Source organism: Vicinamibacterales bacterium (assembly GCA_036012125.1).
Classification (GTDB): Bacteria; Acidobacteriota; Vicinamibacteria; order Vicinamibacterales; family UBA823; genus UBA11600.
This window is the reverse complement of the sequence record DASCOS010000035.1, coordinates 1-57,671: the sequence shown is the minus strand read 5'-3', so window position 1 is coordinate 57,671 and position 57,671 is coordinate 1. Positions and strand designations below refer to the sequence as shown.

The 57,671-nt window shown below is 55.9% G+C and carries 45 protein-coding genes and 6 tRNA genes (1 of these 51 running past the window's edge); 34 read left to right on the top strand and 17 right to left on the bottom strand.

Translation table 11 applies throughout. The features are described 5' to 3' along the window. The 12 genes from QGH09_10775 to QGH09_10720 all read left to right on the top strand — a co-directional run. Positions 1-265, top strand: partial view of a PQQ-binding-like beta-propeller repeat protein gene (locus QGH09_10775; GenBank protein ID HJO18665.1) — the 3' portion only. 1,817 nt of this gene lie to the left of the window's left edge; the window shows 265 of its 2,082 coding nt (coding positions 1,818-2,082); its start codon lies beyond the left edge, outside the window; the stop codon is at positions 263-265. A gap of 324 nt (positions 266-589) precedes the next feature. Beyond that, the gene (locus QGH09_10770) at positions 590-1,750 is read left to right on the top strand and encodes a Na/Pi symporter (GenBank protein HJO18664.1); all 1,161 of its coding nucleotides are present in this window, start codon (positions 590-592) and stop codon (positions 1,748-1,750) included. Between the two features lie 15 nt (positions 1,751-1,765). After that, positions 1,766-2,446, top strand: a complete 681-nt coding sequence (locus tag QGH09_10765) for a PhoU domain-containing protein (protein HJO18663.1) — start codon at positions 1,766-1,768, stop codon at positions 2,444-2,446. Between the two features lie 10 nt (positions 2,447-2,456). Continuing rightward, positions 2,457-3,749, top strand: coding sequence for a dicarboxylate/amino acid:cation symporter (locus tag QGH09_10760; GenBank protein HJO18662.1), 1,293 nt, complete (start codon positions 2,457-2,459; stop codon positions 3,747-3,749). Positions 3,750-3,949: 200 nt separating this feature from the next. Continuing rightward, complete coding sequence (locus QGH09_10755) at positions 3,950-5,089, top strand: putative porin (protein ID HJO18661.1); 1,140 nt, start codon at positions 3,950-3,952, stop codon at positions 5,087-5,089. A 187-nt stretch (positions 5,090-5,276) separates the two neighbouring features. Beyond that, positions 5,277-5,507, top strand: a complete 231-nt coding sequence (locus tag QGH09_10750) for an SEC-C metal-binding domain-containing protein (protein HJO18660.1) — start codon at positions 5,277-5,279, stop codon at positions 5,505-5,507. 184 nt (positions 5,508-5,691) lie between these two features. Further along, positions 5,692-7,293: an N-acetylmuramoyl-L-alanine amidase gene (locus tag QGH09_10745; protein ID HJO18659.1), complete on the top strand. Its 1,602-nt coding sequence runs from the start codon at positions 5,692-5,694 to the stop codon at positions 7,291-7,293. Further along, on the top strand, positions 7,290-7,898 hold the full coding sequence (locus tag QGH09_10740; protein ID HJO18658.1) for a GerMN domain-containing protein: 609 nt from the start codon (positions 7,290-7,292) through the stop codon (positions 7,896-7,898). The genes QGH09_10745 and QGH09_10740 overlap by 4 nt, the downstream gene beginning before the upstream one ends. 19 nt (positions 7,899-7,917) lie before the next feature. Next, positions 7,918-8,661: a ribonuclease PH gene (rph, locus tag QGH09_10735; GenBank protein HJO18657.1), complete on the top strand. Its 744-nt coding sequence runs from the start codon at positions 7,918-7,920 to the stop codon at positions 8,659-8,661. Positions 8,662-8,673: 12 nt separating this feature from the next. Then, positions 8,674-9,273, top strand: a complete 600-nt coding sequence (rdgB, locus tag QGH09_10730) for an RdgB/HAM1 family non-canonical purine NTP pyrophosphatase (protein HJO18656.1) — start codon at positions 8,674-8,676, stop codon at positions 9,271-9,273. 104 nt (positions 9,274-9,377) lie between these two features. Beyond that, positions 9,378-9,454, top strand: a tRNA-Pro gene (locus tag QGH09_10725). Positions 9,455-9,492: 38 nt separating this feature from the next. Then, on the top strand, positions 9,493-10,383 hold the full coding sequence (locus QGH09_10720) for a hypothetical protein (protein HJO18655.1): 891 nt from the start codon (positions 9,493-9,495) through the stop codon (positions 10,381-10,383). Between the two features lie 69 nt (positions 10,384-10,452). Here the strand turns inward: QGH09_10720 and msrA are convergent, their stop codons facing one another. Next, positions 10,453-11,088 carry a peptide-methionine (S)-S-oxide reductase MsrA gene (gene msrA / locus QGH09_10715; GenBank protein ID HJO18654.1) on the bottom strand — a complete coding sequence of 212 codons (636 nt, stop codon included), beginning with the start codon at positions 11,086-11,088 and terminating at the stop codon, positions 10,453-10,455. A 233-nt stretch (positions 11,089-11,321) separates the two neighbouring features. Between msrA and QGH09_10710 the strand changes: the two genes are divergently transcribed. Both QGH09_10710 and QGH09_10705 read left to right on the top strand, forming a co-directional pair. Beyond that, positions 11,322-12,923, top strand: a complete 1,602-nt coding sequence (locus QGH09_10710; protein ID HJO18653.1) for an alkaline phosphatase family protein — start codon at positions 11,322-11,324, stop codon at positions 12,921-12,923. A 6-nt stretch (positions 12,924-12,929) separates the two neighbouring features. Continuing rightward, positions 12,930-13,604: a hypothetical protein gene (locus QGH09_10705; GenBank protein HJO18652.1), complete on the top strand. Its 675-nt coding sequence runs from the start codon at positions 12,930-12,932 to the stop codon at positions 13,602-13,604. 34 nt (positions 13,605-13,638) lie between these two features. Here QGH09_10705 and QGH09_10700 read toward each other — a convergent pair whose 3' ends face one another. The 6 genes from QGH09_10700 to QGH09_10675 all read right to left on the bottom strand — a co-directional run bounded on the left by QGH09_10700 (position 13,639) and on the right by QGH09_10675 (position 20,676). Next, positions 13,639-15,231 carry a D-aminoacylase gene (locus QGH09_10700; protein HJO18651.1) on the bottom strand — a complete coding sequence of 531 codons (1,593 nt, stop codon included), beginning with the start codon at positions 15,229-15,231 and terminating at the stop codon, positions 13,639-13,641. 68 nt (positions 15,232-15,299) lie between these two features. Continuing rightward, positions 15,300-16,313 carry a ketol-acid reductoisomerase gene (gene ilvC, locus QGH09_10695; GenBank protein HJO18650.1) on the bottom strand — a complete coding sequence of 338 codons (1,014 nt, stop codon included), beginning with the start codon at positions 16,311-16,313 and terminating at the stop codon, positions 15,300-15,302. A 43-nt stretch (positions 16,314-16,356) separates the two neighbouring features. Then, entirely contained in the window at positions 16,357-16,923 is a 567-nt protein-coding gene (gene ilvN / locus QGH09_10690; GenBank protein HJO18649.1) for an acetolactate synthase small subunit, read from the bottom strand. Between the two features lie 63 nt (positions 16,924-16,986). After that, positions 16,987-18,696, bottom strand: a complete 1,710-nt coding sequence (gene ilvB, locus QGH09_10685) for a biosynthetic-type acetolactate synthase large subunit (GenBank protein ID HJO18648.1) — start codon at positions 18,694-18,696, stop codon at positions 16,987-16,989. 47 nt (positions 18,697-18,743) lie between these two features. Continuing rightward, positions 18,744-20,417, bottom strand: coding sequence for a dihydroxy-acid dehydratase (ilvD, locus tag QGH09_10680; GenBank protein HJO18647.1), 1,674 nt, complete (start codon positions 20,415-20,417; stop codon positions 18,744-18,746). Positions 20,418-20,511: 94 nt separating this feature from the next. Continuing rightward, positions 20,512-20,676 carry a hypothetical protein gene (locus tag QGH09_10675; GenBank protein ID HJO18646.1) on the bottom strand — a complete coding sequence of 55 codons (165 nt, stop codon included), beginning with the start codon at positions 20,674-20,676 and terminating at the stop codon, positions 20,512-20,514. A 419-nt stretch (positions 20,677-21,095) separates the two neighbouring features. On the opposite strand from QGH09_10675, the gene QGH09_10670 reads away from it, so the two are divergent. Further along, on the top strand, positions 21,096-21,584 hold the full coding sequence (locus tag QGH09_10670; protein ID HJO18645.1) for a hypothetical protein: 489 nt from the start codon (positions 21,096-21,098) through the stop codon (positions 21,582-21,584). A gap of 31 nt (positions 21,585-21,615) precedes the next feature. Here the strand turns inward: QGH09_10670 and QGH09_10665 are convergent, their stop codons facing one another. Together QGH09_10665 and QGH09_10660 are read right to left on the bottom strand one after the other, a co-directional pair. After that, positions 21,616-22,134, bottom strand: a complete 519-nt coding sequence (locus QGH09_10665) for an N-acetyltransferase (protein ID HJO18644.1) — start codon at positions 22,132-22,134, stop codon at positions 21,616-21,618. Positions 22,135-22,235: 101 nt separating this feature from the next. Then, the gene (locus QGH09_10660) at positions 22,236-23,036 is read right to left on the bottom strand and encodes an SGNH/GDSL hydrolase family protein (GenBank protein ID HJO18643.1); all 801 of its coding nucleotides are present in this window, start codon (positions 23,034-23,036) and stop codon (positions 22,236-22,238) included. Between QGH09_10660 and QGH09_10655 the strand changes: the two genes are divergently transcribed. From QGH09_10655 to QGH09_10620, 8 genes are all read left to right on the top strand, one after another. Next, entirely contained in the window at positions 23,035-24,567 is a 1,533-nt protein-coding gene (locus QGH09_10655; GenBank protein HJO18642.1) for an Ig-like domain-containing protein, read from the top strand. The genes QGH09_10660 and QGH09_10655 overlap by 2 nt on opposite strands. Before the next feature lie 173 nt (positions 24,568-24,740). Beyond that, positions 24,741-24,817, top strand: a tRNA-Arg gene (locus tag QGH09_10650). Positions 24,818-24,875: 58 nt separating this feature from the next. Continuing rightward, a complete protein-coding gene (locus QGH09_10645) occupies positions 24,876-27,497 on the top strand; it encodes a M14 metallopeptidase family protein (protein ID HJO18641.1) in 2,622 nt (873 codons plus the stop codon). Between the two features lie 58 nt (positions 27,498-27,555). After that, positions 27,556-27,996 carry a CHRD domain-containing protein gene (locus QGH09_10640; protein ID HJO18640.1) on the top strand — a complete coding sequence of 147 codons (441 nt, stop codon included), beginning with the start codon at positions 27,556-27,558 and terminating at the stop codon, positions 27,994-27,996. Positions 27,997-28,002: 6 nt separating this feature from the next. Beyond that, positions 28,003-30,159 (top strand): PQQ-binding-like beta-propeller repeat protein, encoded by a 2,157-nt coding sequence (locus QGH09_10635; GenBank protein ID HJO18639.1) that lies wholly within the window; start codon positions 28,003-28,005, stop codon positions 30,157-30,159. A 194-nt stretch (positions 30,160-30,353) separates the two neighbouring features. Further along, positions 30,354-31,067, top strand: a complete 714-nt coding sequence (locus tag QGH09_10630) for a gluconate 2-dehydrogenase subunit 3 family protein (GenBank protein HJO18638.1) — start codon at positions 30,354-30,356, stop codon at positions 31,065-31,067. Beyond that, positions 31,057-32,763, top strand: a complete 1,707-nt coding sequence (locus QGH09_10625) for a GMC family oxidoreductase (protein HJO18637.1) — start codon at positions 31,057-31,059, stop codon at positions 32,761-32,763. The genes QGH09_10630 and QGH09_10625 overlap by 11 nt, the downstream gene beginning before the upstream one ends. A gap of 127 nt (positions 32,764-32,890) precedes the next feature. Further along, on the top strand, positions 32,891-35,728 hold the full coding sequence (locus QGH09_10620) for a prolyl oligopeptidase family serine peptidase (protein ID HJO18636.1): 2,838 nt from the start codon (positions 32,891-32,893) through the stop codon (positions 35,726-35,728). 107 nt (positions 35,729-35,835) lie between these two features. Here QGH09_10620 and QGH09_10615 read toward each other — a convergent pair whose 3' ends face one another. The 5 genes from QGH09_10615 to QGH09_10595 form a co-directional block, all read right to left on the bottom strand. Next, the gene (locus tag QGH09_10615) at positions 35,836-37,278 is read right to left on the bottom strand and encodes a tetratricopeptide repeat protein (protein HJO18635.1); all 1,443 of its coding nucleotides are present in this window, start codon (positions 37,276-37,278) and stop codon (positions 35,836-35,838) included. A 95-nt stretch (positions 37,279-37,373) separates the two neighbouring features. Continuing rightward, complete coding sequence (locus QGH09_10610; GenBank protein HJO18634.1) at positions 37,374-39,161, bottom strand: L-lactate permease; 1,788 nt, start codon at positions 39,159-39,161, stop codon at positions 37,374-37,376. A 93-nt stretch (positions 39,162-39,254) separates the two neighbouring features. Continuing rightward, complete coding sequence (locus QGH09_10605) at positions 39,255-40,253, bottom strand: xanthine dehydrogenase family protein subunit M (GenBank protein ID HJO18633.1); 999 nt, start codon at positions 40,251-40,253, stop codon at positions 39,255-39,257. Positions 40,254-40,262: 9 nt separating this feature from the next. Further along, positions 40,263-42,665, bottom strand: a complete 2,403-nt coding sequence (locus QGH09_10600) for a xanthine dehydrogenase family protein molybdopterin-binding subunit (GenBank protein HJO18632.1) — start codon at positions 42,663-42,665, stop codon at positions 40,263-40,265. Between the two features lies 1 nt (position 42,666). Beyond that, entirely contained in the window at positions 42,667-43,290 is a 624-nt protein-coding gene (locus QGH09_10595) for a (2Fe-2S)-binding protein (GenBank protein ID HJO18631.1), read from the bottom strand. A gap of 267 nt (positions 43,291-43,557) precedes the next feature. Between QGH09_10595 and QGH09_10590 the strand changes: the two genes are divergently transcribed. The 3 genes from QGH09_10590 to QGH09_10580 are packed head-to-tail and all read left to right on the top strand — an operon-like array spanning position 43,558 to position 49,149. Beyond that, complete coding sequence (locus tag QGH09_10590) at positions 43,558-44,787, top strand: efflux RND transporter periplasmic adaptor subunit (protein HJO18630.1); 1,230 nt, start codon at positions 43,558-43,560, stop codon at positions 44,785-44,787. Continuing rightward, a complete protein-coding gene (locus QGH09_10585; GenBank protein ID HJO18629.1) occupies positions 44,784-47,978 on the top strand; it encodes an efflux RND transporter permease subunit in 3,195 nt (1,064 codons plus the stop codon). The genes QGH09_10590 and QGH09_10585 overlap by 4 nt, the downstream gene beginning before the upstream one ends. 16 nt (positions 47,979-47,994) lie before the next feature. Continuing rightward, the gene (locus tag QGH09_10580) at positions 47,995-49,149 is read left to right on the top strand and encodes a tetratricopeptide repeat protein (GenBank protein HJO18628.1); all 1,155 of its coding nucleotides are present in this window, start codon (positions 47,995-47,997) and stop codon (positions 49,147-49,149) included. 42 nt (positions 49,150-49,191) lie between these two features. Here the strand turns inward: QGH09_10580 and QGH09_10575 are convergent, their stop codons facing one another. Continuing rightward, positions 49,192-49,668 (bottom strand): RidA family protein, encoded by a 477-nt coding sequence (locus tag QGH09_10575; protein HJO18627.1) that lies wholly within the window; start codon positions 49,666-49,668, stop codon positions 49,192-49,194. A 155-nt stretch (positions 49,669-49,823) separates the two neighbouring features. On the opposite strand from QGH09_10575, the gene QGH09_10570 reads away from it, so the two are divergent. Further along, positions 49,824-49,898 (top strand) — tRNA-His (locus QGH09_10570). A gap of 110 nt (positions 49,899-50,008) precedes the next feature. On the opposite strand, the gene QGH09_10565 is transcribed toward QGH09_10570, so the two are convergent. Together QGH09_10565 and lpdA are read right to left on the bottom strand one after the other, a co-directional pair. Next, the gene (locus tag QGH09_10565; GenBank protein HJO18626.1) at positions 50,009-50,206 is read right to left on the bottom strand and encodes a hypothetical protein; all 198 of its coding nucleotides are present in this window, start codon (positions 50,204-50,206) and stop codon (positions 50,009-50,011) included. Between the two features lie 107 nt (positions 50,207-50,313). Then, positions 50,314-51,729, bottom strand: a complete 1,416-nt coding sequence (gene lpdA / locus QGH09_10560; protein HJO18625.1) for a dihydrolipoyl dehydrogenase — start codon at positions 51,727-51,729, stop codon at positions 50,314-50,316. Positions 51,730-51,944: 215 nt separating this feature from the next. Between lpdA and QGH09_10555 the strand changes: the two genes are divergently transcribed. The 7 genes from QGH09_10555 (at position 51,945) to QGH09_10525 (ending at position 57,631) form a co-directional block, all read left to right on the top strand. Then, positions 51,945-54,305: a thioredoxin domain-containing protein gene (locus QGH09_10555; protein ID HJO18624.1), complete on the top strand. Its 2,361-nt coding sequence runs from the start codon at positions 51,945-51,947 to the stop codon at positions 54,303-54,305. A gap of 71 nt (positions 54,306-54,376) precedes the next feature. Beyond that, positions 54,377-55,288, top strand: coding sequence for an ROK family protein (locus QGH09_10550; protein ID HJO18623.1), 912 nt, complete (start codon positions 54,377-54,379; stop codon positions 55,286-55,288). 103 nt (positions 55,289-55,391) lie between these two features. Then, a complete protein-coding gene (locus QGH09_10545; GenBank protein HJO18622.1) occupies positions 55,392-56,282 on the top strand; it encodes an MBL fold metallo-hydrolase in 891 nt (296 codons plus the stop codon). A 23-nt stretch (positions 56,283-56,305) separates the two neighbouring features. Further along, on the top strand, positions 56,306-57,211 hold the full coding sequence (locus tag QGH09_10540; GenBank protein ID HJO18621.1) for an MBL fold metallo-hydrolase: 906 nt from the start codon (positions 56,306-56,308) through the stop codon (positions 57,209-57,211). A 67-nt stretch (positions 57,212-57,278) separates the two neighbouring features. Continuing rightward, positions 57,279-57,355, top strand: a tRNA-Arg gene (locus QGH09_10535). Between the two features lie 32 nt (positions 57,356-57,387). Further along, positions 57,388-57,464, top strand: a tRNA-Arg gene (locus QGH09_10530). 91 nt (positions 57,465-57,555) lie between these two features. Next, positions 57,556-57,631, top strand: a tRNA-Lys gene (locus QGH09_10525). Positions 57,632-57,671: the final 40 nt, after the last annotated feature.

Below are 57,671 nucleotides of genomic sequence, written 5' to 3'. Positions count from 1 at the left end.
GCAGGGAGTCAACAACGTGCCTAGTAATCCTGGAAGACGTGGCCACGCTGCGATGACCGTGACACCCACACTCCTCTTCGCTTCTGGTCAGACCAGTGATGGTATCCCGCACATCTTCGCGATCGACAAGCGCACTGGGGACCGTTTGGGTGCTGTTGAAATTCCTGGGACCACCCGGTATGGCATGTCGACCTGGGTACATGAAGGCAAACAGCACGTCATCGTTCAACTCAGTGACGGGCTGGCCGCCATGGCTCTACCTTAAAGCGCAGCGAACGGTTAAGGGGGCGGCGAGAGGTTGCCCCCTTGACCCTCGTCGCGGGCAATAGGCCCACAAGATCGATTTTCCGCTTGCATCGAGCAAAATCAGGATTAGTCCATATCTTTCAACATCTTGTGGTACATTTAACTTTTTTGTCTATATCTTGTAGTTTTCGCCTTGACAATCCTATACGCCTGACCTAGAATCCCCACGGTTTTTTGCAGGTCGTTTTTTCCTGCGGTGTATGAACGTCCAAGACTCTCCGAACCCACAATCTTAAAAGGGACGTTCGTACTTTTCCTTCCTTCACTCAGTTCGTAAAGCTGAATGACAAGACACACATCGTCTGAAAAGCAAGAACTCACATCTGTCATCCGACGGGTTCTGTCGGTTGTGTTTTTACTTTTCGTATTTTTGCTTGGCGTCAAAGGGCTCGGCGATGGATTCAAGCTGTTCGGTACAGATTTCCTAGACAGCTTCTTCAGTCTGACTGCAAATCCCTTTGTCGGGATCTTCGTAGGGGTGCTGGCCACAACGCTAGTGCAGAGTTCATCGGTGTCGACGTCCATGATCGTTGGACTGGTAGCCGCACCGGACAACCCTCTGCCGTTAGCTAATGCTGTTCCGATGATTATGGGTGCCAATATTGGGACGACGGTTACCTGTACGGTTGTCTCATTGGCGCACATGGGACGGCGCGACGAGTTCGAAAGAGCGTTCTCGATGGCCGGCTGCCATGACTTCTTTAACATCTTGGCGGTAATGGTCTTACTGCCATTGGAATTAATGACAGGCTATCTGCAGAGCACTGCAAGATTCTTGTCTACGGTAGTTGTCGGAATAGGTAGTTTCACATATGAGAGCCCATTCAAGGCATTGTTGAGCTTTGCTTTTACCCCTATCCAGAGCTTAGCGGAAGCAATATTCAACGTAGAGTGGGGACAAGCTTTTTTCTTGGTCGGTATCAGCGCGGCGCTGATCTTTGTAGCACTTTGGCTAATCGTAAAATTGATGCGTTCCTTGGTAATCTCACGCATCGAAACCGCGGTGGCCAGTGCGCTTGGTTCAAGTGCGGTGTTCGCGATGGCGATTGGGGTCATCGTTACCGTCATGGTGCAATCGAGTTCGATTACGACGTCAATTATGGTTCCGTTAGCTGCCGCTGGCGTCCTCAAGCTAGAACAGGCGTTTCCGATTACGATCGGTGCAAACATCGGAACGACCATAACTGCGATGGGTGCCGCGTTGGCCGTGTCCGGACCGAATGCTTTGGCTGGGGTCGAGATCGCCATAGTGCACTTGTTTTTCAACCTTAGCGGAACGATACTGATTTATCCCGTTAGAAGGATTCGTCAGGTGCCACTGCAGGCCGCCAGAATGCTTGCAGCGGCGGCTGTTAGGTCCAAGAAGTTAGCTCTGTTCTATGTCGCGACTATGTTTTACGGTTTTCCAGCACTGCTGATATATGTAACGCAGTTATTAAAGTGAGAGGAGGAGGTGAGAATGCTCAGCGAACTACTTAGTATTTTCCGCGCTGATAATCCACTTCATACCATGGGCGCCTCTTTCAAGGAGATGCTTCAGTTGACCTGCAATATGACCTTGTCAGCTGGTGGGATTTGCTTTGGAGAAAAAACTTCGGCTGAAGATCGCACTCGCATTTACGAAGACGATGTGCAAGTGAACAAGCTGGAGCGCGAAATTCGGAAAAAAGTCGTGTCACACCTTTCTATTCAAGGCAAGACGCCTGATGTTCCCTATTCGCTATTGTTAATGAGTCTTGTGAAGGACGTCGAACGTCTCGGCGACTACGCTAAAAACTTGGCAGAGGTCGTCGATATTCGTTCAGGACCATTACCTAAAGATGCGCTCGTGCAGGAATTGCAGGAAATTCGGCAAGGCGTGGAAACCTCCTTTCAGGTGGCGGCGGAAGTGTTCGCATCATCCAATCGTGAACGAGCAATTGAATTGATTCACCAGGGTCGGGATGCTGCTCATCGGTGCGACGCGCTTGTCAGACGGATCAGTCAATCGGACTACGATGCAAGCACTACAACCGTGCTAGTCTTAGCCACACGCTATTACAAACGGATCGGTGGGCATGTGCTGAACGTGCTCTCTAGTGTGGTCATGCCCTTACACAAAGTCGATTACTATGATGAAGACGTCTTGACAGGTGTGTAATCATCACATTATGGCTCTTCACACAAAAATCCTCCTGGGCCTGATAGTTGGTGCGGTGCTCGGCATCGTCATCAACTTGTCAACGGATGGCTCTCCCGCGACAGAACAATTTGTGAGTTCGGTGACTGAACCGATCGGGCGTGTCTGGTTGAACGCGTTGATCATGGTGGTCATTCCACTCATCGTGTCGACGTTGTCGGTTGGGATTGCAGGGTTAGGTAGCCTTAAACGCCTAGGACGCATTGGTGTTGTCGCGATGTTGAGCTTCCTGAGCTTGACGGCGCTCTCAACGGTCTTAGGTCTGACAGCCGTCAATCTCATGAAGCCGGGCGAGGGACTCGACGCCTCAGTGACCCAACGGCTTATGGAGACCTACCAAGGTGACTCGGACGCAATGGGACTCGCCGACGGGGCATTTGGCATTGATCTATTCGTACGGATTGTGCCCCGTAATCCGGTCCAGGCTGCGGCCAATGGCGAGATGCTCGCCGTCATTTTTTTCGCCTTAATGATCGGGGTTGGGCTGACCATCGTGCCCAAGGAAAAAGGGCAGCCGTTACTGAATTTTCTTGAAAGCCTCGGCCAAGTCACAATCGCCATTATCGGCTTGGTAATGAAAGTGGCACCGTTAGGCGTAGCCTGTTTAATTTTCAGTGTAACCGCGCGCTTCGGCTTCGAAATTCTTTTTAATTTATTGAAATACATAATGACCGTCGTTGGCAGCCTCGCGATCTTCTTCATCGTGGGCTATTCGCTGATTCTAAGATTCGTGGCCAAGCGTGATCCAATCGAATTTATGAAACGCGCGCGGGTCGTGATCCTCACTGGGTTCTCCACTTCCTCCAGTAACGCCACTTTGCCCACAACGATGCGGGTCGCGCGTGAGGAACTGGGCATCTCCAAAGCGGTAGCAGGATTCGTGCTGCCCCTCGGCGCAACGATGAATATGAACGGTACAGCGTTGTTCGAAGGGGTAACGGTGTTGTTCATCGCGCAGGTTTTCGGTGTAAATCTCCCTCTCAGTAGTCAACTGATCGTGATCCTCATGTCGGTAGTGACAGCGATTGGCGTAGCTGGCGTCCCAGGTGGTTCAATCCCACTCCTAATGATGGTGCTCGGAATCGTAGGGGTGCCAGTTGAAGGGATCGCCATCGTGCTTGGTGTCGATCGGATCCTCGATATGTGCCGGACGACGCTAAACGTCGGCGGTGACCTCGTGACCGCAACGATTGTTGATCGCTTTGAAGGCGGCCGGTCGACCGACACCGAGTACTCACAGCAGGATATCGGTGAACGACACTAGCATCGGCAATGATCAGGCACCGCAACTAGAATCTCTTTGGTCGATAAATACCCTTGTTGTACAGGAAATCAGTTACGTCCTACGTTCCAACCGCGAGTATGTCCTCTTTAGTGGTCGTTTCGCTGCAAAGACGGTCGGGACAATATCTGCCGACGGTGCAGGGACGCTTGAGGAAGTCATACAGTAGCGAGAGGAATTTCATGTTCAACGTCGGATTTATGCGCAGAGTAGTTCAACGGTTGGCGGCTGTGTACGCCTTCACCGTTATGGTATTAGGCGCAACTGCAGTTTCGGCACAATCAAGCTGGTCTGAGCGCATCACCATTGGTGGAGATTTTCGTGTGCGACACGAGGGATTTTTTCAAGATGATACAAGAGCTCGCCAACGCCTCCGGATTCGAGCACGCCTAGCACTGGACACTGAGATCAACAACGATGTCCACTTTGGCATTCGTCTCGCTTCTGGCGACGTTGGAAATCCGATTTCCACAAACCAAACCATGACCGACCTGTTAACTACAAAACCAATGAATCTCGATCGAGCATTCCTCACATACAGCCCATCAAACGCTGTCACGATTGGCGGAGGAAAGTTCGGGTTGCCAGTGACGCGAACTCAGATGACCTTCGATAATGACCTCAACTGGGAGGGCGTTTACCAGCAGTTTCGGAACACAACTGGGCCGGTCTCGGTCAAATTCGTGGCCGCCCAGGTACCCCTTCAGGAAAACAATACAAGCCCAGACGCCTTTCTGTTCGCCGGCTACGGCGAAGTTGGAATATCACTCGAAACTGTGAGCTGGCATCTCTCCATTGCCGATTATGCGTTTCGTGATGTCAATGCTGTTGCACTTGCTCAGATATCAAAAGATGTCGGACGCAATACCAACGCACTCAGTGTGAATGCGCAGGGCAACACGACCGGATTCACATCTGGCTTCAACCTCCTAGATATCATCGCTCGCGCCACTGTGAGTACTGGCCATCCAAGCTACCCCCTCCAACTCACCGCTAACATGGTGAAGAACACCAAGGCAGCCACAGACGAGGACTTCGGCGTCTGGGTCACCGCAGCGATCGGTCGTGCGTCAGAACCAGGCTCGTTTCAATTCACCTATACCTTCGCTCGGGTCGAGCGGGATGCTGCACTCTCAGCCTTTTCGTATTCCGACAACCGCGGAACCAACCTGTCAATGCATAAGCCTAGCGTGTCGTATATGGTGGTGCCGGGAATACACGTCGATTTCAATGTCATTTTAACGAAGAGGCTGTCGATTGCAGCAGGGCAACTCAACACCCTACACAAACGAACCCGACTCGATGCACGGATCTCTTTCTGATTTTTTCAGCATCTCGTAAGTTCAGCTATCTGGTGCTGTCGAATTGTGGGCGCACAACTGCCGGCTCCGTCTCGTAGCAATGTCGGGGTTGCTGTGTTTTCCATTGATGCTACCGTGGCAGACCAGTGACATAGCCCCGTCAGATGACTCGCCATTAATGGGCCTTGGCATATAGAATGAAGCCTCAGTGAAAGCCGAGCGAAATGCACCTTGCCCCTGCGGGAGTGGCAAGAAATATAAGAAATGCTGCATGGCCAAGGACGGGCCACTGAACTCTAGGACAGCCATGCTACTGTTCGCAGTCCTTCTACTCGGCGGGGTCGTTGGTATCGTTATTTCCATGACGAACGCGCGTGAGGGGACAGAGGTCAATAGAATTTGGTCGCCCGAACACGGTCATTGGCACGACGTGCGCTAGCGCACAGTATCGAAAGTCGGTGCTGGCGCCGGATGATTCCCCTCGGCCAACGATGCCCGACACATTTCCTCCGCTGGGGAGTCTCGCGTGAACGATCTGTCGCTGCCGAGAAATGTGGCATTACACGCCACGCGGCGTACTGCAGATACCAAGTCAGCTAACCACTTCAGTGCCGAGGTTGTGATTGAATAATCGTTGGTTTCGATTTATCCGGATGGTTGGAGAGCGTCTCACTCATCGCGTCAGATGGCCACTGCTACTCGTGCTCTGCCTATTGGGCACGGTCCTACAGGCCACCGACCGTCCAACCCAAGCCCAACAACAATCACTGACGGTAATGATGGCTACCGGTCATCAGACCGTGGCAGTCGCACAAGTGAACAACCGTCAGATGGTCGCATTAAGTGACCTCGCCTCGGTGTTTGGCCTGAGTGTACAAGAGGATTCGCTGGCTGACGGCCTGACCGTCGCCTACCGCGACGAAGTGGTCGTCCTCCCCGCCACGCAGAACCTCGCGTCGGTGGGCGGTCGCATTGTCACCCTTCCTTCGCCTCCGGTCCGTACCTCCAGTGGCTGGTATGTTCCAATCGAGTTTCTGGATCGGGTGCTAGGACTCGTTATCAACACTTCGATCGAACGGCGGCAGCAGTCGGGACTCGTCATCGTTGGGGATCTACGCGTTCCCACTGTGGATGTGGGATACACAGTCGGCAATGGTCGGGTCCAAATCATTTTTGAAGTCACCCCACCGGCGCCCTACACGATTGAGGAGGATCAACAGCACCTACTCGTCAAATTCGAAGCCGACGCCCTCGACCTTTCGCTACCAGAAGCGGGTTCGGGTTCACTGGTTACCAGCATTCAGCGTGGTCCCGAACCATCTTGGTTGACCATCAACCTAGGTTCTGAATATGCAAGTTTTCAATCTGCCCTGGGAAATAGTGTCACTGGCACGTCGACCCTACTGGTCAGCGTATTGTCCGAAAGTGTAACCAGCGAAATAACTGCCGCGAGCACTCCCTCGCAGCCTTCGGTCAACGAGACCACTCCCCCGCTTACTGAACTCACAGCACCAACTGTCGTGCGCACAATAGTCCTCGACCCTGGGCACGGTGGGGACGACCACGGCGCTGTTGGACCAAGTGGCGTTCTCGAAAAGCAAGTCACGCTCCAGGTAGCGGAGCGACTTCAACGTGCAATCGAAAGTCGTCTCGGTCTACGTGTGGTGATGACGCGTAACGACGACCGAATGGTTCGTCTTGACGAACGAGCAGCCATCGCAAACAACAATAAGGCTGATCTATTCATCAGCTTGCACGCAAACGCAGCACTCACTCCTCTCCCAGCCGGTGCCGGGGTCTCGTATCTGAGTCTCGACGACGCAAGCGGAACTTCTCGAGAAGGCTCTGACAATCGGAGTGTCTCAGTGTTAGGTGGTGGCTTGCGTAACATCGAAGCTGTGTCATGGGAAATGGCGCAAATCAGCCACATAGACCAATCAGCGATGTTCGCGGCGATTGTTGATGCGCAATTGCGCACTCTGGTCGATGTCAGACCGAGTCGGTCGCAGGCTGCTCCACTTCGAGTCCTGACTGGCGCAAATATGCCGGCAGTGCTAGTAGAATTGGGTTTTCTGTCGAATCCTAATGAGGAGCAGAAGCTAACCTCGGGCTCCTTTCGGGAAACTTTGGTCCAGGCACTCTTTGAAAGCGTCGTCGGCTTTCGGGTCCACGTCGAACAACCGATTAGTCCTGAGGTCGGTAACGCATTTTGGGAGGAACCGTGACCACCCGAGGATGGCGCTGGCTCTTGGTCGTGGTCGCAGCTGGGATGTTCAGTGCGTGGGTGCTTTTCGTCACGGTACCCGACCTCTACGAAAACAACCAAGACACAGAGGCGATGGTACCACGTGAAGCGCCCACCGAGCTGGCCCGACTAACCACGGCAACGTTATTTTATGTCTCTGACGATGGCGAGCGACTGATGGGGGTCGAGCGCAATGTGGTCGAGGGCGATGCGCCGGTAGAACAGGCCCGTCATGTCCTCGAAGCACAGTTTCTCGGAGTTGAACCGCCGCTAACTTCAACAATACCCGAAGGAACATTGGTCCGTGCGGTCTACCTCACTGACCGCGGCGATGCCTTTGTTAATTTGAGCCGAGAAATCAGTTCCAAACACTCCGGTGGTTCCTTGGGCGAATTACTGACTGTCTACACGATCGTCAATGCGGTCACTGTCAACGTACCGAGCATCCGGGCGGTACAAATATTGATCGAAGGACGGGAAGTGGATACACTCGCCGGTCACGTTGACCTCAGGCGTCCCATAACACCGCGAGCGGAATGGGTTGATCTAGCATCACCTGAGGTCGGTGATATCACAGTCCCCTGACCGTTTTCATGACACGCTAATGACGATTCCAACCCGAGAGGACGCACGTCGGCCAGACGAGCTTCGTCCAACACAACTCAGGCCAAATTATCTCCTCCATGCTGAAGGGTCCGTACTGATTGAAGTCGGGCGTACCCGCGTGATTTGCAGTGCCAGCGTCGAAGATCGAGTTCCGCCGTTTCTCCGTAATAGTGGTAAGGGTTGGATAACAGCGGAGTACAGTATGCTTCCGCGGGCCACAACAACACGTTCGACCCGGGAATCAACAAAAGGAAAAGTGGGCGGTCGTACTCACGAAATTCAAAGACTCATCGGTCGGTCGCTACGTGCAGTGTCAAAACTCGAAGCCCTCGGTGAACGTACTGTTTGGATCGATTGTGATGTCATTCAGGCAGACGGTGGCACCCGTACTGCCGCTATCACCGGAGGCTTCGTGGCTCTCGTGCTCGCCGTCCAAGGCATGCGAGAACGGGGCCAGATTACATCGATGCCGGTGCTCGACCACGTCGCCGCAACAAGCGTCGGAGTCGTAGCAGGTGTGCCGATGCTCGACCTCGCTTACAGCGAAGATTCGGTGGCCGAGGTCGACATGAACATCATAAAGACTGGTGATGGCCGCTTCATCGAAGTCCAAGGCACTGCTGAAGGTGCCCCTTTCGAACGAGACACCCTAAACCAACTACTTAGCTTGGCAGACGAGGGCATCCGGCAACTCATCGAGCAACAGCGTGAAATCGTTGGTGCTTACCTCACGAAGGCATGATGTAGCAGTCCGATGCAACTCTTGGTGGCTACAACCAACGCTCACAAGCTCAGTGAAATTCGTTCCATTTTGACCGGACTCGACGTCGACCTCGTCTCGCTCAGCGACTTCCCACCCGTAATTGTGCCCGATGAAACCGGTGACACGTTCGTCGCGAACGCCCGTGAAAAGGCACTGCATTACGCGGCCGCGACCGGGCAGTTGACCCTAGCAGAAGATTCTGGACTAGAGATTGACGGATTGAACGGAGAGCCAGGCGTCCATTCAGCGCGGTTCAACGGCGATAGTTATTCTGAGAGGTTCAAGGCGATCTATACCCGACTGGCAAATGCGGAACGGTTAAGATGCCGGGCGAGGTTCGTGTGCGCATTGGTTGTGGTACGTGGTTCAAACATCCTGTTTGAGACCCGCGGAATCGTCGAAGGCCAGGTCGCTGATGAACCGTCGGGAGCGGCAGGCTTCGGCTACGATCCGATCTTTCACTACCCTCCCTATGGCAAGACCCTAGCTGAGGTCTCAAGAGAAGAAAAAGCTGCTGTCAGCCATCGAGGAAAAGCAGTGCGTGCCCTGCGTAATTACCTAGCCACTAACACAGCGTTATGGGAAACATAAAGCCTCGCGTCCCTGCGTTGTTTCATCGTCAAGTCGAACTCGGTTACCCGATGACCCGACGCTTCTAGCTGTTAGGCGTTAAACCCAGTAGAATCAGTTGTCAACGGGGCGTGGCGTAGCCTGGTATCGCGCCTGCTTTGGGAGCAGGAGGTCCTCGGTTCAAATCCGGGCGCCCCGACCATTTCCGGTGGCCATCCCACACCACCAAAGGCCGCTAGCATGAACAGTGATCGAATACCGCGACTCTTCACCATGGCGGCGATCGTTGCAGTGTTTCCACTGATTAGCGCAGCACAAGAACCGACCCTTGAAACCGTGCTGGAGCGGGCAGCCGCCTACGTCGATCGATATCAAACTGACCTCGGCAGTGTGATCGCTGAAGAACATTACCTTCAAGTGTCTGACGGCAGGCTGACCCGCCGGATGGTTTCAGACCTGTTAGTCCTGAGCACTCCTGGACTACAGGAGCCCTGGCTGGCCTTCCGAGACGTCATTAAGGTCGATGGAAAAGAGGTCCCGGACCGACAGCAGCGCTTAGAGGAGCTTTTCCTGAAATCACCGAGAATTACAGGGCAGCTACGGCGACGACTCATGGCTGAGAGTGCCCGTTTTAACATTGGAGCGATCACTCGTAATACCAACGTGCCAACGATGGCACTACAAGTCCTTTCCGTCACAGAACAACCGCGCTTCGAGTTCCGAAAGGATGACAATCAGCGCATTGGAGAAATCAACACGTGGGAGATTGAATTCGAAGAAAACAAGCCACCCGCTCTTATCACGGGCGGTAACGGTAAGGACCTTTTGGGCCACGGCAAGGTGTGGATCGAACCGTCAACCGGGCGCGTTATTCAAACAGATTTTCGTACCGAAGACGACGCTGTCGATTTAGAGATCGAAATGCGCGTGACCTATCGTCCAGACGATACACTTGGCATCCTCGTGCCTGCGAAAATGACAGAGCGCTATCTCGTTCGCCTACGGCCAATCACGACACGTGAACGACTCGCTCGCCGCAGTATCGAGGTCAACGGTGAGGCGACTTATTCAAACTTTCGAAGGTTTCTGGTGGAGGTCAAAATCGACGTCGGAGCCGGCTTGAAACGTTGAGGTGAGGTGAAGCACCCCATTCAGCCTACCAGGTCATTGGCCACGCGATAATCCGCAAGTCAAGCCGGTTTAGAGTGTAGTAGATGGACACACTACACCGGTCCCCCCGTGACCACAGTAACCGTTGGGATTCTTCGCCAGGTACTGCTGGTGGTATTCTTCAGCATAATAGAAGTCTGGCGCCTCAACGATCTCAGTCGTGATCGGCGTACTGCGGCCAGCGGCGGTGAGCGCACCAAGGTAAGCCACGAGCGTCGCCTCAGCTTGGTGCTGTTGGCTCGCGTCATAGACGTAAATTCCTGAGCGATACTGAGTGCCGACATCGTTTCCCTGTCGCATACCCTGAGTCGGGTCGTGTGATTCCCAGAACGTTCGAAGCAGTGCCTCATATGTGATCGTTGTCGCATCAAAGACTATTCTGACCACCTCGTTATGGCCTGTGCGTCCAGTACACACTTCCGAGTACGTCGCATTGGCTGTCGAACCTCCAGCGTAACCGACCATTGTCGAGTACACGCCAGGCAGGCCCCAGAATGCCTTCTCCCCTCCCCAGAAACATCCAAGGCCGAACATGGCTAACTGGAACCCAACTGGGAACGGTGGCAACAAACGGTTTCCGTTGATGAAATGCGTTTCGGGTACATACATCGGCTCGGCATGGCCTGGCAGGACCTCCGCTAAGCTAGGCATTTCAGTTTTATGCATCAGGCAAACTCCTTGTAGTCACCGCCCAATAGCTTACACAATTGTAATCGGTACTCGATCTGACGACTTCAGGGAACTAAAACTTCTTCGACTGGGCCGACCGATAGACAATTGCTCGCACGCCCGTGTAAAAAATAATGGGCGCCGCTAATTCTGACACAAGGGTCGTGTCTCGAGAGTCGCAGCGCGAGGTATAATCCAGAGACGCCAATCTCAATTACTCGATGTTCTGGATGCACGTTCTGCGCACGCATACATTCACCGGCCTGGTATTAGTTCTTGTCAGCTTGATCGCCGGGTCACTCAGCGCCCAGACTCCACCACCGTCGTTGATTGTCATCCTCGTGGTGGACCAGATGCGTAGTGACTCATTCGAACGCTACGGTGATCAGTGGAGCGCAGGCCTTCGCCGCCTGCTCGACGAAGGCGCCGTCTTTCGCGAGGCCAAGCATTCTTACTTCGGCACGTTGACCTGCGCGGGCCACGCAACAATTGCGACCGGCACCATTCCGCGAACACACGGCATGATACTGGACGGCTGGTGGGACCCTACGGCAGGACAGCGCGTCCGTTGCACGGCCGATGACAACGTCGTGACCATATCCTATGGGCCTGACGCCAGGGAACAACATGGTCCAGCTAGCATGTTGATGCCGACCCTAGCTGACGAACTCCGTTTACAGAACGACCCGCCAGCACAGGTCGCAGCCTTTGCCGTTAAAGCGCGTGCCGCCGTGCCTTTGGCTGGCCAAGGCGGTGATGCCGTCGCGTGGTTTGATGCAGGAAACGTCTGGACGACATCCACGGCATTCACGGACGCACCGGTTCCGTTCATCGCTGACTACATCCTGGCTCATCCAGTTGAAGATGTCCTCGGGGGCGTGTGGACACCCTTACCTGATCAGGCAAGGACCGCCTCGGTGGAAAATGAAAACTTCGCACATGCCATGGGGGACACGCCAGACCGAGAATTTTACAACGCGTGGCGACGCAGTCCATGGGCAGACGAATACGTGGCGGGTCTCGCTAGCGCAGCGGTAGATACTCTCTCACTTGGCGCCGGCGCAGGTACAGACTACTTAGCTGTGGGCTTTTCTGCTCCCGATTACGTAGGCCACGACTTCGGTCCACACAGCGCGGAGGTTCAGGACATTTATCTCCGACTCGACCGGACAATTGGCCGTCTCCTTGACCATCTCGATCGCAAGGTGGGACGAGACCGATACGTCGTCGCTCTATCGGCAGACCACGGACTCGGACAGGTCCCTGAGCACGCCACCGAAATGGGAATCGATGCTGGCCGGATCAACCGCCGCGATGTAATTGCCCACGTCAATGACAAACTCGAATCAATCTTAGGACCCGGCCAGTATGCCGTTGGAATGACTCATATCGAGTTCTACTTCGCACCAGGCGTCTATAACCAAATGCTCGAGAACCCTAAAACGCTGGCGGCTGTTATCGACGCTCTCGAACAATATCCTGGCATTGAACGCGTCTACCGCGGTGAGGAGCTTCACCCTGGCCCATTTAGCGACAAAATCACCCAACAGGTAGCGCGCAGCTACTACCGTGGAAGAAGCGGCGATTTAGTCATCATTCCGAAACCCTACTGGTACACATGGATCCGCGCCGCCGATCATGGTACTGGCTACGACTACGACACACGTGTACCGCTCGTCCTCGCGGGCCCAGGGGTTATTCCTGGACTTTACTCAAGTATCGCAGCGCCTGAGGATATCGCTCCGACTCTAGCCTTTTTAGCCGGTATCACGCTCGCTAGACCAGATGGCCAAGTGCTGATTGAAGCACTAACTGACTATGACCGTCGGTAGTAACACATGACGAACCCTGACCCAACCGTCAAGAAGGTCAGTGCCACTACCCAGGGAAGATATCTCCTACGTCTTCCCGATACCGAAGGGCCTCACCCACTTCTCATCGGCTTCCATGGTTACGGAGAAAACGCCGACGTACATCTGCGTCAGCTTGAACGGATTCCCGGCATAGCAGCATGGTTAGTGGTCTCCGTTCAGGCGCTGCATTGGTTCTACGACCGAACACACCAACACGTCGTCGCAAGCTGGATGACCAAGCTTTGCCGGGAGCAGGCAATTGCGGATAACTTGCGGTATATCGATCGAGTGGTCGAGGAAATCTTGGAACATCACGACACCAATGGTTGCATGGTGTTTGAAGGGTTTTCTCAAGGCGCTTCAATGGCCTACCGCGTTGCCTCTGCCATTAGACATCAGTCGGATGGTCTCATTGTGTTAGCAGGGGACATTCCGCCCGAACTTCGGCAGGCAGGTAGCCTCGACCTTCCGCCGACACTTATCGGCCGAGGAGTACGCGATGAATGGTTTACGCAGGAGCGCTACGACGCCGATCTGTCATTTCTCACGTCATGCGGCGCGACTGTGGAGTCGGTCGTATTTGACGGCGGCCACGCGTGGACCGACGAGTTTCGTTCAGCCGCGGGGAAACTCCTAGCCTCCCATATCCAGCCTGCCTAACTACAACCATCTGTTTGGCATGCTTAGGATTATTTCATTTCCTTAAGACTTGACCCGGTCGCGTATCAACAAATCGCCCATCCTGACGGACGACGATACCGTTCACGACAACCGCATCGATTCCCTCGGCCAGCTGATGCGGATCCGTATAGGTCGCTCGATCCTGGATCACAGCCGGGTCAAAGATCACTATGTCAGCCCAAGCACCAATCCGTAAGACACCACGGTCCTGCAAGCCAAACACCGCCGCCGGTAGCGATGTCATCGACCGCACGGCGAACTCTAAGGACACGACCTCGCGCTCGCGAACGTAGCGGGCCAGTTTTCGTGCGAAAGCACCGTAGTTACGCGGGTGCGGCCGACCGGCACCCATAGGTACCAGCCCGCCATCACTTGAGGTCATCGTGTAGGGCTGCTGCATGATGTGAGCGATGTCCCGCTCAGACATGTTGAATGAGATAATCGAAACCCGGCCGCGGGCGATCAGGTCGAGAGCCGTCTCGACAGCCGGTTGGCCGCGCTCCTCGGCAATTTCTGAGAGCGTCTTCCCCTCTAGCTGAGGATCGGCCTGATAGAAGGAGACAGCGATCGCCTCAGCACCACCACGACGCCGAAGGTTGTCACGCATTTCCTTAACAACACGTATCCGAGTCTCCGAATCGGCTAGTCGTCGTCTAAGCTGATCTGGACCACCCACTTGTGCCCAGCGCGGTAGGAGCGCTGCCGACAGACCGGTGGAAGACGCTTCATACGGATACTGATCGGCATACACTTCAACTCCGCGTCGTCGTGCCTCATCGAGCCGAGTCGTCGCAGCAACTGAAAGCCCCCAGTTATCAGGCCCTAATGCCTTCATATGGCTAACAATGCCGAGCATGCCGTTTGCTTCAGCAATCTCAATCACCTCATTCACCGCGGCAACGAGACCGACCGTATAGTTGGACTCGTCACGAATGTGGCTCGTATAAAGTCCCCCGAACTCGGCTACGACTGACCCGAGTGCAACAATCTCCTCTGTTGTCGCATAGCTGCCCGGCGCGTAGAACAGTCCACTGGAGAGCCCGTAAGCGCCGGCCTCCATACCGCGTCGCACGAGCCGTTGCATCTCGACCATTTCCTCTTCGGTCGGTGTGCGGTCAGCCATTGCGAGCACATCACGCCTCACCGCAGCATGGCCGATCAGGAGTGCGACATTTAAACCAAGACCATTTGACTCCAACAACTGGCGTTGTTGGTCTAGATCAACTGGTCCCCCACCGTCAGGATTTGCGACAACGGTGGTGATCCCTTGCGCCAGCAACGGCTTCCCCTGACCGAGTCCCTCACGCGCCAAACCCTCCCCGGCATGTGAGTGAACATCAATAAATCCTGGGGTCACCAGTTGACCGCCGGCATCGATCCGGCGTTCGGCCCTAGCATCGCCCAACAACCCAATGGCTGCTATCCGACCATCACGAACACCGATATCGGCTCGACGCCACGGATTACCCGTACCGTCCATGATTCGGCCGTTGATAATTAGGAGATCAAAAGGCGAGTCTTGGGCGGTTACGACACGACCGCCTGCGTAGGCAGTGACGACCGCCAAGATCAAAACTGCTGACCAACGGAAACAACAACTCCTCATGGCCTGCCATCATACCAAGTTCAGTCTTGGGGCACGGTTTGAGCGATAGCCGTTAGAGCGGAGATTTCTTAGTTCCCTGGGGCAATGGTCACAGCGTCAAGAAAGGGCATCATCTTTCGCAGAGCATCGCCCACCTCCTCGATCTGCTGGGTCTGCTCTTGCGTGCGAACCTCATTGAACCATGGGCGACCGTTCGCGTCTTCCGTGATCCAGTTCTTAGCATAGGTGCCATCTTGGATCTCGGCTAACATTTTACGCATCGCTTCTCGAGTCGCATCGGTGACTACGCGGGGACCGCCTGTATAGTCGCCGTGCTCAGCCGTATCGCTAACCGAGTAACGCATGTAATTCAGGCCACCGCGGTACATCAAATCAACAATCAGCTTCAACTCATGCATACACTCGAAGTAGGCAATTTCCGGTTGGTAACCCGCCTCGACTAGCGTTCCAAACGCCGCTTTGACCAGCGCACTCACTCCGCCACACAGCACCGCCTGCTCACCGAACAGGTCAGTCTCCGTTTCCTCCTTAAAAGTTGTCTCGATGACACCCGCACGGGTCACACCCAGCCCTTTTGCATAGGCCAGGGCTAGCGCTTTCGCGTCACCTGTGGCATCTTGCTCAACCGCTAATAGTGCCGGTGTCCCACCACCTTCAAGATAGACCTCCCGCACTCGATGCCCAGGAGCCTTCGGGGCAATCATTGAAACGTCAACATTGGCCGGAGGAGCAATCGTCTTAAAACGAATGTTGAAACCGTGGCCAAACATAAGCATCTTGCCAGCGGTCAGATGCGGAGCAATGGAGTCCTGATAAATCCTCGGTTGGGAGGTGTCCGGCGCCAGAATCATGACCACGTCAGCCCACTTCGCTGCTTCAGCTACCGATGTGACCTCCACGCCAGCTTCTTCAGCTTTCGCCCGCGACTTGCTACCTTCATGGAGCCCTACCTTTACGCTAACTCCACTATCCTTGAGGTTCAGTGCGTGCGCATGCCCCTGTGACCCATAGCCGATTATTGCTACTTTCCTCGCCTGAATCAGTCCTATATCCGCAGAATTTTCGTAGTAAATCTTTGCCATTCGTCAACGCCTCACAAAAAATAAAAAATCAAATGAACCGTAATTACACCGAATACGAAACGTTATTGTCGTCGGTTGACGTTTCGTCTCCCAACCCACTCGCGCGCTCGGCTACATCACCTAACCCTCCGAGCCTTGGCCCGCGCGCCATGGCCACACATCCAGTACGCACCATCTCGATGACGCCATACTGCTTGAGCACCTCGACCAAGCCATCTATCTTGTCCTCAGTGCCCGTCGTCTCAATGATTACCGAATCCGGCGCAACATCTATCACCCGAGCGCGAAAAACGTCCACAAGCTGCATGATGTGCGTACGCGACTCAGGCGTGGCCAAAACTTTGATCATTGCCAAGTCCCGCTCCACCGACGGTCGCAGCGTGATGTCGTCGACTCGCAGCACATTCACCAACTTATAGAGGTTCGCCTCAAGGCGTCGCGCACCATGCTCGTCCGTGTCGACAACAATTGTCATCCGCGACACTCCAGCAGTTTCGGTATGGCCAACCGTAAGCGACTCGATGTTGAACGCACGGCGCCGGAAGAGTGAAGCGACCCGATTCAGTACTCCAGGGAGGTCTTCGACGTAGACGGCGAACGTATGGCGCATAACTGTCTTTCCTGTCCTTATGTGTGCATCGCTAGGAGGTTGACCAAGACGCTGCTTATTCTCCTACGCGTCCGCCGCAGTCTCCACGATCGGGCTCGGTCGCCGGATCATTTCATCGAGATCAGCACCAGCAGGTACCATAGGAAACACCGAATCTTCTTGTTCGACCTTGAAGTCGAGCACCACAGCGCCAGCCTGCTCACGGGCGGCCTCGACTCCAGGCACAACGCCAGCACGCTCTGTCACCGCAATGCCACTCAGACCGTGGGCCTCGGCCAGCTTCACGAAGTCAGGATTAATCAGCGGTGTCGCTGCATACCGTCGCTCATAAAAGAACTCTTGCCATTGTCGCACCATGCCGAGATAACCGTTATTAATGATCGCTATATTCACCTTCACCTGTTCCTGTGCGATCGTCGACAGTTCAGCCTGGGTCATCTGAAAGCCACCATCGCCAACGACTGCCCAGACCTCTTTCTCAGGACATGCGAACTTTGCACCAACCGCCGCGGGCAACGCGAAGCCCATCGTGCCAAGCCCGCCTGAAGTAATCAGTGACCGCGGATGTTCATGCTTGTAGTACTGCGCCTCCCACATTTGGTGCTGACCGACGTCGGTCACAACAACGGCGTTCCCCTCAGTCACTCGCCAGAGATCATTAATGACATGCGCAGCGTAGAGGTGCCCACTATCGGGTAAGTTCTGGATATCCCGTACCGCTACATTACCCTTCATCTCATCGATCGTCCCGAGCCACGCCGATCGGTCACCTTTCGAAATATGCGGTAGCATTTCCTCAAGCACGACGCGTAGGTCACCAGCTAGGGCGACGTCAACCTTGACGTTCTTATTAAATTCGGCTGGGTCGATATCGATATGGATTTTCTTGGCGTTCGGCGCATAAGTTGCCAAGTTGCCTGTAACCCGATCATCGAACCGCATGCCAAACCCCAGTATTAGGTCCGCTTCCTGAATTGCTGAGTTCACCCACACCTCGCCATGCATTCCCATCATGCCAAGGTTCAACGGATGCTGCGCCGGTAGAGAGCCAATTCCCAAGAGCGTCATTGCGACCGGAATGTTGGCATGTTCGGCCACACTACGCACGACATCCATCGCACCCGACAACATGATGCCGTGACCAGCGAAGATAATGGGACGCTTGGCATCATTGATCATGTCAATCGCCTGCTGATAAATCTCTCGGGTCGCACGCAAATCAGGGCGATAGCCTGATAACTTCACCTCTGAGTCGTCCCACTCAACCTCACAACTCGCCTGTTGGGCGTCCTTTGTAATATCGATCAATACAGGTCCAGGCCGGCCGGATTTTGCAACGTAAAACGCTTCCTTAACTGTCCTAGCAACGTCCTGCGCCCTAGAAATCAAGTAGTTATGTTTCGTAATCGGTAACGTCACACCCGTGATATCAGTTTCTTGGAACGCGTCAGAGCCGATCAACTTACTGCCGACCTGTCCTGTGATACAGACAATTGGCGACGAATCCATCATTGCCGTTGCGATACCGGTCACCATGTTGGTCGCCCCTGGTCCAGACGTGGCAACCGCCACGCCGACACCACCACCCGCACGCGCATAGCCGTCGGCCATGTGTGTCGCACCCTGCTCGTGACGAACGAGCACGTGCTTCAACGGAAACTCGAGCAGCGCGTCATAAGCGGGCAGAATAGCGCCGCCCGGGTATCCAAAAACGGTCGAAACACCCTCACGACCTAAAGCTTCCCAGAGAATTTGCGCACCTGTTCGTTTCATGACTGCCTCCACTGGCACTAAGCACCAGCGCGCTCAATTGGACTAGATTACGTGACCGCCCCCGTCGCAGCCGAGGTAACCAGTCGAGCATATTTTGCCATTACACCGGTTGCGTAGCGTGGCGCCAGTCGCTGCCACGCCTGCACCCGCTTCGCGATTTCATCGTCGCTTAGCTCCACGTTGAGCATGCGTTTTTCAATATCAAACACAACAGTGTCACCATCTCGAACCGCTGCGATCGGTCCACCATCAACAGCTTCGGGTGCGACATGGCCAGCCATCAGACCATGTGTGGCACCCGAAAATCGCCCGTCGGTGAGTAGCGCAACGGAGTCGCCGAGCCCAGCACCCACAATGGCCGCCGTCACGGCAAGCATTTCGCGCATCCCGGGCCCACCCTTTGGTCCCTCATTTCGAATTACCACCACGTCACCGGCCACAATTCCACCCCGCCCAACCGCGTCAAAGGCGGCCTCTTCACTGTCGAAAACCTTGGCCGGACCACAGTGGTGAACCGTGGTGTAGCCAGCTACTTTCACGACACAGCCATCCGGAGCAAGATTCCCACGCAATATGACCAGCCCCCCAGTAGGCTTGAGTGGGCTATCAAATGGCTTTACCACTTCCTGCCCTGGCGTTTCTTGAGCATCTGACGCTTCATCCCCAAGCGTTCTACCAGTCACCGTAAGCGCATTTCGGTGCAACAAACCCGCATTGAGGAGTCTCTTCGCCACTAAAGTGATACCACCGGCGCGATAGAGATCGGTTGCCACGAACTTCCCGGCCGGCTTGAGGTCAGCGAGTAAAGGCACCTGCCTACTGATCCGGTCAAAATCTTCTAGCGTGAGCGAAACCTCCGCCTCGTGGGCGATGGCAAGTAAGTGCAATACCGCGTTCGTCGACCCACCGGTAGCCGCTACTGCTGCGATAGCGTTCTCAATTGCGTCCTTCGTCAGAATCTTCCGTGCGGTATCGCCTCGGCTAAGCACTCCCATTACAAGTTGACCCGCCCGTTCCGCCACCGCATCCTTGCCTGTGTCAGTCGCTGGAACACTCGCTGAGCCCATCGGCGAAATACCAAGGAACTCGCAAACCGTCGCCATCGTGTTCGCCGTGAATTGTCCGCCGCACGCACCGGCCCCAGGACACGCCTGGTCCTCCAGCGTTTTTAACTGTGTGTCGGTAATCTTGCCAGCCCCGTGCGCACCAACCGCTTCAAAGACGTCCTGAATCGTAACGTCGCGTCCTTCCCAAGTGCCTGGAGCAATCGAACCACCGTACAGAATCACCCCAGGAATGTTAAGCCTCGCCAACGCCATCACCCCGCCGGGAATTGTCTTATCGCAACCGACCAGCACGACTACCCCGTCAAATTGATTTCCACGTACAACCAACTCGATGGAATCAGCAATCACCTCGCGACTAACCAGTGAGGCGCGCATCCCTTCACTGCCCATTGTGATGCCATCGGAGATCGACACCGTGTTGAACTCCATTGGAGTGCCACCCGCTTCACGGATACCACGCTTGACCTGGTCAGCAAGTTGCCGAAGATGGAAATTACACGGACCAATCTCGATCCAGGTGTTGGCCACGCCGATCAGCGGCTTCTGTAGCGCAGCGTCATCAAACCCGACGGCCTTGAACATCGCTCGAGCTGGTGCTCGACTCGGCCCTTCGGTCAGCGCAGCACTTCGACGAGTGGCGGCCGTATTACTCATCAGATTTCCCATTCCTTGCAGGCACAATTACGAAAAAAGGCCATCACCCGCTCCTGGATGATGACCTGAGTCTCTAATCTCATCTGGACAACGGCTACATCATCCCATCTGTGGCACCCGACACGGCTGTGCCGACCTTAACAGTGACCACTTCGTTCCCAACCAGCACGAGTGACGGGTGCGACATCACCAGATCGCATCGAGAACCAAGAAACCAGTCAACGGCAAGAAACATCGCAGTCTGTAGCCTGTAGGCCACAGCCAAGAGCCCAGCTTATACCGCAACCAGCGTAGTTATCAATTTTATAATTCTTACATTTATATAATATTAAATAATGTACTTAACAATCGTGACACCTGAATTCCGCAAAAATATCGGCCTGTTTGTCAGGGTTAGCTCGAGCGAAGTCGATTAAGCACCGAACAGCCTTGCTTATATCGGGTAGCCCATGTTATTGAACCATATCTTCCGAGAATTTCACCTGGGCCGATTCCAGCGTAATCGGATGGGATTTGCCGTCCTTCATGAGACCTCCTGCGACGTGCTGTTGTTTGCCCTAACCAGTTTCTCGGTGGAAACTGGCATCAGCTATAAGGGTAGGTATCATTATCCTTGGCGTCGCATGCCAATGGGCTCCCGTTGCACTGTCGACCCGGGGAGCCTAGCAAGGAGTCGAGATGCAAAGTCGAGTAGTCACGATCGGAATCTTCGGTATTCTCTTGGGTGCCTCCTCAAGCGTCGCCCAGGTTGGGACACCACAGGATTCCTTGAGAGAACTCGAGGCACTACGAGTCGAGGTGGCAATGGCAAGAAATCCGGGAGCCGCCCGACGCGGGGTAGATGCCGACTTCGTCCGCGATACCGTTGAGGAGCGCCTTGACCAGCTTGACATCGAACCGTTACCCGACGAAGAGTCCAACGGAACTACCTACCTCTCCGTGACTCTGAATCCAGCGAGGATCTCCGACGGCTTCGCTGTGAGCCTCTTATTGCAACTCTTCCAGCCTGCCAGACTAACTAATGGTGAAACAGTAATGGCTTCCACCTGGCATGTACACTCACTTGGAATCAGCGACGTGGACGACCTTCAGGACTATGTCCGTAATGCGCTACGGAACCATTTAGAAACACTCGCTTCAGCGCATCGTGGGGCAAATCGGAGGTAGTGATGGGAGCCGAGAACCCTCGCGCGATCCTTCAAACCTCAAATGCGCGGTCGAACACTGGATGGTAAGCGACAGTGCCCACCACGCCCTGGAGTGCTTCGGCTTTCAGTTCCTTAACAAAAAAGCAGACATCAAGCTTCGGGTCGGCGTAGTGCAAACCTAGCGAGGCAACAGGCTGGAAACCAACCTTCGGATAGTAATCAGGGTGGCCAAGGACAAACACTAGGTCCGTGCCTGCTTCCTGACACGTCTTGAGCCCCTTCTCCACCAGCTGCCGTCCGATTCCTTGCCGTTGGAATTTTTCTTGCACGGCCATCGGCGCCAAACCCATCATCCGAAGGTCTCCTCCCCTGCCTCCTACTGTCACGGGCGAGAAGAAGATGTGGCCAATAATCGCGTCGTCGACCTCAGCAACCATTGAAATCGTCGGAATAGCTTCACGACGAAGCGCATCCACCAACCGTGCTTCTGCGTCGGTAGCAAACACGTCCTGATTTAACTCAAACACCGCGCGGTGGTCATCGTCTCGCTCCGCTCGAATGGTCACCATCGGTCTATGCTCTCTAGTTTCAACGGAACCGCACCTGTATCCACTCTAATGCATCCATGACGTAGGTCTAGCCAAGCCAACGGAAGCCTCTTGAGACAGGGCTAGTCCGAATCCACGGTCCGGAACGCGTCAAGCCAGGCCTGGGCCATGAGATAGTTTCCCGCAGGCGCCGGATGCACACCATCCGGACACCAATGATCCACCGGGGCCTTCTCCAATGCCTCATCGAAGATTGACTGATACGGGATCCAGACTGCCCCGTAGTCATCCGCGACACGCCTAGCGGCCGCTTGATAGTCAGCATAGGCCGGATACCACGCATCGGCTAGCGCCGTACCGCCCGTGACGGCAAACGGCTCACCGATGATGAAGGTAACGTCCGGCAGCGTTGCCCGTGTCCGGTTTAGTAGCGCACGGTAGTCCCGTTCGTAGATTCCCACTGTCCCGTCGTACCCGCTGCTCAATGTGTGCCAGAAATCGTTCACGCCAATGAGGATACTAAGAACGTCGGGCCTGAGGTCTAGACAATCCTGTTGCCACCGCGCCGCTAACTGAAAAACTTTGTCGCCACTCACCCCACGGTTATAACAATGCCAAGGGCTACCGGGCCCACTCCCAAGCAATTCACCTGTAGCCATGCCCGCATATCCACTGCCGAGACCCGTAGGATGGTTGGGGTCGACTCGGTCACGATTTCGGCCAGCGTCGGTGACCGAATCACCTTGAAAGACCACCACCTTAGCATCAGGAGAATAAGCCTGTCCTTGAACGCCACCACCCGAAGAACCCTCAGACAATTCCGGCGGCCAGGTCGCCACTAGACCGACACCAAGCGCCATTCGCTCTAGGAAGCCTCGGCGACCGACGCTTGAAGGGTAACGTGCAAGAATGCTGAAACGCATGAAAAACCCCCTCTTAACCAAGGGATTATGGCACAAGCACCATGTAACCTCGACGCGGCCTGTAGCTAATAGCGGTAGAATCCTAGCCTCAAACGGTATTGTGCTAAGTACCGGAAAACGTTTTATGGGTCCCCACACCCGTCTGATTGCGGTCGCGGTCCTCTGTTCCGCCTGTGGAGGAGGCAGTGGAGCCAGCCCCACCGCACCAACACCGGTTTCTCCACAGAAGACCATCACGAGTTTCTCTACGAGCGCGTCAAGAACCACCCTGGCCATCGGACAACAGGCGACTCTCACAGCCACCGCCGTCTACAGTGATGGCTCATTTGCGCAGATTCCACAAATTGACATAACAGGAGTTGTATGGGTCTCAAATGATGTGTCTGTGGCCGGGATAGAACCGGGTCAGAACCCTGCGGATGGTTGGAACCAAGTAAGGGCCAAAGCACCGGGCACCACCACGATCACCGCGACCTATGGGGAACAGACCGCGTCTGTTAGCATTACGGTCACTCCAACAAGGACCGTGGTCGGATGGATTGGAAATTTATTGCAGGAAGGGTGGATCGAAAACGCCGTAGTGCGTATCGGCAACACTGCTGCCGTGACGTCTGACGCCAACGGTCGATTTGCGGTCGCCGTCGAACAGACAGGCATTTTCCCGGTTGTTATCCAAGCGAACGGGTTTCATACAAGTGAAAGTGAAATCGAGGTTCAGTCCTCACTCACGATCGCACGACGCAATCTTCTCACTACCAACACAGACTATTTTGACTTAGCGTTCTTCGATCATGTCTTTCGTGACAAGGGAACCAGGGGTACCCGACGATGGGTTGCGACGCCTACAGTGGAGGTCTGGACTAAGGAAATGAAGTGTCTGGAAACCGATGGTGGTGGCAAGCACTGCAGGAAGTTTGAAGCAACTGACATCGCCGCGCCCTCAGAGTTTGAGACGACTATCCGGAGTGTGGTCGGCTCTGACATTCCATCACTAACAGCCGATGTAATGAGTGGCATCAGTGTTGCAACCAAAGACCACGCTGCAGGGACAATCCTTGAGCGGGATTCCTGTGGTCAACCCAACAAAATCAAAGTCGCTTACATGACGGCCGGAACCACAGATTTTAGCGGTCGTTATTCCTATGCCGCTTCTTGCAGCTACTCAAGCGGCGAGATGGTGGGCAGTGAGGTCCACATGGCGTGGACCGATGACGTTGGAACTTACCGGCATGAGTTGGCGCACACCCTCGGCTGGAGTCATCCGGACGGCTATGACAGTATTCCTAGGCCGTCGGTAATGAACCTTGACGCCATCATCACCGCATGGGACACGAAACACGGAAGAGTCCTCTATCGACGAGCGGCCGGCAGTACCTCACCGGACAAGGATCCCTCCGGTAAGACAATCAACGACCTGCAGGCATTACCTTGGACTTCAAGTGTGAGACCCAAGCTACACCAAGATTGGCCTCCGTTGGCGAGTGGGCGGGGGCGGTTCCGTGGCCCTTTAATTGCCTGGATAGAAAACTAGCACCGTATCGGGTTTCAAGTGCGACTGTGCTCGCGGCTTCATCACCAGGTTGCCAACATCAGAAGTATTAGTCAGGCATCGAGTAAATGGAGCTTCGAAACCGGGATGAGAAAATATGGTAACTCAGATGGTGGTTTTCCGGCGTCCCTTGTAAGATCGAGGACGCAAGAAGTGCGCCCGTAGCTCAGTTGGATAGAGCATCGGCCTTCTAAGCCGAGGGTCGCAGGTTCGAATCCTGCCGGGCGCGCCATCATTCCGGGCCAATGAGGTGGAGCGACGGCTCGGATAAACCCGAGGAGTCTACCGTGATGAGACGAGCGCTGTCTGTGTGGGGTTGCGTGCTGGGACTGATGGCGTGGACAATCCCAGCGATTGCGCAGATTCCAACGCCAGAGTCCGTGCTTGGATTTAGCGTCGGCGCCGATTTACACCTAGCTTCGTATGATGACTCGATCGCCTACTTCGAACGGCTCGACGCAGCCACCGACCAGTTGACACTGGTCCACGTCGGCGAAACATCTTTCGGACGCCCCTTTTATCTGGCGCTCATTTCGTCCTCCAACAACCTCGCGAACCTCGAACGCTATCGGACGATCGCACATCGGCTAGCGCACCCGCAGGGCCTGACCAACGACGAGGCTCGAGCGCTTGCGCGCGAGGGCAAGGCGATCGTGCACATCGACGGCGGCGTTCACTCCACTGAAGTCGCCACGGCCCAACACACGATGCAGCTGGCCTATGACCTGCTCACGGGCACCGATGACCGGGAAATTCAGACGATTCTCGATAACGTGATCTTCATGCTCTGGCCCACCCTGAATCCTGACGGTCAGAACATGGTAGCCGCCTGGTATCAATCCAATGTCGGCACACCCTATGAAATCGCACCGTTAACCGCGCTCTATCAGAAGTACGTCGGCCACGATAACAACCGTGACGCCTACATGCTTAACATGATCGAGTCTCGCGTCATCGCTAGGACCCTGCAGCACTGGGAGCCGCAGATCGTGTACACACAGCACCAATCCTCGCCATTTCCCACGCGGATCTGGCTTCCACCGTTCGCCGAGCCGATCGGCTTGCGGGTGCACCCCCTGATGTCGCGCACGGTCAACACGATTGGCATGCTCATGGCGCAGGGACTGGAAGAACGCGGTCAGATTGGCGCCACCCACATGGGTACCGGCTACGATGCTTGGTATCCCGGGTATGTCGACTACCTGCCCATGCTGCAGAACCGCGCATCGTTCTGGACGGAAACGGCGCTCTACCGATACGCCACGCCTCACTTCTACACGGTCCAGGACTTTCCTGAACGGCGGCGCACGCTGCGCCCAGAATCGCTCTACCCCAGCCCGTGGCGCGGCGGCTGGTGGCGACTTCGCGACGCGGTCGAATATATGGAAACCGCGTCGCTGTCGGTGCTAGATTTTGCCGCCAAGTACAAGGACGACTTGCTCTACAACAGATATCAGGCCGGACGTGACACGATCGCGAAATATGAGTCCGAGCCGCCGTTCGCATACTTCGTGCCCCGCGCGCAGCGCGACCCGATGGCGCCAGTGGAACTGCTCCGCCGACTGGCCTTCAACGGCATTCGGGTCTACGAGCTTCGAGCCGCCGTCACGTTCGAAGAAATGACCTATGAACCCGGCACATGGGTCATTCCGATGAACCAGGAGTTCGCCGAGCTGGTGCGTCAAGTGCTTGAGGTTCAGACCTACCCAGACCTCCGCGAATTCCCTGATGGGCCACTCGACCAACCCTATGATGCTGCAGGCTGGACGCTGCCGAAGCAAATGGATGTTCGCGTGGTCGAGGCACGCTCTCCGCTCACGGATGTGGTGCGGTCAGTAATGACCCTCGTTGAAGGTCCTGTGGTCGATTGGCGTGACGGTGAAACAAACAAGGATGCCGCGCCGTTCGACAGCGTCCCCGGTGTAGGATTCGATACAAACTCCGTGGCCGCCGGCCTCGTTCCGATCGCCGGTGGCATCCCCAACGACGGCCCCTTTGCCCTTAACGCGGCTCACCTCAACACCTACCGCGCTATCAACCAAGTATGGCGATCGGGCGGAGAGGTTCGGTTGCGCCAGGATGATTCCGGGGCATCTTTCATTCTCTCTCAACTCAGCCGCGACGCGCGCGAAACTATGACCGACCTCCGTCTCAGCGCGACGGCCACGTCACCGTCAGGGGCTCCGCTCTCACCGCCAGCGATTGGTCTTCACCGTCCGTGGGTACCAAGTATGGATGAAGGCTGGACGCGCTGGGTGCTCGAGCGTTTCGAATTTGATTTCACGAATATACGGAATGTCGACATCCGATCGGACGACCTCGGCACGCGGTACGATGTCATCATCCTGACTGACCCTGGGCGCACTCCGATCATCGACGGATTTTCGGACGGTGTCGTACCCCCGCGCTACGCCGGTGGGATCGGCCTAGAGGGCGTCCGCGCGATTGACCGGTTCGTGCGTGATGGTGGCACGCTCGTTTGCCTGAACAGCGCAAGCGACTTCGCCATCGAGGCGCTGCATCTGCCCGTGAAGAACGTGATCGCTGGACTGTCACGGACGGAGTTCTTTGCCGGCGGTTCGCTCCTCGAGGTCGAAATCGACACCTTGCATCCGGTCACGGCCGGCATGGCCCCACAGAGTGCGGTGTTCTTTAGCCGAAGCCCCGCGTTCACCACACTGGACGGCTTCGAAGGCAAGATCCTCGCGCGGTATGCCTCGACCGGCTCGCCACTACTGTCAGGATACCTGCTCGGTGAAGATCACCTGCACGACCACGCTGCGGCCGTCGATGTGCGACACGGCAACGGACATATTGTGCTCCTTGGCTTTAGACCGCAGTGGCGCGGACAGCCCTTTAGCTCGTTCCGTATTCTGTTCAATGCGATCCTCTATCAAGCAACGGCACGGTAGGGGCGGCAGCTTCTCACTGAAAAGCGGTTTTGCGAAATATGAAACGAGAGGAAATGCGATGACACGAGCCAGCACCGTCACGCTAGTAGCGTGCATATGGGCGGTATTTGGATCGACACACATCCTTGCCCAAGCCGGCGACACGTTTTCTGCGAGACTTTCAGTCGTGCCGATCGATGCTCGAGCAGCACAAACCACCTCAGGTATCGGCGCCGTTCGTGCCGTGCTGGTCGAGAACAGCCTGTTTATGACAGGCAGTTTCGAGGGAATGAGTTCTGCTGCCATTGCGGCGCACGTGCATCAGGGCCATGCAGGTCAACGGGGGTCGATCGCTTTTCAGTTGACCGTCAGTAAAGGTTCCACCGGGGTCCTAGGCGGCAGCGTGCACCTCACGGACGAAGAGGTCCAAGCTCTACTGGAAGGCTCCTATTACATCCAGATACATACAGAGGGAAATCCTGGCGGGGAACTGCGTGGATGGATACTGGCATCGGAGTAATCGATCATGAAACCTATAATTCGGATCGGACTCACTCTAACCATCATCGGATTTCCTGTCAGCTTCGTGAACGGTGAAACACAGGAAGCGGCCCACTATACCCAAGCCCAAGCTGAGGCCGGCGAGACTGCATACCAAGTGGAGTGTGCTGGGTGCCACATGTCGGACTTTAGTGGAGCTTTCGAAGCGCCGGAACTGGCAGGCGCGAACTTCCTGAACGTTTGGGGGGAGCGGGGCGTTAATGATTTGCTCGAGTATGTTAAAGCCACAATGCCACCTGAAGCAGTAGGTTCTCTCTCCGATCGCACTTACATCAATATCGTTGCTTATCTCCTCCAAGCAAATGGTATCGGGCCAGGAAACGAACCGTTGGCCCTGGAGGGTGCGGGTTTCCTCCTGTCCTCAGGCCAAGCGGGTGTTTCCACGACACCAGATTCAGATACAACCTCAAACACGTCGAATGCCGAGAGTGCACCGATCGTCGCGAGCAACCGCACGACTGTACATGAAACAGTTACCGAATTCGTCCCAGTGACCGACGCAAATCTTCGCAACCCCGACGCGGGTGACTGGCTGATGTTCCGACGGACTTATGACGGTTGGGGTTATAGCCCCTTGGATCAGGTGACTCGCGACAATGTGCACGACCTTCGACTCGCTTGGGTTTGGGCAATGGCGGAGGGCACTAACCAGCCGACACCGCTCGTGTATGACGGTGTGATGTACTTGCCCAACCCCCGAAACATCGTCCAAGCGCTCGACGCGGAGACCGGAACATTATTGTGGGAATATCAGCGGGAGTTACCCAACGAACTGCAGCGTGGCTTTACCACAATGCGTAATCTCGGCTTCTACAATAACAAGGTGTTCTTGCCAACAAAAGACGCCTTTATGGTTGCGATAGACGCCCGTAATGGCGAGGTTGTTTGGGAAACAATAATCGCCGATTACAGACAGGGTTACACAAATGTGAGCGGGCCGATCGTCGTCCGTGGAAAAGTCATTAACGGTATCAACGGCTGCGCAAGATTCCAGCAAGAAAGTTGTTTCATCACCGCACATGATGCCGAAACGGGCGAAGAACTCTGGCGGACTTTCACAATTGCGGGACCTGGTGACCCTGGAGGGGACACGTGGGGCGATTTACCGCTTACGCTTCGCGGTGGTGGCGACTCATGGATCGCCGGAAGTTACGATCCCACGCTGGACCTAATCTACTGGCCTACTGCCCAACCGAAACCATGGGTCCCAGCTAGTCGCGGACTCACGGTCCATGACGCGGCACTGTATACAAATTCTACGCTTGCGCTTGATCCGGACGATGGTTCAATCGTCTGGTATCGACAACATGTGCCCGGGGAAGCGTTGGACCTTGACGAAGTGTTCGAAAAGGTTCTCATAGACGTCGAAGGGCGAAAGTTGCTCTTCACAATCGGGAAGCACGGCATCCTCTGGAAGCTAGACCGAGAAACTGGCGAGTTTGTCGATTTTAAGGAAACGGTGTTTCAGAACGTGTTTGATTACATCGACCCAGTGACCGGTGACGTAACCTATCGTGCCGATATCGCCGCAGCTGAGGTGTCGCAGTGGATTTCCGTCTGCCCGAGCACCGCCGGCGGTCACAACTGGATGGCCACGGCCTACAGTCCCGAAGCGGAAGTACTCATCATCCCATTAAGTCAGAGCTGTCTAGAAATTGCTGGCCGAGAGGTGGTGCTCGAACCAGGGTCTGGAGGCTCACAGGCAGATCGGAAATGGTTTGAAATGCCTGGAACAGACGGTAACTTAGGAAAGCTTGCTGCCTACAACGTCCAAACGCTAGAGGAGGTCTGGAGTTTGGAACAACGTGCATCGTTCCTAACCGGCGTCCTCACGACTGCTGGCGGCTTGGCGTTCGTGGGTGACCTGGACCGGTCCTTCCGTGCACATGATGTCGAAACTGGAAAAATCTTGTGGGAGACCCGGCTTGGCACATCGGTCCAAGGCTTCCCAATCACTTTCACAGTGAATGGTGAGCAGTACATCGCTATCTCAACGGGTCTAGGCGGAGGAAGCCCACGGAACGTTCCGCGGCTTCTGACGCCAGACATCCGTCATCCCGCTACGGGTAATGCGCTTTACGTGTTCAAGCTGCCTGGCGGTCGGGTTGGCACAAGGCGATAAACAGCAGGGAAACCTTCGTGCCAAGAACTTCGTGGGAACAGCACTGTAGGACAAGGCCTTGCAAACGACGGTTCGCACGAGACTTTTAAGAAAAGCAACAACGGGACGCCTCGACCTGGAAAATACGTTTGTAACAAGCGACCGGTATTTCACCCGACCCGAAGATTCAAGCAGAGGATCAGAGGAGTGTTGAGATGACGAAGAAATCACGCGAGACCATCTCTAGGCGAGACCTGCTAACGAGCGTTACCCTCGCTGGGGTCGCGGCTACCACAGTAGCGGTCTTGCCGGTTGCAACAACCCCTGAGCGACGTAAGGCAGCAGCAGATAAAACCGGAGCTCAGATCTCCGAAGGCTACGAACACCTAACCACCGACGAAGTCACGTTGCTCGAAACAATCGTCGATGAATTGATCCCAGCCGATGAACATGGACCCGGTGCACGTGACGCCCGCATCGTCCGCTATATTGACCGCGGGCTCGGCAGCGCGCTATCAGGCTTCCAGAACAAATACCATGAGGGTCTCGCCAACTTTGACCGCTACTGTCGGCTAGCCCATGGAACATCTTTCCTCGAGTTATCGCAAGCCGACCGAGTCACGATATTAACCGCGGTGGAAGCTGGCAGTGCAACGGGATTCTCTGAGGCCTCATCGGTATTTTTTGCCATGGTGCGGAGGCACGTGCTCGAAGGCATGTTCGGCGATCCCTACTATGGCGGAAACCATGACTTCGTTGGCTGGGACCTGCTGGGCTACCCGGGAGTCCGCACAGCGGTTACGCCAACCGCTCAGCAGCGCTTAGAGGCGAGCGAACTTCAGCCCAATCACCGGTCCGCCTATGACTGGGCGACCTTTACCAAAGCAAGTGCACAGCAGTCGCTCCGGGACCCGCAGCATGGCGACTAGGTTGCCCACCACCGATGTCATCATCGTAGGACTCGGCGCCGCTGGGGGCGGGGCAGCGCTCCCATTGACCGAGGCCGGGCTCCAAGTCGTTGGACTCGAAGCCGGCAGTCGGCTAACACGCCGTGATTTTGCCCCAGACGAAATCCGCAACAATGTGCGCGACTGGCCGTTCGCAGTCCAAAAAGCCAGCCGGGAGGTACCAACCGTCCGCCCGAATAGTTCGGTCGATGCGGTCCAAGCCGAAAGTCATCCCATGATGAACGCCGTCGGCGGCACTTCGCTTCACTACTGGGGTCAGAGCTGGCGACTCAACCCTTGGGATTTTCAGGTCGTCAGCAAGACGCAACAGCGATACGGCAAGTCGCGTCTGCCGCCAGGTACCACGATTGAAGACTGGCCTTTTGGCTATGACGAACTTGAACCATATTACGACCGCATCGAACGTGAAGTCGGCGTTTCAGGACAGGCCGGTAATATCAACGGGGGGATTGACCCGCGTGGGAACCCGTTTGAGGGACCGAGACAACGCGAGTACCCGATGCCTTCGCTTCGATGGACCAGCTTCCTCAATCGAATGGCGGAGGTAGCCCGAGGTCTCGGCTGGCATCCCTTTCCTGGCCCTGCCGCGATTAATTCGCGACGTTACCAAGACCGTTCAGGCTGCGTGTATCACGGGTTCTGCAATAAGGGCGGCTGTCATGTTGACGCCAAGAACTCGACTGCGGTTACGACAATCCCTCGAGCCGAAGCAACCGGGCGTCTTAAGGTCGTCACCTACGCACATGTCACCAAAATTGAAACGGATTCCGAAGGACGAGCGATCGGGGTGACCTATCTCCAACACGGCGAAGAATTTTTCCAACCAGCAAAGTTCGTACTCCTGGCGAGCTACACCTATGAAAATGTGCGTCTCCTCTTACTGTCGACTTCAGGTAGCTCCCCCCTTGGGCTGTCGAACAATCACGGACAAGTTGGCCAACACTATTTCAGCCATCACCAAGGGGCAGGAGTTTCGGCGCTCTTTCCGTTTGATCTAAAGGCGTGGTACGGGCTGCCAGCACAAGGTGTTGCCATTGATGATTGGGCCGACGACAACTTCGACCACACCAACCTGGACTTTATCGGCGGTGGCAACCTGTGGGTGATGTCGGACCGACGCCCTATCACGGCCGCAGGGATGAGCACTTTTGGCCGCGCACCAAGCTGGGGGTCTGCGTGGAAAGCCTTTGTCAAGGAGAACGCCGACCGATCACACAGTACTTACATCCAGAAGACCACCCTCCCCTACGAGTCGAACTACCTAGACCTAGACCCGGTCGTGACCGACCCACTCGGCTTGCCGGTCATCCGGATCACGGGCGAGTACAAGCAGAACGAGCTGGCAATCGCCTCCTTTCTCCAAGAGAAGATGGTGCAATGGTACCGTGACGCAGGTGCCATTGAGGTAACGCGTGCTGGTCTCGGTAGAACCATGGGAGTTTCAACGCACGCCTATGGTGGAACCCGCATGGGCGACAGTTCGGAAACAAACGTCGTGAATCGCTTCGGGATTTCACACGAGGTCCCAAATCTTGGTATCCTCGGCGCCTCAGTTATGGGGACCAGTGGTGCGCACAATCCCACGCTGACCGTACAAGCACTTGCATGGCGGACAGCGGAGCACGTGGTCTCAAACTGGCGTGCGCTCGCCGAATAGTCGTGGTGGCGGTGACATGCCTTCCCTCAGTCTGTGATTACTGACGATCTTGCATGAGCCATGGAGATGTTCGCATTACCCCCAGTCCATCTGTATTAACGTCGAATCGGTTGCAAGAGGTGCCTACATGACAACTGACCAAACTTCCTCTCCCCCACCACCTTTACTTGTAACAATGTGTCATCGACGACTTCTCGCCGTGGCGCTCCTCTTCGCCGCGTCCATGAGCGTTGCTGCACAGGAACCGGTGCCACCAACAGCAACCGAGTACGGTCAATGGGAAACTCTGGGTCGCAACAGCGTGCTGTCGCATGATGGTGAGTGGCTTGCGTATCCAATCACGCGCTCAAACGGCGAAGATGAGCTCAGGATCGCGAATACAGTGACCGATGTGGGAACCGTCGCCCCATTCGGTGAGGATGCTGCGTTTTCTCCTGACTCAAACTGGTTGGCCTATGGAATCGGCCGCTCAGAAGAAGCTGTAGCTAAACTCCAAGCATCTGGAGAAGCGGAGCAGAGTGACATGGGGCTCCTAGACCTGACGACACTCGACGTTGAGGTCATCAACAACGTCGCAACCTTCGCCTTCAGCGAAAACGGTGCGTACCTGGCTGTGCATCGAGATTTACCTCTGCGCAACGACGAACCTGAAGAACACGATGCTGGTCCTCCCGATGACCCGACCGGGTCCGACCTCGTGGTGAGGGACCTGAGCTCTGGTGCTGATATGCAGTTCGCGAACGTATCGGCGTTTGCGTGGCAGGACGACGGTGCACTTCTAGCCATGACGATTGCCGCCAAAGGGCGAACCGGCAACGGTGTGCAGTTGTTCAATGCTCTGACCGGCAACCTGCTTGCCCTTGAATCCAATAACGCCTTGTTCAGTGGACTGTCCTGGCGGAAAGATGCAGACGACCTCGCCGTGCTGCGCTCCCACTCCGTCGACGGGTACGACGGTGCCACGCACAGCGTTCTAGTTTGGCGAAATCTCCAAAATACACCGGCCTCCACCTTGGTCTATAACCCCGCCGATGACACTGATTTTCCACCAGATTTTCGTATCGTCGATGATCGACAGCCGACCTGGTCAGACGATGGCACAGCAGTGTTCTTCGGAGTGAAGCCATGGGAAGCGGCCCCAAGAACTGACGATGACGAAGCTGCAGATAGTAATGACGCAGACGATGAAAGTGATGTCCTCGAAGAACCAGCCGCGGTCGATGTCTGGCACGCGAAGGACCGACGGATAATTCCGATGCAGAAGGTGCAGGCACAGCGAGACCGGGAACGTAGCCTGCTAGCAGCCTGGCATTTAAACGAGGGCCGCTTCGTGCAGCTCGCAACGGACCTCATGGAGGAGGTGTCGCTGATGGAGGGCCAAGCGTTCGCCATCGCGCAACACACCGATCCCTATGCCTTCGATAGCATGTTCGGTCGACGCTGGATGGACATCCACTTGGTTAACGTCAAGGCCGGCACCCGTATCAAAGCCGTCGAGCACGTGCGACATCTCCACGGTAGCAGTGCGACGGGTCGTTACGTCCTGTATTTCAAGGATGGTCACTTCTGGACTTACGAAGTAGCAAACGGACAGCAGACGAACCTGACCCAAGATCTACCTACTTCATTTGCTGATGCTGAATTTGATTACCCGACCGAGCAGCGACCCGCGTACGGTGTAGCCGGATGGGAAACGTCTGATGAATCGGTGCTGCTCTATGACCGATATGACGTGTGGCGCGTAGCCCCAGACGGGGCATCATACACGCGCCTCACCAACGGTTCACGGGAAGAGATCCGCCACCGATACGTCGAACTGGAGGATAACGCCGACGGTATCGATCTAGCGAAACCGTTTTACGTCAGCGTGTATGGCCAATGGACTAAGAAAAGTGGATACGCTCGGATCACCGTCGAAGAGAACCCTGAGAGCGAGCGCCTCGTCTGGATCGACAGTCAGGTTGACCGCATCATTAAGGCCACCGAGGCCGAATTGTATGCGTATGTCGTCCAGAGATTCGACGATTCGCCGGATTATTTCGTCAGTGGTCCGGACCTGTCGAGTGCCCGGCAGGTGAGCAACACCAACTCATTCCAGAAGAACTATGCCTGGGGACACTCGGAGTTGGTGGACTATCGTACTCCGGACGGTCAACGTCTTCAGGGTGCGCTTTTCTATCCGGCCAATTACGATTCTAGCCGTCAGTATCCCATGATCGTCTACGTTTACGAACTGCGGTCACAGATCGCACACGGTTACGTACCACCATCGGAACGACGGCCATACAACACTACAGTCTTCACGAGTCAGGATTATTTCGTTCTCCAACCCGACATCGTCTATCGGGACCGAGACCCGGGAGTATCGGCCACCGAATGCGTTGAGGCAGCGGTCGCACAAGTGCTGAAAATGGGAACCGTCGACCCTCAACGGGTTGGGCTTGTCGGACATTCATGGGGCGGGTACGAAACGGCCTTCATTCCGACCCAGACCGATACGTTCGCGGCGGCGGTGACAGGTGCACCACTCACCAATTTCTTCAGCATGTTTGGCACCATTCACTGGAACCAAGGAATGCCAGAGACATCCCATTTCGAAACTGGTCAAGCGCGGATGGACGTGCCCTATTGGGATGACATGGACGCCTATATCCGTAATTCTCCCGTGATGTTCATTCGCGAACTTCACACGCCAATGCTCGTGGCGTTCGGCGACGCGGACGGCACAGTCGACTGGCACCAGGGTATCGAGCTGTATAACTACGCTCGGCGTGCCGGTAAACACTTGGTCATGTTGGTCTACGCTGATGAAAACCACAGTCTCCGACGAAAGCCAAATCAGGTTGACTACCACCACCGGGTGCTCGATTGGTTTGATCACTATTTGAAGGGTAAGAGCGGCCCTGGTTGGATTACCGATGGCGTGAGCGTTCTAGCACGAGAACGAGAGCTGCGCGAACGATAGGAGACTTTTCGCCAGTCTCCAGAATGACGACATGCTTAGACCTTTTAATAAGGCTTTATTACAGTGGGTTAATGTCTTCGGCTCGCTCCACCACCCCCTTGCCCTCCCTAACGCGAGCCTTCAAGCGCCGCCAAGGCCAGCTCCGCCCCGGGGTGAGAGGGCCAACGCTCAAGGATACGATGGAGCTCCACTTCTGCCTCATCGCGCCTGCCCGCCTCGCGCAAAACTGAGGCCAGTGAGTAGTGAAAGCTGACGGTATTGGGTGAGAGCGCAATAGCCCGGCGGACATGTTCGACCGCTTCTTGAAAGCGCCCTGCGGCGGCAGCGGCAAGACCGAGATTCTTGTGGGCGGCTGCTAGTTCGGGGTCGAGGTCAATCGCTTCCTGCAAGACAACCTCAGCTTCTTGTGGTCGATTTTCCCTTAAAAGCATTTCTCCCAAGCCGACGTGGGCTGACGCATGGTCTGGCGCCAGTGAAACAGCCTTCTGAAACGCCTGGCGTGCCTGGGTTGCGTCGGAGGCATGCTGACCTAGGACCACATACACCTCAGGATTATTCGGTTCCAGCCTCTGAGCCCGTTCGAATGTACGCTGCGCGAGTACGTTCTGGCCCACCGATGAATACCGCGACACTTGCAGCAGAAGTGACTCGACGTTGTAGTTGTGATCCAGCAACTGGGTCACCCAAGGATCGAGGGCTGGTGCGAAGCGACGAGCACCTTCCGCCCGCCGTAACGCTGCTTCCCTTTCTTGCTGGTGGCCGAAGTGGTGATGCACTGAGGCCAGCAAGCGGTAGACCGCCGCAAACGCATCGGCTTTTGTTACGCGCTCAAGATAGCCCTCGGCCAACTCCCATTCCGACCGGGCAAGCGCCAACCGCGCCAATCCAAGACTGGCGTGCGGATCACCAACAGCCAAAACCAATCGACGTTCGTAACTCGCACGGGCTCGGTCGAACAGTCCTTGTTTGAACTGATTGTCGGCGAGCTTCAACCAGGCGGGAGCATATTCTGGCGCCAGGTCGACCGTCCGCTCTAGTAGTTCCGTGACCGACGTGTTTTCACCGCGCTCTTGCCGCAACACCGCTAGCAGGTATAACCATCGTGGATTCTCCGCGTCCTTCGTCGAGGCCAGCTCGTAACACAAAGCGGCATTTTCACCGTAGTTATTTGCGTGGTAGATCTGCCCCAGACGTCCCGCTGCTTGGGCGATCGTTCCCGACTCAGCAGATTCGGCGACAGACCGGCGGAGTACCCGATCAGCTTCCGTGAGCACCGGCACAAGAGCGCTCGGCATCTCGGAGAGTGCTGGTAAGTCCGGTACCGACACAAACTGCCGTTCGACCGGGTCAGCGGAAGAAATTAGCTGTGAGGTACCCCAGACCACCAACACCGCCAGGATTACTAACGCTCCCAGCGCAATTACTCCAACCGAGTAGGGACCCAAGCCGACAACACGACGACGGTTCCCAACGCCGTCGTTTTCCCGGAACCCTTGACGATTCGTCTTCAAGGTGTGACGAGTCGCTCTACGCGTTTTACGTATGACCATACTTTCTGGAAATTACGTTTTAGTCAGGGACACACCGAGGTCGGCGCATGCCGGATTGGAGCGATACTCCGTGAACCGGAAGCTCAATTGCAGATTCACCTGCCCGGAGTTCGTGACGTCGGCCGGCGACCGTAGCGTGTAATTAAATAGACAGCCGTCGCCCCAATGCAAGCGACCAACACCGAACCAGCGTTCAAAAAACCAGTCTGCGCGTACCACACGAACAGATACCCAAGAGCCCCTGGTAGCAACGCATAGTAGATAAACGGAACAACCGTGAGGCGTATCACCGCCCCTTCCTTTCCGAGTAATCCCACGACAGCCGATGCGGCCACGACGTTGTGCACACAGATCATGTTCCCTGCCGCCCCACCAACGGCTTGTAAAGCCACGATCCAGGTTGGGTCGACTCCGATCCGCTGGCCCATGTCGAACTGAAACAATGAAAACATCATGTTGCTGACTGTGTTGCTGCCCGCAACGGCGGCGCCAATCCCACCAATGAATGGAGCGACGATCGGCCACGCGGAGCCCACAAGTACCGCGATTCCATCGGCTAGCGCGATCGGCATCCGTTCATAACCGGCAGCTCCGCCGTCGCTATTGATGAATACCTGCACCATTGGGACGGTGAAAACCAACGCCACCGACGCGGCAGCTGTCACGCGGAGTGATGTCATCCACGAAGTTTTGTACGAGGCGGTCGGGATTTGGTGCAGGCCCCAAGTGATCAAGGAAACCACGATGAAGATCGTCCCAGGCAGAAAGAGCGGCTGCACGCTGGCCGACACGTCAGTATCAAAGATATTGGGCCAGCGAATCGTCCACGCCTGGAGCCAGTCTCCGAACGGCAGTGTGCGCAGGCGCGTCGCAAGCAGGAGTGTCGCAACGAGCACGTAGGGTGACCATGCCTTACGCAAACCCATCGAGCCACTCTGGTGCGTGACGTCCTTCGGCTGAATCGAGCCGGTCCAGTCGGACGACCAGTGTTCTTTCCGGTCGAACTCCCAGGCGTCCTCGGGGGTCGGAACAAAGATGCCACGACGTGCCGCAATGACAACAACAGCAAGCCCGGTCAGACTTCCGAGCAACGTTGGAAACTCTGGCCCGAGGAAGTAGGCGGCAGCGAGATAGGGGATCGTCATCGCCAAGGCCGCGAACAGCGCAAACTTCCACACCTGAAGCCCTTCAGCCAACGAACGGTTCTTCCCGAAGAAACGGGTGATGGCCGAGACCAGGATGAGTGGAACGAGCGTTCCCGCTATGGCATGCAGGATTGCAACCTTCAGCCCGATGAATGCCAGGAACCCGCTCCAGTCGTAGCCGAGCTGGGCGGCATACTCCTGAATTAGCGGGTCGGCCGACAAGCCAGTATTCACGCCAACGAGGATAGGGGTGCCGGCTGCGCCAAAACTCACCGGCGTACTCTGGATGATCATGCCCGCCGTGACCGCGGCCATGCCAGGAAAGCCGAGTCCTACCAGTAACGGCACCGCGACCGCAGCCGGGGTCCCAAAGCCAGCTGAACCTTCAATGAACGACCCGAACAACCACGCAATGATGATGACCTGTATCCGGCGGTCTGGGGTGATGTCGGTAAACCCTTGGCGAATAGTCCGGAGGGCACCGCTTTCTTGCAACGTGTTCAGCAAGAGGATGGCACCAAAAATAATATAGAGGAGCGTAAGTGCCACGATCACGCCGTTAACCGACGCGGCGAGTACTTGCAGGACAGGCACTTGCCAAACGAATAAGGCAAGAAGGACCGCGGTTGCCAACGACAGCGGCATGGCGCGACTTGCCGGCCAGCGAAGAATGACAAGGAATACCGCAACCGTGATAATCGGCAGCAGCGAAAGCACCGAGAGGGTGGCCACACTCATGAAGTATCGTCCAACCGTGCTCAACCTCGGGGCGCGAACCCGGGTCAGTAGTCCTCGTGTCGCCGGCTAGAACACCTGAGCTGTCGAATCAGGTTACACCTCAGACGCACGCAAAGACCGCTTCACAAGATTCCGCATAAGTGGAATCTTGTAGTGGTTGTAATTCAGGGGTCGGGCATCCGCGGCAGCAGCCGCGGCAGCAAGTTCTTCGGTCTCTTCGTTCTGGACTCGTCCTTTGACGAGATTTTCAACCTCTGTAAGGCGGCGGGGCGTGCACTGTACGGCACCGCAAGCAATGCGTGCGTCCTCAATCGTGCCAGCACTATCGACCCGCATCGCGGTTGCTACGTTCACTAGTGCAAAGTCCCACGAGTTACGGTCCGCGACCTTCTCAAAGTAGAAACTGGCCCCGGCCCACGTTTCCGGAATCCTGATAGTCGTGAGGATGTCACCGGGCTTGAGCACAGTCATCCGTGTAATATCCACGGCTGGCGCCATGAAGAAGTCCTCTGCAGCCACGACGCGTTCGCCGCGCACATTTCTGATGACCATCGACGCGTCTAAGGCAACCAACGCCGGCGCGGTATCGGAGGGCGACACCGCGACGCATCGGTCGGCTTCAAAGACACTGTGCTCCCGGTTCATGGCGACCGGCGTGTCGGCGTAGCAAATGTTACCCCCGGCCCTGTAGCAGTTGAGGCCGTAGCGATAGTACCAGCACCTTGTGTCTTGACAGAGATTACCGCCGAGCGTGCCGGTATTACGGATTTGCGGACTCGCCACGCGACGGGCAGCGTCCGCAAGCAGGCCGAACCGCTCACGCACCATCGGGTCTCGCTCGACCTCGGTCAGCGTCGTCAAAGCACCAATCTCAATACCATCGGAGGTCTGCCGGACACCCTTCAGTTCCGCAATACCCTCAAGGTCAATCACTGTGCCTGGCTGCTTCGTGCGCTCCTTGAACCAGCCAAGGCTGTCGTGGCCTCCAGCGAGTATCCAACCGCCCTCGCCTAAGCGCTCCACGTGTTCCAGTGCAGTCTCCAGGTCCGCGGGCTGGAGTAACTCGAAATGCGGCATCATGTCGTTCGCCATGAGAGTTCCTCAGTCGGTGTTCACTTGCAACGGCGTGTGGGACTGCGGACGCTTCGACGCCGCATTTAGAATCATGTCGGGCAGGATTGGTGTTCGGTTGAAGTAGTGACCGCCCAACGCGTCGGAAATCGCACACAACAGAGCCGCACTGGCACATCCCATCAAGGGCTCGCCGATCCCTTTGGCGCCCACTGGGTTTTGCGGGTCTGGCTGGTCCACCGCCTCCGCACCCATCCCAATCGCCACGTCCGAGTAGGACGGCGGCTTGGCCTGATACAGACCAACCGAACGAGGTAGACCATAATGCGGGTCGAAAACTTGGCGTTCAAGTGCAGCCATGCCGAATCCCATGACCGCGCCGCCTCGAATCTGCGCCGCAAGCCCTTGTGGGTGCATAACTGTCCCGCAGTCAGCAACACCGAGGTAATCAAGGATCTTAAACTTACCGGTTTCTAGGTCCAACTCAATCTGAATGAAGCCAGCGGCTAGTGCCGGCACCATCCCGGTGCGCGGCAGGTTATCCTTGGCAACACCGACCAATCCCGTGCCGGCTAGGCCTCGCACGGCAGCCTTCGTCATCGGGTTGAGGTCGTCAGCCATCTCGTCACCGCAGAACTTACCGCCTAGCTGGATGGCCCGTTTGGCCGCCTCCGCATAGGTCAGACGCTGCGATGGATTGCCCCGTCGGAACACCACTTCGTCACCGATCTCGTAGTCGTCCGGAGCACCACCCAGGTCACGAGCCGCGATCTCCTTGAGTTTGCCGACGGCATCCATCGCCGCAGCGTAATTTGTGCGTGTCATCGTGAACGACGTGTTACTGCCGAACTGCCCGAGGTTCCAGGGCAGACCGATGCTCGAATCACCCCGTTCAATTACGCAGTTGTTCCAGTCACACTTTAGAACCTCAGCTGCCACCCGTGAGGTAACCGCATACGAATAGGTGCCCAAGTTGCCAACGCCAGTGTGAATGTGAAGTTTGCCTTCAGGCGTTAGCCGCACTAGTCCATCGAAACCATTCGACCCCGCGGAGTGAAACGCCTGACCGATTCCAACACCGATCACCTTCGACCCACGCCGCTGGCCGCTCTGAGCTTGCTTCTTTACCCAGTCGAACTTCTCGGCGCCCTTATCCAGTGCTTCTCCTAGATAGGCACTGGTGATGGCCCCTCGGTCTGCCCCATATTGAGAGTCGTGGTCGGGCACATTGACCCGGCGGATCGCAAACTGATCAACACCTAGTTCCCGTGCTGCTTTGTCGAAAAGCGGCTCCATGGCACACGCGATCTGGTTCTGTCCAGGACCACGTTGGGCACCGCGGCGCGGCGTGTTAGTCAGTACTGACGCCCCGCGGAACCGCATAGCGACTGGGGTATAGACAATCGATATCGCGCTGGCCGCAGCCGACATATCGCCGAATCCCCCGTTCGGACCGTTCTCCTGGACTACATAGAGGTCGCAGGCCAAAAGACGACCATCTTCCCTGAACCCCAATTTGAGGCGCCCCTGAAAACCAGGTCTGGCCGAGCCGATGGCATACTCCTCGGCGCGGTTGATCCGCATCATCACTGGCCGTCCCGTTTTCTTCGCCATTAGGGCGGGTATGACCTGAGTTGGGTAGGCAGCACCCTTCGACCCAAACCCCCCACCACAGTTCTCACCCACGTATACGATGTTGTCCAGTTCAAGCCCGAGGTATCGGGCCAGACCCGGCAAGACGAAACTCTGGCTCTGAGTAGATCCATAAATGAAGCATTTCTCATTCTGCCAGTAGGCCATGGTCGTGCGGGGTTCCATTGAGTGATGCGATGTACCCGCCGTCACAAACGTTTCATCGAGTACGACCGCAGCGCTCGAAAAACCTTCCTCGATGTCGCCGTACGACCACGTCGCAGTCGGCTCGCCCATCGGCAGTTCACCATCGGCGGGCGCGTCAAAGTCTTCAGTAGTCCACTTAATTTCTTTCAGTCCCTCACCCGATACGACAGTGTTGGCACCACTACGAGCATTGGGACCACCAGGACGAAGACTTTCAAGCGGGTCAACGGTAAACGGCAACGGCTCAAGGTCAACCTTGATCTTCGCAATTGCTTCTTCGGCGAGCGTTTCGTTAACTGCCGCTACCGCCAGGATCGGTTCGCCAACATAAAGCGGCTCGTTCGTCAGAATCGGATTACCAGGCTCTGGTATCTGCGGCACTTCATCGGCCGTCAATATCGCAATCACGCCTTCCATCGCGAGCGCGGCAGAGGCGTCAATGTTCCGCACGCGCCCATGAGGCATCGGGCTAGTAAGCAGCCGACAGAAGAGCATCCCTTCGGCACGGAAGTCCTCCGCGTATTTCGCACTCCCGGTCACCTTCCCACGGACGTCTGGCGGTGTGAAGTCTTTACCAATTAGCACATTCGCCATCTCAGGCCCCCTTCGCCGCACGCATGACGCCGTTTAAATAATGATCGTAGGCACCGCACCGACAAAGGTTGCCCGCCATTGCCTCACGTGCTTCTTCACGAGTGGGGTTCGGATTGTCCCTCAGCAGCGCCACACCCGCCATCACCTGTCCCGGAGTACAGAAGCCACACTGCGGACCAAGCTCATCGATAAACGCTTGCTGCACCGGATGTAACTCACCTGACGAACTCTCCAGCCCTTCAACGGTCGTGATCTGGCGATCACGCACGCGGTGCGTCAGTGTCGAGCACGAGTAGTGCGCTATGTCATCAATCAGAACAGTGCATGTACCGCACTCAGCACGGTCACAACCGAGCTTGGTCCCGGCCAGACCAAGCTTGTAGCGAAGAGTCATCGCAAGCGTTTCATTCGGCAGCACATCCACCCGGCGGGTCTGACCGTTCACACGAAGCGATAGAAGGCGCTCTAGCCCCCCCGCCTGACCCGGCGCCATTTGTGCCCAGGCGGTTGAAACATAGGCAACACTCGACACTGCCACTCCTGAGGCAATCACACCCTTGATGAACTCCCGCCTCGAAGGGGCGACAACAGCTTCGGGAAAACAACAATCTTTTCGATCGGCCATGGCTGTAGACTCTCAGTTCCGTACTGGCTGTTACGATTCCTGCTATCATTAGCGGTTGAGGTTAACATACTGCGACACGGGATGAGGCCATTCGGTTGCTTTTGGCCGACTTTTTGAGCCGATACGCCGTCTTAAACCGTAGAAGTGAACGACCAGTAGCACCTGCCCCATCAAAACGCTGGTCCCTCTTGAGACCGCCGGTATCGAGCATTATTATCCACGTCGACCGGCCTAAGGAGCACCCAGAAGCGGAAAGAGCGAACCGTCATGAATCGTGGAGTTAAGCGGATCTTTCAATTTTTGCTGCCCGTTGGAGTCATCGTTGCCGCTGCCCTCGGGGCAAGCACGATGGTATCTTTCAGACCAATAGCACCGACACAGTCACCTACGGTAGTTGCTCCGCTAGTGCGGGTCGTTGAAGTAGGTTTGACGACAGTCACCCTCACAGTCAGGAGCCAAGGCACGGTCGAGCCACGTACTGAGAGCCAACTTGTCCCCGAGGTCTCAGGGCGTATCGTTGAAGTGTCCCCGTCATTTGTTGCCGGTGGCTTCTTCGAAGCGGGTGACGTACTTTTCAAAACCGACCCGCATGATTACGAGCAAACCCTCGTCCAGCGTGAAGCAGAAATTGAAAGCGCTCGACTTCACATCCTCCAAGAGGAAGCCGAAGCTGAGGTCGCTCAGTGGGGTTGGGATCGAATCGGTAGTGGCCAGGCAAGGTCCCTCACACTTCGTGAGCCACAGATCGCTAGCGCACGAGCGGAATTGGCCGCTGCTGAGGCCAACCTTGAAACCGCCCTACGGAACCTAGAAAGGACGGAGGTGCGCGCACCCTACGCAGGCCGAGTCCGTGAGAAAAATGTCGACGTCGGTCAATTCGTGACTCTGGGTGCACCGGTGGCTAGGATCTACGCAGTTGACGCAGCCGAAGTCCGCCTTCCACTTCCCGACGACGAGCTCGCCTATCTGGATCTCCCTCTAAATTACCGAGGGGAGTCAGGTCGTGTCCGTGGCCCCGTGGTGACCTTGCGCACGAGCTTTGCGGGTCGAATCCACGAATGGCAAGGCCACATCGTTCGCACCGAAGGCGAAATTGACCCAAGAACGCGGATGGTTCGCGTCGTCGCTGAAGTTACGGACCCCTATGGTCGCGGCTCTGACCCGGCCCGCCCGCCCTTAGCTGCGGGCATGTTTGTTGAGGCAGAAATCGTGGGACGGATAGTTGAAAACGTGGCGGTTGTGCCGCGTGCCGCACTTCGCGGTCCAGGTCAAGTGCTCATCGTGGATGCCAACAGCAGGCTCAGGTTTCGAGACGTTGATGTGTTACGGGCCACGACCAACGAGTTGTTCATTCTCGGTGGTCTGGAAGCGGGGGATCGCGTAAACATTTCGCCGCTTGAAGTTGTATCGGACGGCATGGAAGTGACAACGAGTAGTCTTCGGAGCAAGAATCCCCCAGTGAACGTGAACATCAATAATGAGGAAAACCCATCGTGAAGGGAGCTATCAGTTGGTTCGCACGTAACCCCGTCGCTGCCAATCTGTTGATGGTTTTGATCGTGGCTGGCGGATTACTTACCGCCCTTACGGTTAAGCGCGAGGTCATGCCGGAGTTTTCCCTCGACATGATTACGGTGCAGGTGCCATATCGCGGTGCGGCACCAGAGGAAGTCGAGGAAGGTGTGTGCATTCGCGTTGAAGAAGCGATTCAGGGGCTTGACGGTATCAAAGAGGTCACATCGACCGCTAGTGAAGGCTCAGGGCAGATCACCATTGAGCTTGAGGCTGGTGCCGACGTTCGCAAGGTGTTAGATGATGTGAAAGCTCGCGTCGATGCGATTGACACCTTCCCTGAAGAAACTGAGAAGCCGATCATCCAAGAGATTACCAATCGTAATCAAGTGATCAATGTCGCTGTTCATGGTCATATCGATGAAGCCAGTCTAAAAGCGTTGGCCGAGCGGGTTCGGGACGACATCACGGCTCTTCCCGGCATTACGCAGGTCGACGTAGCCAACGCCCGCCCCTACGAAATTTCAATTGAAGTCTCCGAAATATTACTGCGCCGCCATGATTTAACATTCGATGAGGTCACACAGGCAGTGCGCCGGTCATCACTCGACCTGCCCGGCGGTTCTGTGAAAACGGATGGCGGCGAGTTCTTGCTGCGAACCAAGGGCCAGGCCTATCGCGGGCACGAATTTGAAAACCTGGTGCTCCTTACTCGAACTGACGGTAGCCATCTAACGTTGGGCGATATCGCGACCGTGCTTGACGGATTTGAAGACACCGTCCAGTTCTCACATTTTGAGGGCGAGCCAGCCCTCATTATCCAGGTCTACCGCACTGGCGAGCAGGGTGCAATCGACGTGTCTGATACCGTCCGTACCTATGTGGAAACCAGTCAACCTCGGATGCCTGAGGGGGTCTCTTTAACCCCGTTTGGGGACCAGGCGCTCATCCTAAAGGATCGGCTGAACTTACTCGTTAAAAATGGCCTCACCGGATTCGCCCTCGTCTTCATTGTCCTAACACTGTTTCTGAGATTCAGTTTGGCGTTCTGGGTCAGTCTCGGCATCCCAATTTCGTTCCTTGGTGCCCTCTGGCTCCTTCCTGGCCTCGACGTATCGCTGAACATGATGTCGCTCTTTGCTTTCATTGTCGTACTGGGAATCCTGGTTGACGACGCCATCATCGTCGGCGAGAACGTCTACGCACATCAACACCGCCACGGAGACCGAATGCGCGGCGCGATCGAAGGCACCAACGAAGTTGCCGTGCCGGTGATCTTTGCAGTCCTTACCTCAATCGCTGCGTTCGCACCGTTGCTGGTGGTGCCAGGCATTATGGGAAAGATGATGGTCACCATACCGCTGGTGGTCATTCCGTGCCTGTTATTTTCCCTAATCGAATCACAGCTGATATTGCCCGCTCACTTGGCGCATGGAACACCCCGCCCGCCACGAAACACTTGGGCTCAACGGATGCGGAACCGGATTGATAGCGCACTTAAACGGTTTGTCGATCGGATTTATCGTCCGTTACTCGAACACGGCATTCAAATGCGCTATTTGACGGTGGCCATCGCCATTGCTGTCTTGCTGCTCACTGGCGGTCTTGTGGGAGCCGGCTGGGTCCGCGTCGTCTTCATGCCGCCCGTTGATGCCGACTACTTGTCGGCATCGGTCATCATGCCCCAAGGAACACCGGTTGAGGTGACCGAGAGCGCCGTGCGCCACTTGGAAGAGACGGCCGAGATACTCCGGACGGAATTCAGGGAAGAAAACGGACGAGAACTCTTTCGGTATGTCTACGGTCTAGTTGGCAGCAGTTCGCCGAATATGATGGCCAGCCCGATGGGGTCTGGCAGCCAGACACGTGGCGCCTCTCATCTTGGCGGCATCTTCATTGAGTTGACAGCAGCTGACGAGCGCGGTATCGGAAGTGCGGAGGCCCTGAATCGTTGGCGTGAACTGGTGGGAATCATTCCCGATGCCGTTGAGGTGGATTTTGACGCTGAACTGTTTATGGTAGGCGGTGACCCAATCAATGTGCAACTCACTGGCTCGGACATCGACGAGTTGCGAGCCGCCAGCGACGTGGTAAAAACGCAGTTATCAGCATACGCTGGCGTCTACGATATCGCCGACTCGTTTCGGCAGGGCAAACAGGAGATTAAGTTAAATATTGAACCGACTGCGGAGGTAATCGGACTATCTCTCCAGGACCTCGCCCGCCAGGTCAGGCAGGCGTTCTACGGTGAGGAGGCACAACGCATACAGCGTGGTCGCGATGACGTTCGGGTGATGGTGCGCTACCCCGAAGCTGAACGTCGGTCAGTTGGCGATCTCGAAAATATGCGGATCCGGACTCCCGATGGCCAGCAGGTCCCGTTTTCGCAGGTCGCTCGAGTCGAACCAGGCCGTGGCTTCGCATCCATTAGGAGGGTTAACCGACAACGGGCTCTCAACGTCACCGCAGCGGTGGACGAAACAACCACCACAGCCGGTGACATCGTTGCCGACCTAGATACCCGCGTCCTGCCTGAACTCCTTCTGCCATTCCCGGACATCCGTTACTCCTTCGCAGGACAACAGACTGAATTGCGAGATTCAACAAGCGGCTTGACACAAGGCTTTATGGTGGCCGTGCTGTTCATCTATCTACTCTTGGCTGTGCCTCTCAAATCGTACTCGCAGCCACTCATCATCATGACCGCAATTCCCTTCGGACTTGTGGGCGCAACGTGGGGCCACCTCATCATGGGCAAGGACATTAGCTTGTTGTCGATGTTTGGCCTGGTCGCGCTCGCTGGCGTCGTCGTCAATGACAGCCTTGTCATGGTGGACTTTATCAACAGGTTCCGTCGCCAAGCCGGCAGCCTGACTCGTGCCGTACGTGAGGCAGGAGTCGCCCGCTTCCGGCCGATACTGCTGACTTCACTGACGACATTCTTCGGATTGCTACCACTTATGCTGGAGACCAGCCTGCAAGCCCAGTTTCTAATTCCTATGGCTATCTCGCTTGCCTTCGGCGTGATCTTTTCCACCTTCATCACGCTCATACTGGTGCCCGCCGGCTATTTCATCATTGAGGACCTCAAGGCGCTCTTCCGTACGCAGTATGATCTCGATTCCCTAGCGACGGAACCGAATGTGAATGTTGGGCTCGAAACTATAGACCGGTGAAGATTAGAGAACGTTGGTGGGCACAAATCGGTCGTTGACTTTTCTCCGAAATTCGGCATGTGGCTACGTGCCAATATTGTGCGCTTTAGCCATATCCTTCACACTTCTGGCAGCCGACGGTCAATCGGTGCTCACCCTTGGCCGAGCCGCTCTTGAGAATCGGCAATACCGAGCAGCCATTACCAATCTTGAAGCCGTAACTGCGGCATCAGAGGATGTTCCCGAAGCCTTCTATTTGCTCGGTGTGGCGTATTGGGGCGAGGACCGTCCGTATCCTATTTCCGCTGACCGCGCGATTGTCGCGCTGCAAACTGCGATCGAACTCGACCGCGATGGACCTATTGGAAGACTAGCCCTCGAACACCTCGCCTCGGTTTATCTAAGAAATGAATGGATGCCCGAGGCGCGGCGTGTCTATCAGCAACTCCTTAAGTACGAGATGCGAGAGGAGCTTGTTCTCCTCTATCTCACGCGGATTGACGAGATTGACCTTGACACCGGTCGCTACGTGCCAACACCGCAAAACCCCCGTAACGCTCGTGGGGAGGTCATTGCCAATGTGGGGCCCTTGGGAATGCACACGAATCATTACTTTGAAAAGGGCCAGCACACTTGGGACCCAGTCAAGCACGTGAACTACTTTTCTCAAGCGATTGAAGCCGACCCGACGCTGTTTCAAGCGTATAACAACCTGGGAGTGGCCCTGATGCACCTGGGACGATGTCGCGAGGCCGTGCCTTATTTCGAGCAAGCACTACAGGTGTGGGACACGGTCCAACCAGCATCGGCTGGTATTTATTCTGAACCCCATGTGTGGAGACTCCGCTGTTACCTCGAACTTGGAGACCTAGAAAAGGCTGTTGGCGACTACGAGGTGCTCCAGACGATTCCTGAATACAACTTCTTTGGCACGCTGTACACGATTCAATTAGCGATCGCAGCTGGTCAGGCAGAGAACGCGGTCCAGCCACTTGAGCAGGCCCTTGCCGAAGACCCCGATAACGTCGAAGTGATGCAGACGCTGGCCTATGCATACGCAGGTGTCCGCCGGTTTGACGACGCGGCCGAAATGATGAATGAGGCTCTGACAGCAATTCCGCCCAAGAGTCCCTTCTTTCGTCATTTTGTCGGACCCTGGACTCAACAACTCAAAGCGTGGCAGAGCCAGTAACAGTTCAGTGGCGCCAAGACCGATGCTACAAAGCCGAGATTTCTATTTCACAGCGATGAAATCGATCTCGACAGCCGCACCGATTGGCAGTGCCGCAACGCCGACAGTTGAGCGGCTCGGTTTAACATCCACATCTTCGAAAAATTGTCCGTAGACCTCGTTTAGCGCCGGATAGTTGTTGATATCGTCAAGATAGACGGTGGCACGCACTACGTTGGCCTTTGTCAGACCAGCTTCAGTAAGGAGACTTTCAAGATTCGATAGGGCCTGGCGAGCTTGAGCCTGTAAACCTTCGTGCAGGCTCCCTGTGTCGGGGTTAATCCCCACCTGACCCGAGAGGTAGACCGTCTCCCCAGAATCTACACCAGGCGAATACGGTGCGAGCGGCCGTGCGCCACCGTAGAGTCCACTATGACCTGCCTGGGCGCCAAGACGAGCCCCGAATCCGGCCCCTGTAATAAAGACCACTGTAATCCCCAGTGCAAATACCGTTACTAAATACCCACGAGAACCTAGCATTACCTCACCTCAATTGTTTTGATCACTTTAGACACGGAAACACGTCAGACCGGTTATCGGCGACGTGCGCCAGGCGGGCTAGGTTATCAGAAAGGTCGGGGGGGCTGTGCTAAACTGACTCGTTCCCGTCAGTGAACTTGGCCCGGCCATCCATGGTGAGTGTAGCTCAAGGGTAGAGCGCCGGTCTGTGGCACCGGATGTTGGGGGTTCGAATCCCCTCACTCACCCCACCATATTTTCTTACCGGTCTTTGATCTTTTCGCCTTGCGGTGAGTCTCAAGAATTTCTGAGTCGCAAGAGACACGCTGTCAGCAGGAAGGCTTGGGAAAACAACTCTCATTCAGTGGATGACTTCGTCCTCAACATACTCAATATGCGGGATTTCCAACGTACGAACAGCCTCAATCGCAGCAACGATGATCTGGGCGTCGCGCTCACCATCCGGCCTCACACGGAGCCGTTTGTGAGTCGCCCGAAGCGCCCGAAGCACCCGAGAACGATCAAATCGTTGGCCCTGACAATGTTCACAGAAGCTCATGGCAGTCGCGTCCTTTCGTACCCTACTAGCCCAACACCGGGAGGTTGAACCGTGCCAGAGTCACCGAGAGAGCACACAGCCCATAGCCCACAATCTATTCTCAAGTCCTAACGCGCTTTTCCTCGGTAATGCGTTGACTGGGCGAAGAAGACCTCTGCCGATTCCATGACCGTCTCTGACAGCGTCGGATGCGGGTGAATTGTGGTCTTCATATCTGATGCAGTTGCCCCCATCTGGATCGCCAGTACCCCTTCGGCAATGAGTTCACCGGCACCGGCACCTACCATGCCAACTCCAATAACCTTCTCTGACTCGCACTCGACGATGAGTTTAGTCATGCCGTCGATGCGATCGAGGGTTACGGCCCGTCCCGAAGCACCCCAAGGAAATTTTGCGACCTTCACCGCTCGAGACTCCGTTTTGGCCTGAGTCTCGGTAAGACCGCACCAAGCGATCTCCGGGTCCGTGAAAACCACGGCTGGAATCGCGAGTGGTTCGAAGAGACTCTCACTGCCACGGATCACCTCGACGGCCAAACGGCCTTCGTGCGATGCTTTGTGAGCGAGCATCGGTTCGCCAACCAGATCGCCGATCGCAAAGATTGACGGTTCGGCCGTTCGACGCTGGCCATCGACCTGAACGAAGCCGCGTGTATCCAACTGGACCTGCGTCTTATCCAATCCTTCGATCTTCGAATTTGGCCGTCGGCCCACCGAAACCAACACACGGTCGAAAACCTGATCAGAGTTGCCTGCCGCTTCCCCTTCCAACGTAACTTTCACCCCTTCATCTGCACTTTCCATCCGGGCCACCGTGGTTCCAAGCCAAATCGCCTCGGCAAGACCAGCCATCCTTTTCTTTACCGGTATCACCAAATCACGGTCGGCCCCGGGTAGCAGGTCATCGGTCATCTCCACAATTGTGATCCGCGATCCGAACGCAGCATAAACGGTGGCTAGTTCGAGACCAATATAGCCACCACCGACTATAAGCAACCGTGGAGGCACGTCACTGAGCTCAAGCGCACCAGTCGAATCCATCACGCGATCGCTGTCGAATAAGAACTCGGTGGGAATTACTGGACTCGAGCCTGTGGCAAGAATGACGTGTTCAAATCGGATCGCCTGGTCACCGTTAGGACCGCGAATCGACAGCCTGTGCGGGTCGAGTATCGATGCACGGCCTTGGATGTACTTAACCTGGCGTTGACTCGAGAGTTGTCCCAATCCATTACCCAGTTGTTCAATGACACGACTCTTCCATTCTCGAAGGACCCGAAGGTCCAGTGCCGGGGCTCCAAACTTTACCCCTAAGACTTCGGCGCGTTCCGCCTCGTCAATGACATTGGCCACATGGAGCAATGACTTTGACGGTATGCATCCTCGATACAGGCAGGTGCCCCCGGGATTGGGTGCCTCATCGATCAAGGTAACGCCGATGCCTAGATCGGCCGCGAGAAACGCGGCGGCGCAGCCACCAGGGCCAGCCCCAACGACAGCCAGGTCGGTAGTGCTCTCGGTCACAACGGTTCCTCTCGGTTAACGCTCCAGCGCGAGTCTAAGCAGTTCCCCCTGGTCATATCCGTATGCCCTTGCTATTCGCATCTGCACATCTTTCCAGCATAGCATTCTCGGCAACCAGAGGCGGCCGAACCTCCAAATGATCGGCTATAATCGGTACTTCCCGGACGCGTCTACGAAGTAACATTGCTTGAGCCTCGGGAACCGTCAGGCTCCTTATGTCCAAGTCAATCGCCAGACACACAGTGCCCCAACAGTTTAGGCCGCGGCTAGCGGTAGGGAAAATGCTAGTCGTCCTGTGCAAGATCGCCGTTGTTGGGTGGTTCGGTAGCACGGCCCAAGCACAACCTGGGCAGGGTATCGTCGCTCAACTACCAGGTGCCAGTCCCTTCAACAGCACACTCACCGAAGCCCTTGAAGCAGCTTGGGCAGAACGTCAGTCAGACTATCGGCCACGCACCCGCCATCTCAATTCCGACGGGTCGCCACAATACACCAACCGGCTCTACCTTGAAGCGAGCCCCTACCTACAGCAGCACGCGCATAACCCGGTGAATTGGTATCCCTGGGGCGATGAGGCCTTTGAAGCAGCCCGACGTCTGAATCGGCCCGTATTGTTGTCGGTCGGATACTCAACGTGCCACTGGTGCCATGTTATGGAGGAGGAGTCCTTCGAAGACAAGGAAATCGCTACATACCTCAACGAGAACTATGTTGCGATCAAGGTCGACCGCGAAGAGCGACCAGACATTGACGCCATCTACATGAATGTCGTGCAGATGTTAACTGGCCAAGGTGGCTGGCCGATGACCGTGTGGCTCACCCCAGCACGAGAAGCTTATAGCGGAACAACTTACGTGCCTGCGCGGGATGGCGACCGTGGTGCCCGCATCGGATTTTTCACAATGCTGGAGCGCCTGAAAGTGGCCTACGACGGACAACCTGACCAAGTGGCGGCTGCGTCGGCTGAAATCACACGCCAGCTTGTTCTCCGGTTGGCACCAGTCCCTGGCGACGAAGAACTGAACAACGCAAATACTCTCGATACGGTCGCTGCCTACTACGATGAACAGTTTGACGACCAATTCGGAGGTCTTCAGGGAACGCAAAAATTTCCGAGTGGAATGTCGATTCGGTTGATGCTCCGCCAGCATCGACGTACCGGTGACGTACGAGCGCTCGACATGGCGACGCAGACACTTGAGCAAATGGCCAGCGGTGGCATCTACGATCAAATAGGCGGTGGGTTTCACCGCTACTCCACCGACGCACGGTGGCTGGTGCCGCACTTCGAGAAGATGCTCTATGACAATGCGCTCCTAGTCACTGCATATTTGGAAGCCTACCAAGCAACTGGGCGTGATGATTTCGCAGGGACCTCGCGTGACATTCTTCGCTACCTCATCCGGGACATGACATCACCCGAGGGCGGATTCTACTCAGCCACCGATGCTGACAGCGTCGGTCCGAGTGGCACGCGCCAAGAGGGCTGGTATTTCACCTGGACCCGAGGTGAGCTAGAGGCGGCACTTGACGAGCAAGCGTTCGCGTTAGTTTCGAGCTATTACGGCATCACTGCAGAAGGGAACTTTGCAGGCCGGAATATCCTCCATACGCCCAGAGCCCTTGCCGAAGTCGCCTCCGAGTTAAATATTGAATTGAACACAGCGCAGGAACTACTTGAGGAAGCGCGTGAGACTCTGTACCACGCGCGGGCTACACGGCCTGTACCGCTACGGGATGAAAAGATTCTGACGTCGTGGAACGCTCTCACGATCTCGGCGTTTGCACGGGCTGCTCTCATCCTCGCTGATTCGGATTACGCTGACCAGGCCACACGGGCTGCCGACTTTCTTCTCACGCACTTAAAGAATGACAGTCGCCTGTTCCGCAGCTACGCCGGTGGACGCGCCCGGGTTCCTGCTTATCTGGATGACTATGCTTTCCTCATCGCTGCACTCCTCGACCTCTATGAAGCAACGAGTGAGCCACGCTGGATGGAGGAGGCTCTAGGTTTCGATGAAGTCCTCGCTGCTACGTTCGAGGATCCCGAAGGCGGTTTCTTTCGTTCAGGCAATGACCACGAATCGATGTTGACGCGAGAAAAGCCAGGTTACGATGGAGCCGAGCCGTCTGGAAATTCTGTACAGCTGTTGAATCTGCTGCGTTTGCACGAATTCACGACTGACGATACCTACCGGCAACGAGCTGAGAAGACCCTGCGGGCCTTCAGTACGCCGCTACAACAAAGCCCTGCCGCACTGTCGGAGATGCTGTTAGCGATCGACTTTCGCGTTGATATGCCGAAGGAGATCATCATCGTCTCAGCCGATACACCGTCCGCTGCGGAACCGTTCCTAGCCAAATTCCGCACAACTTTTCTGCCTAATCGAATTCTGAGCGTTGTGGTTGAAAATGACCAATTCGATCGCCATGCGTCACTTATACCGCTTATTGAGGGAAAGTTTGCACGAGACGGCCGGACAACTGCCTACGTCTGTGAAAACCGGATCTGCGATCTCCCGACGACTGATCCCTTGGTATTCGCAGCGCAACTTCAAGCAACGCGCACACGGTGACGTGCCTGGCGTATCTCTCATTTGTTTAGGTGTCCTCCCCCACCCCACCGAACATTTCATTCGGTTCAGTCATGAGTGAAGTGCGAATTGGTATCGACTTAGGCGGCACGAAGATCGAGGGAATCGCTCTTGCTTCCGATGGAAGAACCCTGTCACGGCAGCGCGTGCCTACGCCACGCGACGACTATGACGCTACCGTTCAGGCGATTATTGATCTCATAAACTCCATTGAGCATGAGGTCGGAAGTCGGGGTACCGTGGGCATAGGGACGCCGGGTGCAGTGTCTCCTGCGACCGGTCGAATCAAGAATTCTAACTCCACCTGGGTCAACGGCCGTGCTTTGCTGGAAGACTTAACGTCGCGCTTAAACCGTCCATTGCGCCTCGATAACGATGCCAACTGTTTTGCGCTGTCCGAGGCACTCGATGGTGGTGGCAAGGGTGCCCGCGTGGTCTTCGGTGTCATTTTGGGCACAGGCACGGGTGGTGGGGTGATCGTCGACGGACGACCGCTCGACGGTGTGAACGCGATCGGCGGTGAATGGGGTCACAACCCTCTGCCTTGGCCCACACCAGAGGAGGTCCCCGGACCGCCCTGTTACTGTGGACAACGTGGTTGCCTCGAAACCTTCTTGTCTGGTCCTGGGCTCAGCCGGGACTACGAGGCTGATACCGGAACGTGGCGGTCGGCACCAGACATCGCAAAAGCTGCGCGTGAAGACGAACCGGCGGCTACGGCGGCGCTCGAACGATACGAGGACCGACTTGCCCGTGGTTTAGCGACGGTTATCAACCTGATCGATCCCGAAATTGTCGTTTTGGGTGGGGGCCTGTCGAACCTAGAATCACTCTATGCACGGGTCCCGGCACTCTGGACGGCGTATGTCTTTTCGGACCGTGTTGACACCCAACTCGTACGACCCGTTCACGGTGATTCGAGTGGCGTACGCGGAGCAGCTTGGCTTTGGGGAAGGACAGTATAATTCGTCTTGAGCAACCGGTATTAGTTCACATGACCGTGATGGCACACATTTGAGTTCCGAAGCTAACCACTAAACCTTATATCAGCTCACAGGGGAGACCCGCATGACACCTCGCACATTCCTGACTGTTCTCGTCTTTCTAAGTGCCTGCACTCCGTCGTCTGACCAGGCGTCGTCCAGTGATTCTGGTCAAGTAGAAGAAGCAGCGGTGATGGGGCCAACTGTCGGAGTCGACGAGATCGCCGACAACGTATATCGCTTTAGCTACAACAACCATCGCTCACTATTCATTGCGACCACCGATGGGGTGCTCGTCACCGACCCACAATCAACTGAAGCGGCAGAGCGATACCTCGAGGAAATACGAAAAATTACTGACGCACCGATCCGGTATCTCGTGTACAGCCACTATCACAATGACCACGCGTCTGGAGGCGCCGTGTTCGGCGACGACGTCGTCACCATTAGTCATGAGAACGTCTTAACTCATCTCGAAGATGAGGGAATGACAGCGGTTAGGCCGCCAGATGAGACCTTCGTCGACGAGATGTCCCTGACTATCGGCGACATCGATGTCGACCTGTCGTTCCCAGGACACTCGGAAACCGACAGCAACATCATTCTGCACATCCCGTCGCGCCGTCTAGTATTCATCGTCGATACCCTATCCGTCCGGTCGCTTCCGTGGCGCGACCTTGCATCTGGTGACCTCGCTGGCTGGACTGCGGCACTCGAGACCCTAACTGAATACGATGTCGATCAGTTCGTGCCTGGCCACGGCGAGATCGGAACTCACGACGATGTGCGCGAGCATCTCGAGTATTTCGAAACACTCACACGTGAGGTGACCGACCGAATGGACGACGGCCAGTCACTACAAGCCATCCAGGCTTCGCTCGAACTACCGCAGTACGCCACTTGGAGAAACTACAACGAACATTTTGCACTGAACATCGAAGGTATTTATCGTGAACTGGCGGAACAGCGCCAATGAACGAGCAGTGAAGGAGGCTCACCATGATTTGGGACCGTCGTGATTTCGTGAGAACGTCATCGTTGGCGCTTGTCGGGAGTGCTGTTGGACACCTCCCCCTACTAGCACAGGACGCAACCCCACGCTTCGAAGAACTCCGCCGAAATGTGGGCGCGTTCCATATGCGTGGCGGCACGATTGGATGGCTGATCTCTGACAACGCACTCGTTGTCGTCGATAGCCAGTATCCCGATACGGCTGACGCCTGTTTGAACGGTCTCAAGATGCGTAGCTCTCGGATGATTGACACCCTGGTGAATACGCATCATCACGGTGACCACACTGGCGGGAACAAAGTGCTACGTGCCGCAACCCGAGAAATTGTTGCGCATGCGAACGTGCCCGGCCTTCAACGCCGGCAAGCTGCTCAACGAGGCACTGAATCTGACCAGGCATATCCGGATACCACGTTCGATGAACACTGGCAGATGGATACGGGTGATGAGGTGGTCTCAGCGAAATACTACGGCTCGGCCCACACCAGTGGTGATGTCGTCGTGACTTTCGAGCGTGCCAATATTGCACACCTCGGTGATCTCCTGTTCAATCGACGGGATCCATTTGTAGACCGTCCTAGCGGAGCCACCATTCGTGGGTGGATTGAATTGCTGCCGCAAGTCATCGACGACCATGAGCGCGATACACTCTACATCTTCGGCCATGCTGGTGAAGGGTTTCCGGTAACCGGCAACGCTGACGATTTGGTGGTCCAGCAACGTTACTTTGAATCCGTCCTCGAACATGTGGAACGCGGAATTGCAGCGGGGCGCTCACAAGAACAGATCGTGTCGATCGAACAGGTTCCAGGCATGAGCGAGCATAGGAGCACGCCACCGAGTGTGGCTCGCGTGTTGAATGTGGCGTTCGAGGAACTAAGCGCTGAACAATAGTGACCTGTCTGCGACCTCGTGTCGCACTTGCGCCGTTTTAGAGACCGCCGTTATGATTTCGTCTTGCGCGCCTGTAGCTCAGCTGGATAGAGCGCCGGGCTTCGAACCCGTAGGTCGGGGGTTCAAATCCCTCCGGGCGCGCCACCTTGTTTCTATCGAACATACATGTCGATCTCGCGCCCGTAGCTCAGCTGGATAGAGCGTTCGCCTCCGGAGCGAAAGGCCGCAGGTTCGAATCCTGCCGGGCGCGCCACTTTGTTGCTGTCAATGAACTGTTTCTTGCGAAGCGTTATGGACCTAGCCAACGTAGTCGTAGTAGATTGACCAACGTTTTCCTGTGCGGTGGGCCGCTAGCTCAATTGGCAGAGCAGCAGACTCTTAATCTGAAGGTTCCCGGTTCAATTCCGGGGCGGCTCACCATTTTTCCTAAGTAAACTGCAAAAGTAAGACGGTGCGTGAC

What these genes read in the sequence shown, in the direction of transcription:
- QGH09_10770 (HJO18664.1), top strand. Translation starts at nt 590, where the DNA reads ATGACAAGACACACATCGTCTGAAAAGCAAGAACTCACATCTGTCATC.
- QGH09_10765 (HJO18663.1), top strand. Translation starts at nt 1,766, where the DNA reads ATGCTCAGCGAACTACTTAGTATTTTCCGCGCTGATAATCCACTTCAT.
- QGH09_10760 (HJO18662.1), top strand. Translation starts at nt 2,457, where the DNA reads ATGGCTCTTCACACAAAAATCCTCCTGGGCCTGATAGTTGGTGCGGTG.
- QGH09_10755 (HJO18661.1), top strand. Translation starts at nt 3,950, where the DNA reads ATGTTCAACGTCGGATTTATGCGCAGAGTAGTTCAACGGTTGGCGGCT.
- rph (HJO18657.1), top strand. Translation starts at nt 7,918, where the DNA reads ATGACGATTCCAACCCGAGAGGACGCACGTCGGCCAGACGAGCTTCGT.
- rdgB (HJO18656.1), top strand. Translation starts at nt 8,674, where the DNA reads ATGCAACTCTTGGTGGCTACAACCAACGCTCACAAGCTCAGTGAAATT.
- QGH09_10720 (HJO18655.1), top strand. Translation starts at nt 9,493, where the DNA reads ATGAACAGTGATCGAATACCGCGACTCTTCACCATGGCGGCGATCGTT.
- msrA (HJO18654.1), bottom strand. Translation starts at nt 11,088, where the DNA reads ATGCATAAAACTGAAATGCCTAGCTTAGCGGAGGTCCTGCCAGGCCAT.
- QGH09_10710 (HJO18653.1), top strand. Translation starts at nt 11,322, where the DNA reads ATGCACGTTCTGCGCACGCATACATTCACCGGCCTGGTATTAGTTCTT.
- QGH09_10705 (HJO18652.1), top strand. Translation starts at nt 12,930, where the DNA reads ATGACGAACCCTGACCCAACCGTCAAGAAGGTCAGTGCCACTACCCAG.
- QGH09_10700 (HJO18651.1), bottom strand. Translation starts at nt 15,231, where the DNA reads ATGAGGAGTTGTTGTTTCCGTTGGTCAGCAGTTTTGATCTTGGCGGTC.
- ilvC (HJO18650.1), bottom strand. Translation starts at nt 16,313, where the DNA reads ATGGCAAAGATTTACTACGAAAATTCTGCGGATATAGGACTGATTCAG.
- ilvN (HJO18649.1), bottom strand. Translation starts at nt 16,923, where the DNA reads ATGCGCCATACGTTCGCCGTCTACGTCGAAGACCTCCCTGGAGTACTG.
- ilvB (HJO18648.1), bottom strand. Translation starts at nt 18,696, where the DNA reads ATGAAACGAACAGGTGCGCAAATTCTCTGGGAAGCTTTAGGTCGTGAG.
- ilvD (HJO18647.1), bottom strand. Translation starts at nt 20,417, where the DNA reads ATGAGTAATACGGCCGCCACTCGTCGAAGTGCTGCGCTGACCGAAGGG.
- QGH09_10670 (HJO18645.1), top strand. Translation starts at nt 21,096, where the DNA reads ATGCAAAGTCGAGTAGTCACGATCGGAATCTTCGGTATTCTCTTGGGT.
- QGH09_10665 (HJO18644.1), bottom strand. Translation starts at nt 22,134, where the DNA reads ATGGTGACCATTCGAGCGGAGCGAGACGATGACCACCGCGCGGTGTTT.
- QGH09_10655 (HJO18642.1), top strand. Translation starts at nt 23,035, where the DNA reads ATGAAAAACCCCCTCTTAACCAAGGGATTATGGCACAAGCACCATGTA.
- QGH09_10660 (HJO18643.1), bottom strand. Translation starts at nt 23,036, where the DNA reads ATGCGTTTCAGCATTCTTGCACGTTACCCTTCAAGCGTCGGTCGCCGA.
- QGH09_10645 (HJO18641.1), top strand. Translation starts at nt 24,876, where the DNA reads ATGAGACGAGCGCTGTCTGTGTGGGGTTGCGTGCTGGGACTGATGGCG.
- QGH09_10640 (HJO18640.1), top strand. Translation starts at nt 27,556, where the DNA reads ATGACACGAGCCAGCACCGTCACGCTAGTAGCGTGCATATGGGCGGTA.
- QGH09_10635 (HJO18639.1), top strand. Translation starts at nt 28,003, where the DNA reads ATGAAACCTATAATTCGGATCGGACTCACTCTAACCATCATCGGATTT.
- QGH09_10630 (HJO18638.1), top strand. Translation starts at nt 30,354, where the DNA reads ATGACGAAGAAATCACGCGAGACCATCTCTAGGCGAGACCTGCTAACG.
- QGH09_10625 (HJO18637.1), top strand. Translation starts at nt 31,057, where the DNA reads ATGGCGACTAGGTTGCCCACCACCGATGTCATCATCGTAGGACTCGGC.
- QGH09_10620 (HJO18636.1), top strand. Translation starts at nt 32,891, where the DNA reads ATGACAACTGACCAAACTTCCTCTCCCCCACCACCTTTACTTGTAACA.
- QGH09_10615 (HJO18635.1), bottom strand. Translation starts at nt 37,278, where the DNA reads ATGGTCATACGTAAAACGCGTAGAGCGACTCGTCACACCTTGAAGACG.
- QGH09_10610 (HJO18634.1), bottom strand. Translation starts at nt 39,161, where the DNA reads ATGAGTGTGGCCACCCTCTCGGTGCTTTCGCTGCTGCCGATTATCACG.
- QGH09_10605 (HJO18633.1), bottom strand. Translation starts at nt 40,253, where the DNA reads ATGGCGAACGACATGATGCCGCATTTCGAGTTACTCCAGCCCGCGGAC.
- QGH09_10600 (HJO18632.1), bottom strand. Translation starts at nt 42,665, where the DNA reads ATGGCGAATGTGCTAATTGGTAAAGACTTCACACCGCCAGACGTCCGT.
- QGH09_10595 (HJO18631.1), bottom strand. Translation starts at nt 43,290, where the DNA reads ATGGCCGATCGAAAAGATTGTTGTTTTCCCGAAGCTGTTGTCGCCCCT.
- QGH09_10590 (HJO18630.1), top strand. Translation starts at nt 43,558, where the DNA reads ATGAATCGTGGAGTTAAGCGGATCTTTCAATTTTTGCTGCCCGTTGGA.
- QGH09_10575 (HJO18627.1), bottom strand. Translation starts at nt 49,668, where the DNA reads ATGCTAGGTTCTCGTGGGTATTTAGTAACGGTATTTGCACTGGGGATT.
- QGH09_10565 (HJO18626.1), bottom strand. Translation starts at nt 50,206, where the DNA reads ATGAGCTTCTGTGAACATTGTCAGGGCCAACGATTTGATCGTTCTCGG.
- QGH09_10555 (HJO18624.1), top strand. Translation starts at nt 51,945, where the DNA reads ATGTCCAAGTCAATCGCCAGACACACAGTGCCCCAACAGTTTAGGCCG.
- QGH09_10550 (HJO18623.1), top strand. Translation starts at nt 54,377, where the DNA reads ATGAGTGAAGTGCGAATTGGTATCGACTTAGGCGGCACGAAGATCGAG.
- QGH09_10545 (HJO18622.1), top strand. Translation starts at nt 55,392, where the DNA reads ATGACACCTCGCACATTCCTGACTGTTCTCGTCTTTCTAAGTGCCTGC.
- QGH09_10540 (HJO18621.1), top strand. Translation starts at nt 56,306, where the DNA reads ATGATTTGGGACCGTCGTGATTTCGTGAGAACGTCATCGTTGGCGCTT.